This is a genomic window from Sphingobacterium sp. UDSM-2020 (assembly GCF_016132525.1).
Classification (GTDB): domain Bacteria; phylum Bacteroidota; class Bacteroidia; order Sphingobacteriales; family Sphingobacteriaceae; genus Sphingobacterium; species Sphingobacterium anhuiense.
The window spans coordinates 573,018-617,458 of record NZ_CP066166.1; the positions used below are offsets into that span (position 1 = coordinate 573,018).

Here is a 44,441-nt window from a genome sequence, read left to right on the forward strand (position 1 = left end):
TTAGATAAAACAAAAAAGGTTGGCTATTTTGTTTTCAATTCCTTCTCCAAACTAAGCCACACCCAAGCCGATTTAACGGCAACCTTTAATAAATTTCAGCACGCCGGTATTACAGATCTCATAATTGATTTGCGCTACAACGGAGGTGGGTATATCAATACTGCCGAATTTCTTGCCAATAAAATAGCTCCCAATTCATTAAATGGGAAAGTTATGTTTACTGAAAACTTCAACAGCACCATGCAAAACAATAAAACAAAATATTTAAAGAACTTGAGCCTTGAAACGACAAACAGTAAGGGCGAGAAAGTTAAGGTCAGATACACCGATTTAGATTACAGTATTTCGGGGAATACATTCAAATTCAACCCTACAGGTAATATAAATATCAATACCCTTGTATTTATTGTAACAGAAAATACAGCCTCAGCAAGTGAGTTATTGATCAATATATTTAAACCACATCTAACCGTAAAAATCGTGGGAGCAAAAACCTATGGAAAACCAATTGGTTTTTTCCCCTTGACAATCGGCGGTTATGATGTCTATTTCAGTATGTTTGAATCACGAAATGCATCAAATGAAAGCGATTATTATAACGGTATATCCGTTAACAAATCAAGTAACGATGACGCCTACTACCCTTTCGGCAATTTAAGTGAACAATCGTTTAAAGCCGCATATGATTACATCGTAACAGGAAACTTTTCGAATAGTACATCTATGCTCTCCGGTAAAGCATCGGGTTCAAACCAACTTCAAAAATTAAAAGCGCTCTCTCCTCCTCAATTTAAAGGAATGATTGAAAACAGAATCAAATCACACTAAACGCAAAAAGCCTTTCCAAACTGGAAAGGCTTTCATTTGCTCCTGAAGCTGGGCTCGAACCAGCGACCCTCTGATTAACAGTCAGATGCTCTAACCAGCTGAGCTATTCAGGAATCATTCAAGAGTATATTACTATAGCTCTTTGGTTATTTAAGAATTTGCATTCTTATCTCTTAAATACATTCAATCTAGACTTTCGATTGAATCACGATTTTACTATCTAAAATCGTTTTGCTCCTGAAGCTGGGCTCGAACCAGCGACCCTCTGATTAACAGTCAGATGCTCTAACCAGCTGAGCTATTCAGGAATCCGGTTAATTTTCCGAAGCGTCATTTCCGTTTCGGTGATGCAATTATCGGAAGATTATTGCAATCTTACAAATCTTTTAAAAACATTTTTTGCAACTCCCTCGCTTCCAACAAGAATAATTTTCATCTCATTTAGATCAAAACACCCTTCAAGAGTAAAACAGCAAATGTGAAGTAAATTAATAGGCCGGTCACATCAACCAAAGTCGATACAAATGGAGCTGAAGAGCTAGCAGGATCAGCACCAAGCTTTCTTAAAATAAAAGGAAGCATAGATCCCATTAAAGATCCCCACAGCACTACTCCTACTAAAGAAAAGCCAACCACAAGCCCCACTAAAACCCAATGTTCACCATAAGCATCAGAAAACCCCTGAAAAGTCATAATTCTGATGAAACCTAAAATACCTAATATTAAACCAAGCAGAAAACCAGAAACGATCTCCCTCTTCATAACACGCCACCAGTCCCCTATCGTAATCTCTCCCAATGCCATGGCTTGAATGATCAAGGTAGATGCTTGTGAGCCACTGTTACCACCGCTCGATATGATCAGTGGCATCAATGCGAAGAGCATGATAGCACTCGCCAATTGATGTTCAAAATGCTCAATGACTGTCGCAGTTAACAGTTGACCGAAAAATAAGACCACTAACCACCCAGAACGTTTTTTAACTAAATTAACAATCGACACATCCAGATATGGTTCATCTAAAGCTTCAGTTCCCCCAAATCGTTGCATATCCTCCGTATACTCTTCATTTGCCACCCAAAGAATATCATCGATCGTAACAATACCTAACATTATTCCCTGCTCATCAACAACAGGTAAAGCAACTCGATTATTCATCCGGAAAATATTCACAGCCTCTTCTTGTGGGTCATTCGCATGTAGAGAAATAAGCCTATTGTCAATAAGATCACCAACAACAACATTTGGATCTGCCATTAACACATCTTTAATACGAATATCATCTATTAATTTACCTGCGGCATCAATGACATATAAGACATCAATTGTTTCCGAATTTTTACCATAACGGCGAATATGCTCAAGAATTCGGATGATATTCCAATGTGGTTTTACAGTGATATAGTCTGGGGTCATCAGACGCCCCACACTATCTTCAGGATAACCTAATAAAGAAAGAGCTTCTTTACGATCCTGAGGTGGCAGTAAAATAATCAATTGTTTTACGACATCACCATCCTTCAGTTCACTGAAAAATGATGTCCGGTCATCCGGAGGCATCTCATTAATTAATTCACTAATTTTTGCACCTGAAAGCTTCTTAAAAATACGCTCTTGCGTAGGGAAATCTAAAATACGAAATACATTAACCGCACGGTTCAAATTTAATGTTTCGATGAATATGTGGCCATATTCGGGTAGCTCATCGATCAACGCCTCTACATCCGAAATATTTAGCTCATTTAAATATGCTTGTAACCCCTCATTATCCTTCGACTCAATGAACTGTTCGATTTGTTCTACCTGCATTTCCAATTCTTCCATAATTCCCTTTCTTTACTAATATGCTACATCGGTGTATTTAAAATTTTATGCAAAAATCGTCTTTTTAAAAATAATATAAGAATTTATTTATTACCTATTGAAAATAGAAATTTTCAATAGGTAATAGAACAATAAAAAACATATTCTAATGCAGTATTAGATCATAAAATAAAGATCGTGATCATAATCGATACATCTAATCTATAGAAAAATAAATGATAGTGTCTCCAACAATAATTTACAAAAACAACTCCCTAAAAAACAGTCATTTATAAAAAAATAAGATCTTATTTTTCTTAAATCCAATTCATAAAATCTCCAAATAAGACAATCTAAATCAAAGAAAATAACAACAACACTAACTATCAATTCATTACAACATAAAGAACAAGTAACTCAGTAAATTGAAATAAAAAACCTATATTTAATTTGCAAATTATTGAATACATTTAAACGAATTACAAAACATAAACACCTAACGATCAAGCTATATAGTTATTCGAAAGTTAAAAAAACAACCATCGATCTAAAATAATTAGCAACAGCAACTTAAGTACATGAAAATCTACCTACTCTCCTTCATACTATCGATTTTAACATTTCATAAAGGTATTTGCCAAATCTTTGAAGACAGTCAGGCACCTCCATCGCAAAAATGGCATCAGATTGACACTAAAGAATTTAAACTGATCTTTCCGGTCGAAATGAAAAAAAAGGCTTCAACGCTTGCCAGTCAAATTACACAGTATTTAAAAACAAATCATAAAGACTTACAAGTAAAACCGCGTAAAATTTCTTTAATTCTTCAAAACACCGAACTTCGTCCTAATGGTTTTGTCCAACTCGCTCCACGCAAATCGGAGCTGTACAGCAGTCCAACCCCTGAGCCAGATAATCAGGAATGGCTATCCAATCTAGCATTGCACGAACTTAGACACGTTGCTCAATTTGATAAATTGACCGGAAAATTAAAGGCACCGTTCTTAGAACAGCTTGCCCTTGCTATATACGGTCTAACGTTGCCTTCCTGGTATTTTGAAGGTGATGCAGTCTGGGCAGAAACATTTTATTCCAAAGGAGGAAGAGGTCGACTCCCCTCTTTTGAAATGACGCTAAAAGCTAATGAAAGAACTGATAAAAAATATAAATTCGAGAAATATTTATTAGGTTCTTATCGTGATAAAATACCGAGCTATTATACCATTGGTTATTTCATGACCAATTATTTAAAACAAAACGTAAAGGAGAACTTTGAACCCGAACTGTATCAAAACATCAACAAAAATATATTGATGCCCTACAATTTTAGTCGGTCGCTAAAAAAAACAACTGGATTTAATAATACGAGTCTATTTGCACATACGATGGATGATCTGAATATTAAATGGAAAAAAGAAGAACATGAAAGACCAACGATATCCTACCCTATAATTGAACCAAAATCCAGTAAAAACTACCAGGATTGGTTATTGCCTAAAAACAATCACGACAATAGCACCCTATCTATTTTACAGACCCCAGAAAAAACAGCTGAAATCGTTAAAATAGATAACAACAATAAAATAGAATCATTGTTAAAATTGGGAAATCAGATCGTCCCAAACTATGATTTCAGAAATAATATGATTTTATGGGATGAAGTTAAAAGAGATATCCGATACACCAAAAGATCCTACAATGTAATTAACCTTTACCATTTAGAAACAAAAAAGCGAGAGCAGATTAGTTTTAAAAGTCGCTATTTCTATCCCATACTACACCCATCCAAAGCAGAAATACTGACAATTGAAGTGGATTTAAGTAATCAGACAGCAATTCTATTGCTCGATATTAAAACCAAAAAAATATTAAAAAGAATTCCGATAGCTTCCGATATTTATCTTCAACAGCCTTCATTTAATGAAGAGGGCTCAAAAATAGTAGCTATTGCTATTTCAAACAAAGGCACAAACTTAGTAGAAATCGAATTAGAATCCTCCCAAATTACTTTTCTTCAGGACTGGAGCAATGAACAATTTGAAAGACCGCAATACATAAACGATCACCTTTTTCTGTTTAAAGCACAATATTCAGGTATCGATAATTTATATCAATATAATAAACTATCAAAAGCATTAACGAAGCTTACAAATACCACTTTCGGAGCTTTCAACCCCTCTTATGATGTCAATAAAAAAGAAATTCTCTTTAATAATTACCAGTACAATGGATATAAAATATCCAAAATAACATTTAATGACACCGATACAGTTCTTAAGAACTCATATAGCATAAAAACTATTAGTAACAATTTAAAAAACAAAATTGATAGCATCACAGAAAGTGTTTCAGATTACAATGTAAGTCCTTATAAAGGCCTATCTAGAACATTTAATTTTCACAGCCTTTCCCTTAGCAACACCAATTTCGAAAGCTTAGACAACTTCAAACCAGGTGTATTCTGGCTTTCCAACAATATTCTAAATACAACACAATTTGTACTCGGTTACGAATACGATACCGATATTAAAAAATCTATTTACTCTGCAACCTTAAATTACAATAAATATTTTCCCAAATTCACACTTAAATATGAAAACAAAGGACAGATAGGAACAGCAAAAATCAATAGTAAATCTGATAGCACGATCAATTTCGATTGGAGAGAGCATGATATAAGTGGTCAGATCTCCATTCCATTGGCTTACTATAAAAGCAATTATGTCTATAGCTTAGGTTTCAATTTTGCGACATCATACCTTCAACGATACAACACAAGTATTAAAAACCTTAAAAACTTCGACTCAAAGGTATTGTTCCCGTTAACTTATCAAATTTATTGGAATAGAAACGCCATGATGTCAAAAATGGATATCACACCTCGATGGGGACAAAACTTTAGTATGACTTATCGCCACCTTCCATTCGAAGATCAAGAAGGAAATCTTTTCTCCATTCGAAGTGGATTCTATATTCCTGGATTTGTCAGTAATCATGGATTTCAAATTAGATTTGGTTATCAAAAAGCATCAGGCCGCTATCAATACAGCAACGATATACCAACAATTAGCGGCTACGGGTACTATAAGTACGAGAAAATTAAAAACACCTTATTACTAAACTACAGATTCCCGATCAGCTATCCAGATTGGGCAGTTGGAGGCATAACGTACATCAAACGAATTAAGGGAGGGGTATTTGCCGACTATCAAAATATCCATCACCAGTCCGACATGAGTCCAAAAACTTTCGGTCTTTCTGTGTCAGCAGATTTTAATGCTTTCAGATACCCATTACCCAATTTTGAAGCCGCTCTTAAACTCACTTATATCAACGATATTACCGCTACACAAAGAGTTGTACCAACCGTTAGTTTAAATTATACCTACTAAAATCTTAAAACAGGAAAAGGCATCTAACGATGCCTTTTCCTGTTTTATATTTCAAAGTTATTATCCTTCGATAGCCTTTACTCCAGGTAAAACTTTACCTTCCATATATTCTAACAAAGCACCGCCACCAGTGGATACATAACTTACCTGTTCAGTCATGCCAAATTTAGAAACTGCAGCTGCAGAATCACCACCACCGATCAATGAAAATGCACCTTTTTCAGTTGCATTGACCACCGCATCGGCAACAGCTTTTGTACCTTTAGCAAAGGTATCAAATTCAAAAACCCCCATAGGACCATTCCAAAGAATAGTTTTAGACGATTCAATTATTTTTGCAAACGCTTCTCCAGATTCTTTACCAATATCCAATCCTTCCAATTCCGCAGGGATCTGATCATTTGGTCCATCATAAACAGTTGCATCATTTGAAAATTTATCCGCAATTTGAGCATCAGTCGGTAATACCAGGTTAACGCCTTTTGCCGCTGCTTTCTTAACCAATTCCGTTGCCAAGTCCAACTTATCTAACTCAACTAATGACTTACCGATCTCTCCACCACGAGCTTTAATAAAAGTATAAGCCATACCTCCGCCTATAATCAGGTTATCAACACGATCCAATAAAGCTTCGATTAATTCTAATTTATCAGAAACCTTCGCCCCTCCCATGATAGCAGTAAATGGACGTTCAGCCTTATTCAACACTTTTTCTGCATTACCAATTTCTGCAGCCATTAAATACCCAAAATATTTCGCATCAGGGAAAAATTGAGCAATAACAGCAGTAGAAGCATGAGCACGGTGAGCTGTACCAAAAGCATCATTGACATACACATCACCCAATTTTGATAATTTCTCTGCAAATGCAACATCACCTTTTTCTTCCTCTTTGTAAAAACGAAGATTCTCCAAAAGTAAAACTTGACCTGGTTTCAAATTTTTTGCTTTTTCAACCGCATCTTCACCAATACAATCAGCAGCAAACTGAACATCAACCCCTAACACTCCAGATAAATGTGAAACAATGTGCTTTAGTGAATATTTATCTGTAGGCCCATCTTTTGGTCTACCTAAGTGTGACATCAAGATAACAGATCCACCATCATTTAATATTTTTTTAATCGTGGGTGTCGCACCTTGAATTCTATTATCATCTGTAATATTAAAATTGTCATCCAAAGGAACATTAAAATCTACACGTATTAGCGCTTTTTTGTCAGCGAAGTTTAAGTTGTCAACTGTTTTCATCTCTATTATTTATTATGAAGTATTTACCCACCTATTCAAATGGACAGCTAAATATAAAAAAAGCCTTTTACTATCCGAATAATAAAAGGCTTTTTTTGATAAAATGAAAAATAATTAATGTATTTCAATCGAATACGGCAATTTCGCCATAATACCAGATTGTCCAGAAACTTTTTTGATCACATCAAAGTAATTATAGAATTCTCCCATTTGCTGTTGTGCCATCCATATTTGAACCTTTTCCTTAGACGAATTTAAAAAAGTTGAAATTGCATCCTCTTTGGCAGGATATTGCTTAACTGCATATTGACCTATTTTTGCTTTCTTTGCAGCTGCTTTAATAGCATCATCAATACCACCTATACGATCTACCAATCCAATCTCTACAGCCTGTTTACCAGTCCACACACGGCCTTGACCAATAGTATCAACCTGAGCAACCGTTATTTTACGACCATCAGACACACGCTTCATAAACGTTTGATAAACACGATTAACCTCCATCTGGATGATATCGCGTTCTTCAGCAGTTAAAGGACGATCCGGAACCATACCTAAATCAGAGAATTTACCAGTTTTCACACCATCAAAATGAAGACCTATTTTATTATTCAATAAATTCTTAAAATTTGGAATAACCCCAAACACCCCGATTGAACCTGTAATCGTATTATTCTCAGCAAAGATTGAATCTGCTGCCGCCGAAATATAGTAACCGCCCGAAGCCGCATAATCCCCCATAGAAACTATGATCGGTTTTACTTGCTTTGTCAACTCAACCTCTCTCCATATAACATCAGATGCTAAAGCAGAACCTCCAGGAGAATTAACACGGAAAACAACTGCTTTCACATTATCATCTTGTCTTAACAAACGTAGCTCACGTGAAATTTTATCGGATCCAATCTCACCTTTAGTTCCCTCTCCTCCTACAATAGCACCTTCAGCATACAAAACAGCAACCTGATTAGATTCAGAACCACTCGGCATCTTCGATTTATAGTCAATTAGGGATACAACAGAGAGATCATCTTTTGTTGCTACGTTCAATCTTTTCTTTAATTCTAAAATCAGCTCATCTTTATACAATTTAGCATCAGCCAATTTATACCTTACAGCATCATCAGCGTTACGAACCAAATAATTTGTAGCTATACTCCTTAATGAGTCGGCAGACATTTTTCTTGAAGTTGAAATTTCCTGAATAAATGAATCATAGATACTTCCCAAATAAGAATTAACCTGTAAACGGTTCGCCTCACTCATTTGGTTTAAGAAATAAGGTTCAACAGCACTCTTAAAAGTTCCCACTTTTACAACCTGCATATCCACACCAAATTTATCAAAAGCATCTTTCATAAACATGGTGGAGCTTGCTAATCCTTTAAAATCAACAGTTCCTTCGGGATTCACATACACCTTATCTGCAACACTAGCGACATAATAAGCTTTTTGAGAATAACCCTCGTTGTAAGCCACAATAAATTTACCCGATGACTTAAAGTCTACCAAAGCATCTCTAATCTCTTTAAGACTAGCAAATCCAGTAGCAATTGTACTTGCATCCATAAAGATCCCTTTAATCTTACTATCTTCTTTAGCTGTTCTTATTCTCAACAGAATATCATCAAGACCAAGATTTTTCAAATTATAACCAGGAATATCCAAGGAACCAAAAGGATTATCTATGGAACGTTCTGTAATCTCATGATTAAAAGAAAGATACAATATTGAATTATCCTTAACCATAACTTCTTTTTCCGAAGATGCAGAAGTTACTAACGCGCCGATAATACCTAACATTATAATAAATAAAACTACCGATGATATCACAATTCCCGTGACAGTAGCAAGTACATACTTAAAAAATGATTTCATAAAATGAATAATCTAAAGTTCAATTGATTTATTAGTTGCCAATTTAGTACAAATGTTACAAATAAATTTTTAAATCTTTTATTTAATTAACTAAAATTCTATATTTATAAGGTGAAAAGCATCTACATTTTATTAGGAGCAAACCTGGGTGATCGTTTAATGCAATTAAACAGCGCATTAAGCGCTCTGGAGGATTCCTTGGGCAACATTGCAAAAGTTTCCGCTATTGTCGAAACCGAAGCTTGGGGGGTAGAAGATCAACCCAGTTTCTTAAACCAAGTAATTGAAGTTAAAACATTTCTTAACCCAATAGAGGCGCTTGAAATCTGTCAAAGTATAGAAAATCAATTAGGGAGAGTTCGTTCAGAAAAATGGGGAGCACGTGTGATCGATATTGACATTTTATATTACGAAAATGAGCAGATTAACTTGCCTAACCTCCAAATTCCACATCCATATATACAGGATCGTAAATTTACACTAATTCCATTAGTCCAGATCGCTCCAGAATATATACACCCGATTTTAAAAAAGAGTAATAAGGAACTCTTAGCAATATGCACAGATCCCTTAGACGTAAACATCTACAAAAAAAATGTATAAACACATAAAACCAGATATTATCAAGCAAAGTATGTTTAATAATGAGGACATGATAAAAGAGTTTATCGCCCTTTACCGAACACAAACTCCTTTAGATTTTGAAAAATTAACAGCAGCAATAACAGCGAAAGACTATCAAGAGATTAATAATGCGGCACACCATATCAAACCTACTATGGAATACATTGGAGCACCACATTTAAAAGAGCAGCTGCAGCTTATAGAATCATTAGCAAAAGAAACCGCTGACATCAATCACATTGAATCGGAATGCTCCCTATTAAAAATACAATTCAATGAATTATTTACAGAATTAGAGCAGTATGAAAAATCGATTTAATCTTTATTTCAAACGTTGAAAATGTAACAGTGAAAGCAAGATATAGCTTAATAAAATAATTGGCAATGCCACGAATTGCAAAACAGCAAATAAGACAACCGCTAAAATCACAAAAATAAATTTATATTTATTTTCAGACCAAGCCAATGACGATAGCTTCATAGAGAACAATCTAATCTCACTAACCAATAAAAAACTTGTTAGTGCAGTGCTGATCAAGAGAAAGAAAGGATTTAATATAATATCTGGATATTTTTCAGCAATAAAAGGCAGTGATAAGACATAAAAAGTATTCATAGGTGTATTTAACCCTATAAAATCAGTCGTTTGGCGTTCATCCAGATTAAATTTTGCCAATCGAAGCGCTGAAAACACGGTTACCACAAAACCTAAATAAGCAAACAAGGGTTGCTCAATAAAAACCTCAGACAATAACATATAAAGGATAGCACCTGGCAAGAAACCAAAACTAACCATATCAGCCAGTGAATCTAATTCCTTACCGATGTTGGATTTGACATGTAAAAGCCGTGCTACCATACCATCGAAGAAATCAAATATACCAGAAGCCAATACACAATAAGCTGTTGTCATATAATCACCTTTAAGTGCCATTAACACCCCGATACATCCACTAAATAGATTCAAACAGGTTATGGTATTAGGAATATGTTTTTTCATATTTTCAATATAAATAAAAAGCCATCATTTTTTATAAATGATGGCTAAATTATTAAAATCAAATGGAATTACCCATTCATGCTAATCAAAAACTCTTCATTAGACTTAGTACCACGCATTTGCGCTAATAAAAACTCCATTGCCTCATTAGAATTCATATCCGCCAAGTGATTGCGTAATATCCAAAGACGACGAATCGATTCTTTATCCATTAATAAATCATCACGACGCGTACTTGAAGCTGTTAAATCGATAGCAGGGAAAATACGTTTGTTCGCCAATTTACGATCCAACTGTAACTCCATGTTACCAGTACCTTTAAACTCTTCAAAAATAACCTCATCCATTTTAGAACCAGTCTCTGTAAGAGCTGTTGCTAAAATAGTTAAAGAACCTCCGTGCTCGATATTACGGGCAGCACCGAAGAAACGTTTTGGTTTATGTAAAGCATTTGCATCCACACCACCTGATAATATTTTACCAGATGCAGGGGCAACTGTATTATAAGCACGAGCCAAACGTGTAATTGAATCTAGCAAGATCACGACATCATGACCACACTCGACCATACGTTTTGCTTTCTCTAAAACAATATTTGCGATTTTTACATGACGCTCTGCAGGTTCATCAAAAGTAGATGAAACCACTTCAGCACGTACACTTCTTGCCATATCTGTCACCTCCTCAGGTCTCTCATCGATTAATAAGATAATCAAATAAACTTCAGGATGGTTTTTAGCGATAGCATTTGCAACCTCTTTCAACAAATTGGTTTTACCTGTTTTAGGTTGAGCTACAATAAGACCACGTTGTCCTTTACCTATAGGAGTGAACAAATCCATGATACGAGTCGAATAGTTGCTTGTACCCAAATCCAAATTCAAACGTTCATTAGGGAATAATGGCGTTAAGAAATCAAAAGGAACTCGGTCACGAATTTCAGCAGGATTTTGACCATTGATCGCTTCTACACGTACCAATGGAAAATATTTCTCACCTTCTTTTGGAGGTCTAATGCTACCTCTGACTGTATCACCAGTTTTCAAACCAAATAATTTGATTTGCGACTGAGAAACGTAAATATCATCTGGAGATGTAAGATAATTATAGTCAGAAGAACGTAAAAAACCATATCCATCAGGCATAATTTCCAACACACCTTCATTGACAATAACATTGTCAAAATCTGCATTTGATGAAGCTGTTTCTACTTTTGGAGGTGCTGACTTAATTGCGGGAGCTGCTTTTATATTTTCTTCAGATTCTGAGATTGCTACTTCGCTAGCTGAATCTGTTTCTTCATTTTCTTTTTTACGGATAGTAACCGGCTCAGACGCTTTTGCGGTTCTTATTCTTTTTCGAGGTCTCTCCGTTGACTCATCATGATTTTCTTCCTTTTTTTCAGAAGTATTTTCGGACTCATCACCAGTGCTGATTATTTTTTCAATTAACTCTTGCTTTCTAAGCTTATCAGCGTCACCGATACCTATTAATTTTGCAATTTCGCGTAATTCAGACACGAGTTTTGCATTTAATTCATTAATATCCATTAAATTTTTATTATGATATATTAGGATTTTATTTTAAAATGAAATTTATTACACTCCATTAATCATTTTGATTAACAAACAAAGGGATTTAAGAACTAAGTGATTTCTTCTATACCTGAAGCGGAATAAATTATGAGAACCTGCACAAAGAAAAAAAACAAATCTGACAATTCAAAATTATTTGTAAAAAAAAACATACTTATAACAAATCATATCTTGTTAAAACGTTTTACTAAAAAATCAAACGTAGTTATTAACAACAATATTATATTTAAATATGATATATTTTTTTGTAAGTTAGCGGTGCAAAAAAAACAAAGCAAACGATTTAGATGGAAAATAAACTCATTAAAACAAATTATCCCGCCTTATATACATTAATAATTGTATTTTTCTTTTGGGGTTTTATTGCAGCAGGAAATAGCGTATTTATTCCCTTTTGTAAAAACTACTTTCACTTAGACCAATTTCAGTCACAATTGATTGATTTTGCATTTTACACCGCTTATTATCTTGGTGCATTATTACTTTTTATTTTCAGCACATTTTCAGGAAAAGATTTAGTTGGTAAATGGGGCTATAAAAAAAGTATTGTCTATGGTCTATTATTCTCAGCATTAGGTGCCGGAGCAATGATCGTGGCAGTAGAAGTAAATGTATACATTGGTATGTTACTTGGACTTTTCACTGTTGCCTTAGGTTTTTCATTACAACAGACCGCTGCAAATCCATTTGCAGTTTTATTAGGAGATCCCAAAACTGGTGCTTCACGTGTCAATTTAGGCGGTGGTATCAATTCTTTCGGAACAACAATAGGACCGTTAGTTATCGGTTTTGCGTTATTCGGAACATTTGAGAAAATATCCGATTCCGAAATTGCTAATTTACCTTTAGACAAAGTCGTTTTCCTATATATAGGTGTTGGTTTATTGTTCCTACTAGCAGCAAGTTTGTTTTACTTCAGTAAAAAGGTGCCTGCAGGAATAAGCAATGAACCCATGGAAAAAGCTAATAAAGCCCTTAATACTTTGGTTATCATGACCATCTTGCTTTTTGCCATGTTCGCTCCTGTATTTTTAAGTTACAAAAGTGAAGTAGCAATTCAGGTAGATCAATTACAGGCGCAATTAAAATCTTTAGTTGATCCAGCAAGTATTGAGCAATTAAAACTTCAGATTAAAGAGATTGCTCACCCACTTGAAATACAACGTATGCTGTGGTTAGCAGGTGCACTGATTGTTGTTGTTGGTGGATTGATTTTTGCAAATGTAAAAGCGCAGAAAAACCCAGAAGGATGGGGAGCTATGAGATACCCTCAATTAGTATTGGGTATGATTGCCCTATTTTTATACGTTGGAGTTGAAGTAGCCATAGGAAGTAACTTAGGTGAACTACTTACATTAAAAGAATTTGGAAGCCTACAATCATCGCAAATTACGCCTTACGTTTCTATGTATTGGGGTAGTATGATGATTGGTCGTTGGGCTGGAGCGATTACAGCGTTTAACCTAACTAAAACAACTAAAAACATATTACTTATCATTGTTCCACTTGTCGCATTTTCTATTATTATAGGCGTTAATGCAATGGCGGGCTTTGAAATGTCACACCTATACTATTATGTTGTTTGTATACTTATACAAATCGGAGCATTTTACCTAAGTAAAGAAAAACCTGCTAGAACATTAATCGTTTTCGGTCTATTCGGAATTATCGCTATGACTGTTGGTTTATTATCTTCAGGTACAGTAGCTATTTACTCTTTCTTAGCAGGAGGATTAGCTTGTTCCATCATGTGGTCATCAATCTTCAGCCTTTCAATCGTAGGACTTGGAAAATATACAGCACAAGGATCAGCATTCTTAGTCATGATGATCTTAGGCGGTGGTGTTATTCCCCCTATCCAAGGAAAATTAGCTGATATCATAGGTATCCACAACTCTTACCTACTTCCATTGTTAGGTTTTGCATACATTGTATTCTTTGCAATAGCAGTAAAATCAGTACTCAAAAAACAAGGAATTAATATTGATGATGTCGAAGCAGAGGGATCACATTAAGCTTATTGATAAAGCTAACTAATTGTAAAAAATACACTATTAAATCAATTTAATAGCATCTTAAAAAAAAGGCCTTAAATACAATTTTAAGGCCTTTTTTTTCAAATTGCTGTAAAGTAGATGAAATAATTTTTCATTTTAGTGCTTTGATCATACATAAATTATAAATAAAAAAATGTATTTTCGAAAATCGGATTCAAATGATCCAATTTTAAAACGAAAAAACTCAATTAAAACTACTCAATAATGATTATTATTGCTGACGGCGGGTCAACGAAAACAAACTGGTGTTTGTTGGATGATTCAAACAAAAAAATTTACTTCAATACAGAAGGGTATAACCCATATTTTGTAGATAGCGAATACATCGTTAACTCTTTAAGAAAAGGCTTACCAAATGATTTACCTTTTGATGAAATTAAAGAGGTTAACTATTACGGTGCAGGCGTTCATAATAAAGAAAAAGCAGAAATCGTTATTAAAGCTATCCAAGAAGTTTTCCAACAAGCTCAAGTTGAGGTTGGTCACGATTTATTAGCTGCCGCAAGAGCTTTATTAGGTACTGAATCAGGTTTTGCAGCCATTCTAGGAACGGGTACCAATTCTTGTATTTATGATGGAAATGACATTACCTATAACATCGACTCATGTGCTTACATCTTAGGTGATGAAGGTAGCGGAAGTTATATCGGTAAAAAATTATTAACAGATTACATCCGTGATTTAATGCCTCAAGATGTTCGTAAAGTATTTTACGACACTTACAAGATCACTCCAGATGAAATCATGGATACCGTTTACACAAAGCCATTAGCGAACCGTTTCTGCGCAAGTTTCAGCAAATTTGTTTACGACAACAATGTGAATATTGAATATACACGTGCTATTGTAGATGATGCTTTCGAAGCATTTTTCAAAAACTTAGTTAGTAAATATCCAAACTACCAAGAATATACATTCAACTGTATCGGTTCTGTAGGCTATAATTTCCGTAATGTTTTGGAGGAAAAAGCAGTACAGTACGGCATGAAAGTTGGCAAAATATTACGTTCCCCTATCGATGATTTAGTTCAATTCCACATCAATAGAGCGTCAAAATAGTTTCAAGCTATTTTAGTATTAAAAATATAAAGGGTGAAGATCGTATCTTCACCCTTTATATTTTTAATAATTTCATAACAAAGCATTTATATACAGATCATAATAAAATGCGTCTTTTGAAAAACGGAAGTTATGAAAAGAAATCTCGATATCGTAGTATTATCAGACATTCATCTCGGAACACATGGAAGTCACGCAAAAGAGTTACTCTATTATTTAGAGTCGATCGCACCAAAAATGCTGATTTTAAATGGCGATATAATCGATATTTGGCAATTCAAAAAAAGCTATTTCCCATCCGAGCATTTACATGTTATCAAAAAAATAATCGATCTCAGTGCCAATGGCACCGAAGTGCATTACATCACCGGTAATCATGATGAAATGCTCCGAAAATTTGCAGATTTAAAACTTGGCAATATCAAATTAACCAACAAGCTCTTACTATCCCTTAACAATAAGAAAGCATGGATATTCCATGGTGACGTATTTGATGCCTCCATCCATCATTCAAAATGGTTAGCAAAATTAGGCGGTTGGGGATACGATAAACTGATCCAATTAAACCATATTATCAATTGGATCTTGCTTAAAATGGGGCGTGAGAAATATTCATTATCAAAAAAAATAAAAAACAGTGTTAAAAAAGCTGTCAAATACATTTCTGATTTTGAAGAAACAGCCACTGAACTAGCTATTGAAAAAAATTACGACTATGTGATCTGTGGACACATCCATCAACCACAAATCAAAGAAGTCATTACCCGGAAAGGAACAGTGACTTACATGAACTCAGGTGATTGGGTTGAAAACTTAAGCAGTTTAGAATATCATAACGGCGAATGGCGATTATTTCATTACGAAGATTATAAAGAATCCATTCTCAAAAACAAGCTGACAGAAACACCACTATTCACCTTAGAAGATCTAAAAAATCTGGTAACGATATAACAAATAAGGGGGATTTCCATCCCCCTTATTTGTTATAATTCAATTGATTCACCAATTGCCGGTAAGTATAATGTCTTACCATAATTTGCGAATTTTTCAGAAGCATTAACTTTATCAATGGTAATAGGAGGAAATGTATCGTAATGCACACCCACTATTTTATCACAATTAATAAATTCTGCCGCCTTTACCGCATCATCAACATCCATGGTATAATGTCCACCGATAGGTAAAAATGCCCAATCCAATTCAAGATCTGCCAAAAGCTTCATTTCCATTGTAAGCGCTGTATCTCCTGCAAAATAAATTTTCTTGTTACCAGAATGCAGAATGAAACCAACAGGAAATCCACCATAGTGTCCGTCAGGAGTGCTATTTGTATGCATAGCATACACCATCTTCACAGTACCAAAAGAAGTCACAATAGTACCTCCTAAATTGAACTCAATTACTTTTTCATCCGGAACTCCTTGTTTCCTAACCCATGCTGCAGTCTCTACAATAGCTGCAACAGTTGCTTGGCTATTTTTTTGAATCTGTGCCATATCTGCCACGTGATCCTGATGACCGTGACTTAAAAAAATATATTCTGGTAATAGAGCATTAACGTCTACACCCTTTGCCAAGGGATTATAAGTGATAAAAGGATCCATTAATACCTCGTGTCCATCAAAATTGAACATAACACAAGATTGTCCGTAATATGTCGCTTTCATAAAACTATTGATTAAATAGGCCTCCTAAACCACCAAGCATATCCTGACTAGCAGCAGACATCTCAGATTGACTCACATTTTCAGCTTGGGTCATCGCTTTATTTAAAGCCACGACAAGCAATTCTTCCAGTTCCTCTTTATCCGCATTACTCAAGAAGATCGGATCAATTGTAATTTCTTTAATTTCTTTATTAGCAGTTGCAACTACTTTTATCAATCCACCTTCAGCTTCTCCAAAAACAGAAATATTATCTAATCTTTGTTTAATTTCTTGTGCTTTTTGTTGCGCTTGGAATAATTTATCAAACATAATATATGATCTAAATGAACAATTCTAAATATAATGCAATTTACACATTTGAATTCAAATCATAGATGACAAAATAACCTTTCAATTTAATTCGCAAATCAAATCATCATTTGTAAATTTGCATCATGCAAAGCAATCAAGAAATTTTAGTTGAAGCTATTCTGAATCAATATGAAGTAGACAAAACGCAGTTGCCAACGGATATTTTAGAGCAAATCTATACCCTATCCAGTAATTTGGTCACGAGTCATGATATTATAAATTATACAGAGTCTATTGGAAGACTATTAAATAAGGATGAAAAAACCGCAGAGCTTTTAGAAATTTTGGATGATGAAGTTCATATCATCATCCATAAATTGAAATTTATTGCAGCAAGCGATCGCCCTAAAGTAATTCTTTTAGATGGCCTCAACCCTGCCGTAATCAATACCAGTGACTATTTACAAGAGTGTATTAAAATAGCCGGTGGTATACCTACTTACACCATTTCGGAAGCAGATAAAGTTATTATTATCAATTCAGAAGAATTAACAATAGCACAAATTCCCGCACTATTATCTGACACAAACTGGTCTGATAGTAATGCCGTTAAGCTAAATCAAGTTTTTTTAATCAATAAGGAGGAATTTGGAAAAACTCCGGGAGCTGACTATTGCTTAGAATTAGAAACATTAGCGGAAATACTGCAGCCCAAATATTTTTTTTACGGCTTAGAGGGAAATACCTGGATACAGTTTCAATTACAATAAAAAAAGCTGACTTGAAGTCAGCTTTTTTTTATGCAAATCTTTTACGAATCAATAAATATAGCTTTTCGACCGATTGTGGTTTTTCAACCCATCTATTTTTAACCGCATAATTCGTTTGCAGAAAAGCATCCGCTTCCGCATAATCGTTACATCTGTTCAATAATTCAACAGCTTCACTATAAGCTAAACTATACCCATTAAAGAGATCCTTAATAAACAGCAGCTTATCATTCAAATTAATGATCGATTTGATATCTTTCACCTGCCCCGAATTTCCTGAGGCATTGTTCATCTCATAAACCCGGTTTTGTACACCAGCTTTTTTCTGTTGTGAAATAATTTCATTTAACGTTAACGGTCTTGAAGGAGTCTCTTGCTCCACATCTGGACGAATCTCTTCTTCAATCAAGATTTGTTTTGATTCTTCAATAACTTCATTAACAACTAACTTCTCTTGTTCCACCGGATTAACGGCTACCTGTTGAGGCTTTGCCTCCTCTTTTTCATATGTTGGTATTACACGATCTCGTAGTTTATCCTCTTGAGTAGTAGCAGACACAGGCTCAGGGATACTGTTGTCAAAAGTCACTTTCTCTACTTCAGGAATGACCTCCTCTTGAGTAAGTTCTTCTTTAGCAGGCTCTTCTTTCAAATTTAAATCTTCGACAGGAGCAACTTCTTTCTGTGGTGTATTCAAACTGATATCAGCTGTTTCATCTACCGCCTCCGTTACCACATTAGGTTGTTCTTCTTTCTTTTCAGGAACACTTTGAAACAAATTGGAAGGAGGTGTAAAGTAGTTATTAAAAGAAACTTTCTCCTCTTCTATCCGGTCATGCACTACTTTTGGAGACGCAGGTTCATCAGCTCTTTCAATTTTCTGAGCTATACCCAACAGATTCTGTGCTTTTAAAACACCAATCTGAGCGGCAATATATTGTGCGGTAGCTTCAAAAAGAGCTAAATCAGTTTTCTTATCTTCAAAGCCATCCTTTGAAAGCGCAAGATATTGCGCTTCCAGCTCCTGCAATAAATCTCCTATTTTATCAAATAAATTTTGTTTCGTAACCATAAATTAATACATTTCATTGTTCGTAATTCCAGTAAAACACTAAATTTTACAAAAGGAATAAAACTTCATTTTCAACTTACTGATTTATACTTTATTGTTAAGTATTGTAGCTTTTATAGACTCAAATTTAATATTAAATTCTGATATTAGCAGGACTTAAGTAGTATTATTTTATTTAAAAAATCAGATTTAATACTGATTGAAAGTAATATTCAATTTATTGATTTTAATTCATTTAAATGCTTTTTTCTGAACATAATTTCACACAAAGGGGCCCAGCATACGGGAGTATCGAAGTGATATGCGGTTCGATGTTTTCCGGTAAGACCGAAGAACTCATCCGTAGACTAAAACGGGCACAATATGCTAAACTCCATGTCGAAATTTTCAAACCGGCAGTAGACAAAAGATATGATGATCGTTTAGTTGTTTCGCACGACAGCAACAGTATACCATCTACCCCTGTTGAACACTCCTCTTCTATTTTATTGCTGAGCAATGATACTCAGGTTGTCGGTATAGATGAAGCGCAATTTTTTGATGAAGGTTTGACAGAGGTATGTGTCAATTTGGCAAATAAAGGAATTCGTGTCATAGTTGCAGGTCTAGATATGGATTTTAAAGCACAACCTTTCGGTCCTATACCCCATATAATGGCAATTGCTGAACATGTAACAAAAGTACATGCCGTATGCATGCAATGCGGAGCGCCTGCAAATTACTCTTTCAGGATCTCTACAGATACAAAAACAGTCCTTTTGGGTGAAAAAGAAGCTTACGAAGCAAGATGCAGGAGATGTTACTATAATTTAACAAATTATTAACATTTACTTAATATATGATGGCCTATTTTGGCATTACCTTTGTATAACTATAATAACAAGATAATAACAGCTAGTAATAGCTACAAAATACTTTTCATAATTTAGGTTTATAATTGGTTAGTTAAAGTCCACCCTCCCAAGGTGGACTTTCTTTTTTACAATCTAATTTCACAAAAAAAAACCAAGAAGATTTACTTCCTGGTTTCTCAATTTCTATTTCTTCACCCAATTGACAATTTCATCTGCAAGTGGATTAACTGCCGAACGATAGCGATGAACCAGCTTTCCGTTCTCATCGATTAGAAACTTTTCAAAGTTCCACTTGATATCACCTTTGAAATCCGGATTATCTTGCGAAGTCAGGTATTTAAATAAAGGATCAATCTGATCACCTTTTACTTCAACCTTCTCTGCCATTAAAAACTCTACACCATAGTTTTGTTCGCAAAATTCCTGAATATCTCCATTCGTACCAGGTTCTTGATTCCCAAAATTGTTCGCCGGAAACCCAATGATCACCAAATCATTTCCATACTCCGAATACAATGCTTGCAGATCTTTATACTGTTTAGTAAAGCCACATTTTGAGGCTGTATTGACTATTAAAATTTTCTTCCCTTTAAAAGACGACATTTTAACATCTTTACCATCGAGACTTTTAAAACTATAATCGTAAATGCTAGGATTTCCAAATATCATGGAAAAACAAGCAATAATCGTTGATAAAATCATCATGTTATTTTAAAAATTAATAAGTGAACTTTTTTCTCTTTCTATCACAAAATCAAACAATTCATTGATCGGTGATTTCAATATTTTTCCAATTTTAATATTATATCCATTACAGACATCACGTAATATCAGATCCAGATAATAAGCAATTGATCCCACAAAGTGACACTCGTAATCTTGATAATTCTGATAAGTTAATACACAAGTCTGTACATATTCCTCGAAACCTGAACGAATAATTTCATCTATAAACGGATGCGTAATATTCGCAGATAAAAATGGTGCAAATGAAGCCAAATAAGCATTCGGTCTCTCCTTTTGGTACACATTCTTAATAACGATCTCCTTTGTTATGCGATAATTCTCTGCAAAATTCTCCGACAGATCCTTAGGCAATCGACCATAAAGAAACAATGTAATTAACTTTTTGCCAAACCAGGCACCCGATCCCTCATCTCCTAGCACATATCCATTTCCATGGTTAGAGGGTTGCACCTCCTGTCCATCAAAAAAACTAATATCAGAGCCAGTACCCAATGTGGCAATATACCCTTTATTAGTACCACAAGTCGCTAAAGCACTACCTACAAGATCGTTCTCAACCGAAATAAAAGCATTTTCAAACAAAGGAGTCAGCGCATTGGAAACCATTTCCCTACGATCTGGAGATATACAACCTGCGCCATAGAAATAAAGTTCCGTTATTTCATTCGCATAAGGTATTATCTCAGGTATTTCTTTAATTACTCGGGTTATTTCTTTATCATTTACAAAAAAAGGATTAAGCCCATTTGTCGAAAAAGACAAAGGTGGACTATCTGGAAGTTCTAATTTCCAGTCTGACTTAGAAGAACCGCTATCAACGACTAAAATCATAAATTATAAGATTATGCTACATCGAGCGTATCAAATATACAAAATTTTCAAGTTTAAATTAACCAAAGATGTAGCCATAAAATAAAATGGCCTACCATTACAAAACATTACGTCAAATAATTTTGTATAACCCTCATAACCTTGTACTTTTGCATACCACAAATAAATTTTGAACTGGTATAGCTATCAGTTATTTAACGCTTTAAAATGATTGAAAAAAGTAATTATACGTCAAAAATACATTTTGATGTTTCCTTTAGTGAGCCTCAAGCACATTACGCAGCCGTAAAAATGTCCATCAAAGAAATTCAGTCTGATTTTATTGATGTTAAAATGCCCGTTTGGTCCCCAGGATCCTACCTAGTACGTGAATATTCTAAACAAGTAGAACGATTCTCTGTTGAAGATCAAGTAGGATATGAAAAAATAAGCAAAAATACTTGGCGTATATTTACCAAAAATAAAAACTCAATTGTTATCAACTACCATATCTATGGTTTTGAAACATCCGTACGTACTAATTTTATTAATGACGAGCATGCCTTTATAGTACCGACTGCAACCTTTTTACATATAGACGGCAACATTGACAGCCCAGTAACTGTTACCATCAGACCCGCTGAAAACTGGAGCAGTATTTCAACAGGTCTTGAACAAATCGATACGCATACTTTTTATGCACCCGATTTTGATATTCTTTACGATTCACCCTTTGAAGTCGGTAATCAAGATATTTGGACCATTCAAGCTTCCAACGTAGAGCATGAATTTGCCATGGTAGGTGGTGGTACTTATGACAAAGAACGATTAAGTGCCGATGTCAAAAAAATAGTCGAAGAAGAAACCCGCATCTGGGGTTCTAACCCCAATAAAAGATACGTCTTCATTACCCATAACTACCAATCCGGAGGCGGAGGATTAGAACATCTCAATTCGACCGTACTGGGAGCATCAAGGACAGCATATAGTAACGAAGGATCGTACAAGACATACCTCAGCCTAATTGCTCATGAGTATTTCCATTTATGGAATGTTAAACGACTTCGTCCCAAAGCATTGGGACCATTTAACTATGATCAAGAAAATTACACCACGGGGCTGTGGATTATGGAGGGCTTTACCTCATACTACGATAACCTGATCATCAAAAGATGTGGTTTCTTCTCAGAACTAGAATATCTGAATCTACTAGCAAATGATTTCACAACAGTACTGAATCGTCCTGGACATCACATACAATCAGCCGCAGAAGCAAGCTTTGATGCCTGGATCAAATATTATAGACAAGATGAAAATTCACCTAATTCAAGTATATCCTATTATAATAAAGGAGCTATGCTCACGGTGTTGCTGGATTTAAAAATTATAGCAGCTTCAAAAGGAACAAAAAAATTAGATCATGTATTAAAAGAAGCATATAACCATTTCTATTTAGATCAGAACAGGGGTTTTGAAGAAGATGAATTTCAGCGACTCGTAGAAGAATTTACAGGTATATCCGTTTCCGATATCTTCAATGCTGCACACGAAAATGGTGAACTTGACTATAATGCATATTTCAACCTAGTAGGTTATGAGATCATAGACATTAATGCCGAAAGCAAAACTTTAGGAATTGGAATAAGTCATCAAAAAAATGATGGGATTCAAACCGTTACTGCAGTAGAACGAGGTTCGGGAGCTTGGGATGGAGGATTAAATGTCCGTGATGAATTAATAGCCATCAATGGCATCAGACTCGACCTCAAAGATAAAGAATATGACTATTTTATGCAGCATAGCAATGAAGGAGATATATTAGATATTTTAATAGCAAGAGATGGTATTATAAAAGAACTGAAAATTGAGATACGGGCGGCCAATAAAAAATTATTCCGTATACAACCCCTCAAAGAACAATCGGAAGAGCAAAAGCAATTAGCAGAATTCTGGTTATCATAAAAATGCAAAAAGGTCACTCGATTTATCAAGTGACCTTTTTTGTTTTATTAGAGGATATCTAAAATTTATATCGAAATGAAAAACCGATTGGATCTATAAGCTTAATAGTACTCGATTGCAAGAAATCAAAATAAGGTTTAACATCCAAAGAAACCTGGAAAGGAGTTTCAGGAATATTATATTCAATCCCTATAATTCCATCAATACTAAGCGCCAGCTCCGAATCATATTCAACACGTTTTCCATCAATCGTTTTGTCTTTTTCCTTATAAGACCCCAGGCCACCACCAAATCCATAATACCAATTAAAACCACCTGATATAGGCTTATAATATTCGTACAATCCAACGACTCTAAAACGTCTATAATTTGAGTTGCTCTGAATGCTCAAAAGCCCTTCGAAAGCTCGGTCATTTGAAAGTGTATGTCTATAGGTAATTCCCTGAGCAGAACCAAAACGAGCCCCAATTGCCCCTTTTGAATCTAATTGCGCGGAAGCTTCGTTCGATACGCCCAATAAGCCAACTGTCACTCCAAAGATCCAAGATAATTTTTTCATATTTAACGTGCCTATTTGTTTTTCAATTTATTCGTTCAAAGTTAATATCAATAATTAAACGACGCAAATACTAAATTGTTATTAACAATTTTAAATATAAAAAATGTACATCAAAACATTTTTCATATATTAGATTGTATTTGAATACTTAGTAATAAACCAATTAAGCAAATATTTTAAATATTTCATTATGGCACAACAAAGTAGAATTTTTGACCTCATCACAAATTATAAATCCGAGTTCTCCGATAAAACGATTATTGCTGGACGCGATAAAAATGGTCGTTGGAAAACCTACTTGACCAGTGAATTCATTGATAAAATAAACAGTCTCAGCAGAGCGCTACTAAGTATCGGCTTAATAAAAGGAGATCGAGTTGCGCTGATGTCCGGAAACCGTCCTGAATGGAGTATCATTGATTTTGCCTGTAATCAATTGGGTATTGCACTTGTACCGCTGTATCCTACATTAGCTCCACAGGACCTATCCTATATTGTCAATGATGCAGAAGCTAAATTGATATTCGTCAGTAATGCCGAGCTTGCTGCACGTGTTGACACAGCATTAAAAGATCATCAATTAACAATTCCGCTCTATACTTTTGAGAAGACTGAACATCATAAAGATCTAGAATCCTTATATCAAATTGGTGACACATTGGATACAGATCTAAAGCCTTACAATGACGCTATACAGGAAGATGATCTACTCACGTTAATCTACACATCAGGTACCACCGGTAAACCGAAAGGAGTATACTTATCCCATAAAAATATTTTAAGTAATGTACTCGCCTGCTACCATCTCATAAGACCCGATTTTAAAAAAGCGATCAGCTTTTTACCCTTATGTCATATTTTTGAACGGATGGTTGTATACATGTATTATTCAAAAGGTATAGAGATCTATTTTTGTGAAACACTGGACAATGTTGTTGTGGATATCAATGAAGTTAAACCGGATCTTTTTACCACTGTACCGCGGGTACTCGAAAAAGTATATGATAAAATCGTTGCGAAAGGAAAAGACTTAACTGGAATCAAGAAATCACTGTTCATGTGGGCATTAAACCTTGGCCTTCGTTACCAAGAGCCAACAAAAAACAGCGCTTGGTACAATTTTCAATTAGCCATTGCTCGAAAATTAATCTTTTCAAAATGGAAAGAAGCCCTTGGTGGTAATATAAAAATTATTGTTTCTGGTGGTGCAGCTCTTCAGGAAAGATTAGCGCGTGTATTTTGGGCTTCTGATATGAAAGTATTAGAAGGGTATGGTCTAACCGAAACATCTCCAGTTATAGCAGTCAACACATTTTTTGACACGGGTATCAAATTCGGAACAGTTGGTCGGCCTCTGAAAAATTTAGAAGTAAAAATAGCTCAAGATGGAGAGATCTTAGTAAAAGGACCAAGTGTCACCTCTGGCTATTACAAAAATGATGAAGCAACAAAAGAATCATTTGATGAAAACGGATTCTTCAAAACAGGCGATATTGGCGAAATATCGGCTGATGGATTTCTGAAAATTACAGACCGCAAAAAAGAAATGTTCAAAACAGCAGGTGGCAAGTACATCGCACCACAGCCTATTGAAACAAAACTAATGGAATCTACCCTCATTGCACAAATTATGGTCGTGGGAGAAAATAGAAAATTTCCATCAGCTTTAATCGTTCCCGCTTTTGAAGAAATCGAAAAATGGATGAAACATAAAGGCATTCCTGTAGGTTCCAAAGAAGAGATCGTTACGAATCAAAAAGTAATCGAAAAATATAATCAAGAAATCGACAGGTTGTCTACAGAATTCGGTCACTGGGAAAAAGTCAAAAAAATTATCTTACTTCCTAAAGAATGGACCATCAACGATGGTCAGTTAACACCAAAATTAAGCTTAAAAAGAAAAGTCATTCTCAAAGAGTTTGATGAGAAAATTGAGAAGCTCTATCAGGAAAATTAGAAAAAATACCCTCTATCTAAAAAATAGAGGGTATTTTTGAAATAAAATTTGTTTATCCGCCATCATATTATGAAAGAAGTATACTTTAAAGATTTATTGACCCCTACCTACTGGAAACAAGTTTTAAGATTAGTTTATGATGCCTTTAATGGCTTTATGGACGACAACTGCATGAAAAAAAGTGCATCATTAGCCTACTACACGGTGTTTTCTATTGGTCCATTATTGATGATCGTGATCTGGTGTATCGGTTTCTTTTATGGACAGCATTTGAGTAAAGAAACTACTGGACAGAAGGAAGTTTTTGATGAGCTAATGGTCTTATTCGGAGCAGATGTTACAAAACAAATTCAATCCTTTATCGAAAAAATAAACTTTGAAAATAAATCTAATTTAGGAATTACTATTGGTATTGTAACCCTTATTATTAGTGCTACAACGATATTTGTCGACATTCAGGATTCTATTAATCAAATCTGGAAAGTGAAACCCAAGCCAAAAAAAGGCTGGTTAAAATTAATCATTAACAGGCTCATCTCCTTCTCGATTATTATTGCATTAGGTTTCCTTCTTATCGCTTCATTAATGATCAATGGCGTCATTGCAGCAGTTACAAATCTTGTGCTACAATATTTTCCTTTTATCCCGATTACATTAATTGACTGGATCAATACCAGTGTCACGTTTATCATTATCACGACGCTCTTTGGCTTCATATTTTCATTTTTGCCAGATGCAAAGGTGAAATTTAAAGATATACTTGGTGGAGCAATCTTTACAGCTTTATTATTCATGTTAGGTCGCTATTTTATATCTCTATACTTGACTTTATCCTCTACAGCAAGTTTGTACGGCGCCGCAGGTTCAATCATCGTTATGTTATTGTGGATATACTACTCTGCAGCAATTTTATATTTTGGCGCTGAATTCACCAAGTTCTATGCTCAAAAATTAGGTGGCGGTATTGAACCTTCCTCATTCGCTGTTGTTATCGAACAGACAGAACGCATTAAAAAAGTTGGCGAAGAAGCCGATTCCAAAGAAGGAGAAATTCTTCATGTTCTAAAATAAAAAAAGGGTGCACTTTATAACAAAATGCACCCTTCTAAAATAATATTGATTACTTCCTTATGGAGTAACGTTATAACGAATCACTTTTCGACCCACATTACCTGTTTCATCCATACCTTCCACAATGACTTTATATTGTCCATTTCCATCAGCATTATAGAATTCTAAAGCAGCCTCACCCGTTTCAGTAACCTTAACTTTTGGATTCCAATAAATTGTTGTCCTTAAATCATTCACAGCTTTACTTTCTGGTGTTTCATATTTTGGCTCATAAAACTTTCTTTCTTTTATATAACCCAAAGGAAACAGATCAATCACATTTGATTTTGGTAATAATTTTTCAATTTCCGTCAATGACATTCTAGGTTTTTTCTCTACTTTCTTCGTATAGATAGACACAACCCCATTATTCTGGTACATTCTGGAAACAGTTCCGAGGTCATCCTTTAGGAAAATCTCAATTCCCTCAATATCCGGAACATTAATACTATTTAATCCTGGTTCATCGATTGCCATTCCATTTAAGAAAAATTGAACGGGCACCCGACTTCCACTATTATAAGATCGTGTAACATAGTATTTCTGCGTCTGCGAATCGTAAGTAATACCAGTCAACAATGTGTTCAGACACATCGTCAATACATTACATCCGGATAAACGCTCTGCATCAATACGATGTTCAGGCATCGACAATCCTGAAATGGAAGGAAAATCTCTGTTGGTGATCACCTTTTTCTGCACACCAGTAACCGCGACCTCATCCAAAAGAATAGATTTACGATATTCCTTTTTGCTATTTTCTAGATACGGAACCATTGCCCGATCAATATTCATGACAAAATTATTCTTATAAGCATTGTTTTTATCAATCTCCGGAAAATAAGTCTGATCCATATTAATCACCATACTGCGGTAATTATCATTTCCCCGGGCATTAACAGTAACTTTTGAAGAATCTGTAAATACAAGATCTTTAAATAGGAACCGCCCTTTATCATCTGTATAAGTATCTTTACGAATACTCTTAGAAGGAATAGATAAGAGTAAGCCCCCATTCGGCACAGTTCTACCCGTGTTCAGTCTTAACGTTCCACCAATCTCAATTCCCTGTTCAGGCATAAATGATAGTACAGGAAGTTTCTCAGCCACCAGGTCTTGATAATCAAATCGACGGAATCCTTGTGTCATTAATAAAGCATCCAATGCTTTATCGCGATTCACATTCTTTTCATCAAAATACGTATTTGGACTTTCAATATATCCCTTCAGATCAGAAGTCAACAAGAAATTACTGACAATTGATAAATCCTGATTATCATCATAAGGAACTTTAGATTCATCAATAACAGAAATGGAATAACTACCCGGGTATTTTTTACCGTTATTAAGTACAGAAAGTTTCAGATTAACCTTTTCCTTCGCTTTAAACTGTTCCTTATTGACCGCTAAATTGATATCCAGTAGTTTCTCACTTTTAACAAAAGTAAGACGTTCACTGATCACCTTACCTGCGGGAGTCATCAAGGTTACTTGAGCAATACCATTAGGAAGACGTTCCTTCGGAATAGTAATCAATGCTGTTGCACTTTTCAAGTTCGCCTGTGCCGCATATACGAGATGACCGTTTGATTGTACCAGCACATAGAACGATTGATTTGGATTTTTAGCAAAATCTTCTTCACTCGTCACAATCGCCATATTCAGATTTGTTTCATCTTGTTTTACAAAAACAACATTCGCTTTATTCTGAACCACTTCCGGCAATTTAAACTTTCGTTCCTGACCATTAGCAAATGTAATCGAGGCTACATATTTTTCATTTGGGAGAGGTAAAAGACTAAAAAATCCCATACCTAAGCCTAAATCTGAAAATTCTGCGACTTGTTTTCCTTTACCGTCCAAGATACGGCCTTTAACAGCAATACCTTTTCCATCTGCAGAAACAGCCTTAAAAGCAACGTTTTTAGCGATTCCAGCTAATAGATCACCCCCTTCAGGAAAGAATTGAACATCGGCATCCCACAAGGCATTTTTTAAGGAAAATGTACTCTTTAGTGGCTTGTCGTTCTTATTCTCTTGAAGTGAGACTTCTAGATATGCCTTTTTCAGGATTTCTTTATCTTTAGCACTTAAATTGACAGTGACCTTACCCATATTATCCGTTTCACCTTTTCCATCAGCAATGGTTTCCCATCCAGAAATCATAGACCAATTCACTTTCGAATTAATCAATAGCTTACCAACAGCATCTCTAAATTGAATAACAGCCTGACTTTTAGCAGCATTCTGATCATTGTTAACAAATGTAATATCCGTGATTAGTTTTTTACTAATAGCATCTCCAATAGGAACCACTTTATTATAAAAATAATCCGATGAAAAGTTACCCATCCATTTCGTGTACGCTCGAAATCGATAATTGTCCTGCGCCAGGTACTGCGGATCCAAAACAAGATAACCATCTCCCACTCCCTTATCCAACGGAATCCTTAACGTTTGAATCAGCGAATCTCTGCTATTAAGAATCTCAACATATGTAACCTTACTCGGTTCATACTCCGCAAGATTGCGTGATAAGTAACTGTTAAACCACAACGTATCACCTATCGCATAATATGGTTTATCAAAGTGAAGATGCACTTTTTCAACAGGAAATACTTGAAATAACTTTTGTACTCTTTCGACTATTGTATTGATAGGTAGTGTAGCTTCGGTTGTCTGGGCAACGGCATGCTTTACTCCACAAACCCCCATCGTAAGCGTCAATAATTTTATATACTTCATCTAATACTATTGGTAATTAAAATAGAATAGATAAATATATTCAATTTTAATTAGATATCGGAAGTATCACAAGTTTTTAACATTTTTTTAGGCTATAATAAAGGTGCCAAAAGCCGGCATAAAGAATCAATACCCCTTTTCCATTTTTTTCGATGTGCCCAGATGTACAAAGTAATCAGATCAGACGCCTCCTTATCGATTTCAAATTGATTTTCAAGACGTTTACAATAAGCCTCATCAGAAACAATACTTGCTATTTCATAATTGATGTAGAAACTCCGCATATCAAGGTTTACAGTCCCTACGAAAGCCAATTGACCATCAATACATACTGTCTTAGCATGGATAAAACCTTTCTTATACAGATAAACCTGCACACCACGTTGCAAAAGAGGCTTCAAAAAGGAAAAAGAAGCATGTTGTACAATATAAGAATCTGCTTTCTCTGGCAGCATCAGCTCCACTCTTACCCCAGAGGAAACAGCTATCTCTAAAGCCGTAGATAACTGCTCACTCGGTATAAAATAAGGCGTACACAATTGAATGCTTTCCTTCGCATCATTGATCGCCAATATGATAGCTTCCATATTAAAAGGACCAAGTGACCCCGGATCACTAGAAGAAAATGCAACAGCGGCACGCTCAGGAATGTGCGGTACACTAAAATTTAAATATTCATCAGTCAATAAAAAGGGTTCACCTTCAGTTTGATTCCAACTGTTCCAAAATTGGATCTGCAGATTATTAACTGCTATTCCTTCTACAGCCATTGCAGTATCTCTCCAATAATCAATCTGATCCGGAGTATTGATATATCGATCAGAAATATTAATTCCCCCCACAAAACCATATTGACAATCAATCACGACAATCTTTCTGTGATTTCGATAATTACTATTTGCTAAAGAAGTAAAATTGACTGGTAAAAATGCAACAAAAGGATAACCAGGTGGATTTTTAACTAAATATTTGATCACATCAGGAGAACCAAAACTATCAAGTATCAGTCGCACTTTTACCCCCGCTTTTGCCTTTTCTTCCAAAATTTCAAGCACCTGACGACCAATATTGTCCAATTCAAAAATATAGTATTCCAGGTGTATGGAATGTTTTGCTTCTCGAAGTCTTTTTAATAAAACTGGAAATTTCTCCTCGCCATTGATAAACAATTCGACCCTATTATTTAAAGAGAAAAAAGATAATTTTTGGTTTTTCAGATAGTCAAAAACCCGGGATAAAGTTCCTATTTTTTCATGAATTGTTTCCAGTTGCTCGTCCATTCGTATTAAACTTTCCTGCCATGCTGCTAACAGTTTTGTATTCTGCTCGCGATTAATATGTTGCAGTCGCCTAACTTTTCTAAATTTTTGTCCGAATAGATAATATAGAACCAATCCAATACCTGGAAGAAATACAATAACCATTACCCATGAAATCGTCTTCGTTGGATTCCTATTTTCAATCAGTATTGTACTTATTACCCCAAAATATAACACAAATAAGGGAAGCCAATACCAATTTAATAGCCATTGCCACAATTGGTTCCAATCTATTTCAATCTCATTAAAGAAGTTTTGCATATAAAAATCAACTTATTTTAATCTTATAAGTAACAAATAGCCCTATCAAACGTTAACATTTGTAACATATCAGATACATTTGGAAATAAAGTATCTCTAAATGAAGTCAAATCTGATCAATTTATTTTGTTAACAAATGTTAAATCATACTATACAGAACTTATTGGCAACATTTATGTATTAATGTATAATAATCTAAAAGTCAAAAGTTAATTAACAATTAACTCTAAATAATATTTATGAATAAAATCGCACTTTTTACCCTAGCCCTTGCCTCGACCGGAGTACTCTTTTTTAGCTGTAACTCGGGTAAAACCAAAGAATTAGACAAAAAAAACAACGCTATTGCACTACCAATATACTCAATTGATACAAGTTCTGCGAATACAATAAAAGATTATATTGGTACGATTGAAGGAAAAGTCAATGTTGAGATCCGCCCACAAGTTGAAGGGATTTTAGAAGAAATATATGTCGATGAGGGTGATTTTGTGAAAGCTGATCAAAAATTATTTAAAATTAATGCCTCAGCCTATGATGAGATATTAAATAATATGGTCGCGACAGAAAATGTAGCCAAAGCAAAATTACAGAATGCACGTTTAGAAGTAGAGCGTCTCCGTCCTTTAGTAGAAAATGAGGTCATTTCAGAAGTACGCTTAAAATCTGCGCAATCAGAATATGATGTCGCAAAAGCATCCTTACAGCAGGCATCCGCGGCGGTACGTTCAGCCGATATTGACAAACAGTTTACAACAATCAAAGCACCTGTTTCAGGTTATATAGGCCGTATTCCCAAACGCGTAGGAAATTTAGTGACTAAAAATGATTCCCAGTCTCTTACCGTACTATCCGATGTGCAAGAAGTCTATGTATATTTTTCGATGAGCGAATCCGATTTCTTATATTTCACAAAGAAACAAGCAAAACAAGACCAGCAAGATGAATCCTATAAATCGGATGGAAAAATCCGAAAACTTGCTTTTCCAGAAGTATCATTGGTACTTGCAGACGGAGAAGCCTACAGTCAAAAAGGAAGAGTTGATGCCGTAAATGGTCAAGTAAATAGAACCACTGGTGCAATTTCTTTACGTGCCACTTTCCCAAATACTGACAATATATTACGTACAGGTAGTACCGGTACATTAAAATTTGTGGAAACGCAAAAAGGAGTGATACAAATCCCACAAGTATCAACATCGGAGCTACAAGATAAAACCTTTGTATACGTTGTTGATAACAAAAATACGGTTCACCGGAGGTCTATCAAAATTGAGGGTAAATCCAATTCGAACTATATCATCTCAGAAGGGTTAGCTGTAGGAGACAGAATTTTAATGTCCGGTTTCGACAAGATTTCGGAAGGAGCTACCATCATTCCGATCAACAAGACCCAATAAAATACTTTTCCAATTTTTAATTAAACGCACTATAAATGCTAAAAACATTTGTTAATAAACCCGTATTGGCTACCGTTGTCTCCATGCTCTTAGTAGTATTAGGAGCTGTGGGGCTAAAGATGTTACCTGTATCCCGTTTCCCAGAAATAGCTCCTCCGTCTGTGGTCGTTTCATTAAGTTACCCTGGCGCGAATGCAGAAACCGTCGCTAAATCTGTTCTCCTTCCAATTGAAGAAGCCGTAAATGGTGTAGAAGATATGACTTACATCCGTTCAACGGCCAGTAATTCCGGCTCAGGATCTGTTCAGGTATTCTTTAAAACAGGTATTAATCCAGATATAGCTTCTGTAAATGTCCAAACCAGAATATCGAAAGCAATAGGTTCTATTCCTTCAGAAGTCAATGAAGCCGGTATCACGGTAATGCCTCGTCAATCTGGGGTAATCATGACCATCAACCTCTTTGCAGATTCCAAAGAAAGTATGTTTGATGAAACTTTTCTTCAAGCCTATTCCCAAATCAATATCATCCGGCCATTACTTCGTGTTGATGGCATTGCCCAAGTTTCTCGTGTTGGAGCACGTGATTACTCCATGCGTATGTGGTTGAATCCTGAAAAGCTAGCTTTGTTTAATCTAGTTCCTGACGATGTCATAACAGCCATTAAAGATCAGAATTTCGAAATTGCTCCCGGAAAATTTGGTGAAACATCCGATGAGGTATTTGAAACCGTAATTAAGCATAAAGGACGATTCAGTCAACCCGAGGAATTTGAAAACATTGTTATAAAAACAAATGAAGATGGTTCCGTATTATATTTACGAGACTTAGCCCGTATAGAGTTTGGCTCTTCTAACTTAGGTTCGGACAATAAAGTAAATGGAAAACCCGGATTAACCTTAAATATCACACAGACATCAGGTTCTAATGCCCACGATATTGATATCGAAGTGCGTAAAGTATTGGAAGAGTTATCCAAAACTTTTCCAGAAGGCATTAAATATGAAGTTTCCTACTCTGTAAGAGATCAGATTGACGCATCGATCTCTCAAGTAAAACATACTTTATTTGAAGCATTTATTTTGGTATTTATTATTGTTTTTATCTTTTTACAGGATTTTAGATCAACTATAATTCCAGCGATTGCAATTCCGGTCTCCCTCATAGGTACCTTTTTCTTCCTCAATCTATTCGGTTTCTCACTCAATGTGCTCACCATGTTTGCATTGGTACTATCGATAGGTATTGTTGTTGATGATGCCATTGTCGTCGTCGAAGCCATTCACTTAAAAATGCATGAGACAGGTATGAAAGCCAGGGAGGCAACGCTTTCTACAATGTCCGAAATCTCCGGAGCCATTGTATCCATTACCTTAGTCATGGCGGCCGTATTTATTCCGGTCGGTTTTATGGAGGGACCAGCAGGTATATTCTATCGTCAATTTGCTTATACCCTGGCAACAGCAATTTTGATTTCTGCTCTAACCGCCTTGACTTTAAGTCCGGCCTTATGTGCCTTGATTCTAAAAGCACCCGAACATGAAGATCAGACGGATCAAAAAGAAAAAAATAAATTTACCGCATATAAAAAGCGCTTCTTCACGGCCTTTAACACCTCATTTGATAGCTTAACCTCACGCTACATAGTCGGTGTTAAATATCTGATCCGAAATAAGAAGATTGCCATTACAGGATTGATCGGTATTTCAGCAATCGGATTTACCTTATTACTTTTAGCACCCAAAAGTTTTATCCCTACGGAAGACGATAGTTTTGTAACCTATTCGCTGGCCATGCAACCAGGTGCTTCACTAGCAAGAACTACAGAAGTTTTAAAACAAGCAGATAGTATTCTTCAAAAAAGAAATCCAGATATTGCAGGAATGACCACCATCTCAGGATTTAATGCATTAGATGGAAGTACAAGTCCTGCATATGCAGTTGGTTACATTAATCTAAAAAGCTACGATAAAAGAGAAAAAATTAAAGATATTGAAGCCTTTATGGATTCGATCCGTCAGGACTTATCAGTAATCAATGAAGCCACTTTCAATGTCTTTCCTCGTCCCACTGTTCAAGGTTTTGGGGATTTCGCAGGTATACAGCTGGTTTTAGAAGATAAATTAGGTGGAGAGATCTTGGATTTTAGCAGTATTGCAGACAACTTCATCAATGAAATCAATCAATTACCAGAAGTTAAAAGTGCATACACTTCCTTTAAAGCAAACTTCCCACAATATGAAGTGGATATCGATGCTGTTAAAGCAAAATCATTGGGAGTCGATATTAAATCCTTGATGTCTACCATACGAGCTTACTACGGCCGTGTACAGGCCGGCGATTTTAGTCGTTTCGGCAGACAATATCGTGTATACATTCAGGCAGATTACGATTACCGAACAGATCCCGAATCCTTTAAATCCATTTTTGTCAGAAACAAAAACAACGAGATGGTCCCCATCAGTACATTACTTACCTTAAAAAAGGTAGTGGGACCGGAAACCATCACTCGTTATAATCTGTACAATGCAATTACCATTAATGCCAATCCAAATGAAGGGTACAGTACAGGTGATGCCATGAAGGCGATAGAGAAATTAGCTTTGGAAAAGTTACCTGGAAACTACAGTTATGAATGGACCGGTATGAGCTTAGAAGAATCGGAATCAGGTTCCCAAACCATACTGATTTTCATCATGAGTATTGTTTTTGTATACTTTCTATTATCGGCACAATATGAAAGCTACATCTTACCTTGGGCCGTTCTGTTATCCATTCCAGTTGGGTTAGTAGGCGTTTATGCGACCATCTTACTCGTAGGATTAGAAAATAACATTTATGTACAGGTTGGTGTCATCATGCTGATTGGGTTGCTTGCCAAAAATGCCATTCTGATTATTGAATTTGCCGTACAGGAAAGAAACAAAGGTTTGAGCATTTACGACTCTGCTATTGCAGGAGCCAAATTACGTCTGCGTCCTATCCTTATGACGTCATTTGCATTTGTAGCAGGATTAATACCCCTTATGTGGTCATCAGGACCATCAGCAAAAGGAAATCATTCCATTAGTTTTGGTGCCGCTGGCGGTATGCTTTTCGGTGTATTGCTCGGGATCTTTATTATCCCAGTACTTTATATCATCTTCAAAACCTTAGATGAACGTTTAAAAATTAAATTCAAATCAAATTAGTCCGATACATATGAATCTTATCAATCGCCATATCTTCCTATTCGGGGCTATCTTACTTCTGTTCTCTTCCTGTAAAGTTGGACAACGCTATACTGCTCCAAAATATAATCTTCCAGATCAATACCGTGCAGATTCGACCTATCAAGATAGTGTAGGGGCACTCGCCTATGTCAATTGGCGCGATTTCTTTAGAGATTCAAGCCTGATAAAACTAATTGATGCCGGATTGGCAAATAACTATGATATGCGTAGTGCTATCTTGAATATTCAAATCGCAAATCGTCAATTAACGCAGGCTAAAGCAGGTTATCTGCCAGAATTGGATGCAACGATTGCAGGTGTAGGCCAAGAATGGCGTTCCAAAAATTATTACGCAGGACCTGCTTCCAAAATCTATAATGGTAAAGAAGCAAAAAATAATCTTTTTAGAACCCAATCTCAGTATTTAACGGAATTAAACCTCAGTTGGGAAATTGATATATGGGGTAAAATATCTGCCCAGAAAGAAGAAGCACTCGCTAACTATTTAGGTACTGCAGAAGCAAAAAAAGCGATTCAAACTAGTCTGATTGCAAATATTGCTAAGGGTTATTTCAATCTTTTAAAGCTAGATGCTCAGATTGAAGTGGCCTTACGTAATGTACAACTCAATGATAGCACTTTACGTATGATTCAATTACAGTTTGATGCCGGAGAAATCACCTCATTAGCCATTCAGCAAACGCAATCCCAAAGATTGCTCGCAGCATCACTAGTTCCGCAGTTGGAACAAGAAATACAGATTCAAGAAAATTCACTTTTAGAATTGACCGGTAGAATGCCCGATAAAATTGAACGGGGCAAAAGTCTACAGTATTTAATTGATGAATCTAAGATCTCAATGGGATCTCCTATAGATCTGATCCGCAACAGACCAGATATCCGTGAAGCAGAATTAAGTTTAATCGCATCAAATGCACAAGTTAATATTAATCAAGCTTTACGCTACCCTTCATTGACGCTCGGAGGTACACTGGGTCTAAACTCCATGTTGCCTGAAAATTGGTTTAATATTCCAGGATCATTGCTAGGTTCCGCATTGGGAAATATTACAACTCCCATATTTAAAAACAAAAAACTAAAGACAGCTTTTGAAGTGTCAAAATTAGAACGTGAAAAAGCAGAGATCAACTTACAGAAAACAGTATTACGTTCGGTCAACGAAGTATCCAATAGCTTCACATCACTTGCGAAATTAAAAGAGCAATTGGTACTCGCAGAAGCCCGAGTCGCAAATTCTCATTTGGCAGTAAAAAATGCTAGTTTATTGTTTAAATCTGGATATGCAACCTATCTCGAAGTTATTACAGCGCAATCCAATGCCTTGACATCCGAACTTAACCTCGTTTCCATAAAGCAATCCCAGCTGGATTCATTCGTTGAACTATACAAATCCCTAGGAGGTGGATGGGCAGAAACTAAATAATATGACAGTTCATTGCTCCGTCGACATGGAGCAATGGACTTAAATAAGGAATATCTAAATTTGCTCCACGCAACAGAAACCAGATTCCCATTAAGATATAGAGAAAAGGTAACCATTTCGAAAAATTCATTTTAAAATATGTCCGAATAAAGTTGCCTAAAAAAGAGAAGATTAATAACAGTGGCAATGTTCCCAAACCGAACATGACCATAAAATAGAAACTTGTTAAACTTGATTCTGTATTCATTGCTGCAGCTGCGGCCATATACAACATGCCACAAGGTAAAATACCATTCAATACACCCGCAAAAAAACTTCCACCTGGACGGTATAACCAACGTCCCATAAGTTTAGCTATCGGTTGAACAAGACGTGTCTGCAATTTTATAAAATCCTGGTTTTTAAATTTAAATAATTGCACTAAACCTATAACAAGTAGTATCAATCCCGTTAAAATGCTCAATCCCATTTGCCATCCCTGGATCGATGCAATTCTACCAATCATACCGAGCGCAAGACCATAAACACCATAGGTCAATATCCGCCCTATCTGATATAATATCTTATTGAACGCTATTTTCCAGGTCAGTTCATGATTACCCTGCACAGCAAAAAGCAAAGGACCACACATCACCGCACAGTGTACACTGCCAAACAAACCCATAAAAAAAGCAAAATATTGGTAACTCATCTTATAAATGCAGTTGTTGATCTGTCAAAAACTCTAAACCTTCACTCTTCCAAACAATTTCCAGATTCCAGGCTCCTTTTTTTAAAGTAGAAATCGGTAACTGATATACACCTGTATTTGTTTCAAATGGTAACTGCAAATCGATACTGCGATCCGAAGGACGTTTAAAGATCAGATTACCGCTATTTGCAACAGTGGCAAACTGAATATACAAAGTATCATGATTAATTTTAATAACAGGTTCAGCTTTATGCTTGGCAACATTTGATTTCTTATTATAAACCTGATCATAATTTAGACCTTGCTCATAATAATCTGTATCTTCTAATGTATCTGTATCATGACTGACCATATAAATCCCAGCACCTATGATACAGAGCATAAATACACCCAAGCTTAAAAATATTTTAGTACCCCAATTCATCCTTTATCTCTTTATAATTTAACCCTTCCTTTATCACATCCCCGGAGGAGCAATGAAGGTCGTTTTTAAGGTTTCTATTTTTCGATCTCCCGAATATACATCAACTTTCACATCTTCTTTATAGCGTTTTACATCATCTTTATTGATGATGAGAAAAAAGCTTAAAGAAGCCGATCCTCCTTTTGTCAACGATTTGATCGGATTTACAACTTGTATTTTTAGTTTTTCATCTTGAGGCACGAGTGTAAAAGGCATTTCAGCACTACTTTTATTCACTAACTCCAATGAATACAAATTACTGATTGTATGATCATCTCGTAATTGATAAGAACTTCCTTTGGCCCTTAACAAAGTTGCACCTACATCAGATCGCATCAATATAAGCGAAACAAAGACAGAAACTAATGCAACCAATACAACAGAATACGCAATAGCTCGAGTATTGCTTCTTTTGGTTATAGTTCCTTGAATCTCACCCATGGTATAAAAACCAATAAGTTTTTTCGGCTTACCTATTTTGTCCATAACGGCATCACAAGCATCAACACAAGCAGTACAGCTGACACACTCCATCTGCAGACCATTTCGAATATCTATCCCTGTAGGGCAGACATGGACACATAACTGGCAATCAATACAATCTCCTTTTACTTGTTCTACATCTTTTTTCTGTTTTCCCCGTGGCTCACCACGGCGGTGATCGTAAGCAACTGTTATGCTTTGATCATCTAACAATACCCCTTGCAACCGTCCATACGGACATATTGTTGTACAGACTATTTCTCTGATATGTGCAAACACTGCGTAGAAAACAAATGTAAATATCGTAATGGCTAAAAGCCCCCCTAAATGTTGGTCAATCGGGTCGGTTACAATTTTATAAAGTGCATCAACACCAATTATATAAGATAAAAAAATATTAGATATTAAAAATGAAATCAATAGAAATATACTATGCTTTAATACCTTTTTTAACTTTTTATCATCCGTATTAGGTCCTTCATTCAATTTTCTCTGCTGTTGCCAGTCCCCCTCAATCCAGTATTCTATTTTACGAAATATCAGTTCCATAAAAATTGTCTGTGGACAAGTCCAGCCACACCAGATGCGACCAAAAACAACTGTAAATAGAACGACACAAACCATCATGATAAGCATTCCGAAAACAAAAATGTGCAAATCTTGAGGATAAAAAATACTTCCCAAAATACTGAATTTTCGCTCAAGAATATTAAACATCAATAATGGCTCACCTCCAATTTTAATAAAAGGAGCTCCGAATAAAAACAGCAGCAACCCATACCCGACCCATTGCCTTATTGCATACAATTGTCCCGAAGGTTTCTTTGCATATATCCAGACCCGTTTTGTTTTATTACTCTGGTTGTCAGGAAGATTTGTTGCTACTGCTTTCATAAATACTTTTTTTATTGAACTTTTGTAGAATCGGCGGTTGTTGCTTTAGCATCAGCCGTTGCGTATGTAACCTCAGTACCTTGAGGTTCTTTAGGATTTGCAGGCTTAGTATCACGGATCGAAATAATGTAGCTACTCACCTCCGCAATCTGTCCCGGAGTCAAAGTCTGTTCCCAAGGCACCATCCCCTTATCAGGAACACCATACTTAACCGTTTTAAAAATATCCTTGATCTCCCCACCATGTAACCAGAATCTATCAGCCAAATTAGGACCTATTCCCCCTTCACCAGCTCCACCATGACAAGCAACACAATTTGCTTGAAAAACAGCATGACCGGCTGCAACTTTTGATTCATCGTATACCACACTGGATTCATCGATCAAATTAGCCGCTTGCGCTAGGTATTCTTGTTTTGCGATTTCAGCCTTCTCCATCTCCTGAGCATATTCTTGATTTTGATTTAGACCCCAGCCAAAAACATGATAAATTAAGATATAAACAACCGCAAAAGTCATTGTCGAATAGAATAAAGCATTGAACCAAATTGGAATTGGATTATCTAATTCCTTAATACCGTCATATTCGTGATCAATGATTAAATCCTTCTCTTCCGAAATAGGACGTAGCCCTAGCAATTTATTCCAGGAAGCCTTACGTGACTCTTTTTTTCTAATTTTAGTAACTTGCTCCTCTTTTAAAATCTCAGGCATCGTGATACGCAAAATTGAGCGCATCGCCTTGTTCACCATCAATGCCGAAGCCAATAAAGCAAGCATGACTACAACGAGTACGATGATTAAAATATTCTGATATATATTACCAGAACTTATGCTCCAAGTTTCTGCATTTACAACTGTTGTATTTAAAAATAAACTCATATTTATAGACTATCTGATGATTCACCTTTGTTAATATCATCCTCTTGAAATGGAAGCTCCTTCATATAGGTAATATGTTCTTTATTCATTCTGAACAACATAATTCCTACGATAATGAAGAATACTAAAAATATCCATAATGAAGCGATCAAATACAGCTCGCTACCATTTAAATTTGTTATTTGTTTGAACATAATCTTCTATTTTAATTTAGTTCATCAACTATTTCCTTAGCTTTTGGTTCAGCTTTAATACCCGTACCCAATCGCTGTAGATAAGCAATCATGGCTATGATTTCACGGTTTGGTAAAACATGAACTTGGTTCTTTTTCAAATCCGCCGCAATCTCTTGCGCTTGCTTATCCAAAGAAGCCTGTGCTTGTGCTATGTCCTGATCCGTATAAGGGACACCCAATGTTTTCATTGCTTCCAATTTTGCGGTTAATAAAGAATTATCCAATTCTTGATCAATTAGCCAAGGATACGTAGGCATAATACTACCAGGAGATGTTATTGTTGGATCGAGTAAATGGTCAAAATGCCACTTATTAGGATACTTCCCGCCTATACGATGCAAGTCAGGACCTGTTCGTTTAGAGCCCCATAAGAATGGATGATCATACACATATTCACCGGCTTTACTATATTCCCCGTAGCGTGCAGTCTCCGAGCGGAAAGGACGTATCGATTGCGTATGACAATTCACACAGCCTTCACGGATATACAGATCACGTCCTTGTAATTCCAATGCAGTATATGGCTTAACACTTGCAATTGTTGGAATATTAGAAGATATTGTAAATGTTGGAATCATTTCCACGATTCCACCGATCAAAATAGCAATTAACGCCAGCACCATAAACATAATAGGTTTACGTTCTAAACGTCTATGTGTAGATTGCTCATTGGTCGTTACAGGCAATAATGCAGGTGCTTGCGCGGGCTCATTAGCCAATAACTTACCTTGACGCATTGTTTTTACCAAATTGTATGTCATCAAAATAGCACCACTTAAATAAAGAGCACCACCGACAGCACGCATCATATGCATTGGAATAATTTCCAACGTAGTCGCAAGGAAGTTAGGATATTTCAAAACACCTTCTGGTGTAAATTCTTTCCACATTAACCCTTGCACAACAGCTGCCCAATACATCGGAATTGCATAAAATAAAATTCCTAATGTACCGATCCAAAAGTGAGCAGATGCCATTTTTTTAGAGTACAATTCAGTTCTATAAATGCGAGGAATCAACCAATAAAGAATCGCGAAAGTCATAAAGCCATTCCATCCTAGAGCACCAACGTGTACGTGAGCCACTATCCAATCCGTAAAATGGGCAATTGCGTTTACTTGTTTCAGCGATAGCATTGGTCCTTCAAATGTCGCCATACCATAACAAGTCAAGGCAACAACCATAAATTTCAACACAGGTTCTGTTCGTACTTTATCCCATGCACCACGTAGCGTAAGCAGACCATTGATCATACCACCCCAGCTTGGAGCAATTAACATAATTGAAAATGCAACACCCAATGATTGAACCCATCCTGGAAGAGCAGTATAAAGTAAGTGATGCGGGCCAGCCCAGATATATATGAAGATCAATGACCAGAAGTGAAGAATACTCAATTTATAAGAATATACCGGGCGATTTGCCATTTTAGGTAAGAAATAATACATCATACCTAAAAATGGTGTAGTTAAGAAAAATGCAACTGCATTATGACCATACCACCATTGTACTAAAGCATCTTGTACACCAGAGTAAACATAGTAACTTTTCCAACCTGATACCGGTAATTGAACAGAATTTACAATATGGAGAACTGCTACGGTAACAAACGTTGCAATATAAAACCAAACTGCTACATACATATGCCGCTCTCTACGTTTTATAATTGTTCCAAACATATTAATACCAAAGACCACCCAAATTAAGGTGATACCAAGGTCAATGGGCCACTCCATCTCAGCATATTCATGACTTGTCGTCAATCCAAGTGGTAATGTAATTGCTGACGCAACAATCACCAATTGCCAACCCCAAAAATGAATTTTACTGAGCATATCACTGAACATCCGCGCTCTTAAGACACGTTGTAGCGAATAATAAACACCCATAAAAATTGCATTTCCGACAAATGCAAAGATTATTGCATTTGTATGTACAGGTCTGATCCGACCAAAAGTGGAAAATTGAATCCCAAAATTCATCGCAGGCCACACCAGTTGAGTAGCTACAAGTAGTCCAATGGACATACCAACTATCCCCCAAATAATGGTAGCGATACCGAAATTTCTGACAATCTTATTGTCATAATTAAACTGCTCTAACTGCATACTTATAATATTGATTTCCTTACCAAAAGTAGAGCTTGTTTTATGACATTAGAATGATGGCGATAACCAAAAAAAATAACATTCGTCACACATTTATATCACATTAATAATGTTTTAACATAAATGATGAGTTTCAACTACTTTTTACAAATAGTAATGCAGTTTGTATGGTTATTTGGTATAAAAAATAGGTGGAGTTGGTTTGAAAAAAATCACTAATAATAAAGAGTTTATGGCAAAAATGGCTGTCATCACAATACTTGTTTCATTAGGTCAAATAACAGGAATTGCTCTTTACTATAAAAAATGCATCAATTACTATACCATATTTACCTATAATTATCAACACATTAAAAAATATCAAAGATACAATTAGGATAGCCTCATAAGCAAAAACCACTTCTCTTATTAATGAAATAGTAATTACAGACCAGTTTTGCATATTTCAAATAATTAGTTTAATAAAATAATGTTGATAAATAACCAAACTGAATGAGTGGCTATATCCAAATTTTTAAAAAATATAATATCTTTTACAGCGATTTAATATAAATACTGTACACTATTTTGTAAAGTAAGGAAAGTGTTTATATAAGTAGACGTCGAGGATTACCGATCTATAATAAAAAAAGAAGAAATGGTTTAATACCAGTATTCTTATAACGTGAGATAAACTAGATTTAAGAGTACAATTATTATAAACTAGGGCCTCAATGTCATGACCAGCAAGTGTCAATATGGACAAAAAGTACTGAACCTAATACAAAGCAGCTAATAGGCCATAGCAGAAATGAAAAATCCAATAACTGAGCAACAGATAATATTTATGCAATAATCAATGAAAAAGTGCGGTGTCATATAAAGCTGCCGAAAGAACAGGAATAGCTATGTTCACAGCATAAAAAAGGTATAAACACAAAAAAGCCTCTGCTGTATAGCAAAGGCTTCTGTATAAAAAAAGGCACCGACCTACTCTCCCACCTGTTACGGCAATACCATCGGCTCTGGCGGGCTTGA

Annotated in this window: 35 protein-coding genes and 2 tRNA genes (1 of these 37 only partly in view); 15 read left to right on the forward strand and 22 right to left on the reverse strand. The window is 35.6% G+C overall.

Annotation, left to right across the window (positions count from 1 at the left end; translation table 11 throughout):
* Positions 1-828 carry the 3' portion of a S41 family peptidase gene (locus JAZ75_RS02475; protein WP_208700106.1) on the forward strand. 753 nt of this gene lie to the left of the window's left edge, so 828 of the gene's 1,581 nt are visible here — the last part of the coding sequence; its start codon lies beyond the left edge, outside the window; its stop codon occupies positions 826-828.
* 39 nt (positions 829-867) lie between these two features.
* Here the strand turns inward: JAZ75_RS02475 and JAZ75_RS02480 are convergent.
* The 3 genes from JAZ75_RS02480 to mgtE form a co-directional block, all read right to left on the reverse strand.
* Positions 868-941 (reverse strand) — tRNA-Asn (locus JAZ75_RS02480).
* Positions 942-1,062: 121 nt separating this feature from the next.
* Positions 1,063-1,136, reverse strand: a tRNA-Asn gene (locus JAZ75_RS02485).
* Positions 1,137-1,269: 133 nt separating this feature from the next.
* On the reverse strand, positions 1,270-2,652 hold the full coding sequence (gene mgtE, locus JAZ75_RS02490; RefSeq protein WP_132772046.1) for a magnesium transporter: 1,383 nt from the start codon (positions 2,650-2,652) through the stop codon (positions 1,270-1,272).
* A 557-nt stretch (positions 2,653-3,209) separates the two neighbouring features.
* Between mgtE and JAZ75_RS02495 the strand changes: the two genes are divergently transcribed.
* The gene (locus JAZ75_RS02495) at positions 3,210-6,023 is read left to right on the forward strand and encodes a hypothetical protein (protein ID WP_208700108.1); all 2,814 of its coding nucleotides are present in this window, start codon (positions 3,210-3,212) and stop codon (positions 6,021-6,023) included.
* Between the two features lie 60 nt (positions 6,024-6,083).
* On the opposite strand, the gene JAZ75_RS02500 is transcribed toward JAZ75_RS02495, so the two are convergent.
* Positions 6,084-7,274 carry a phosphoglycerate kinase gene (locus JAZ75_RS02500; RefSeq protein WP_021188681.1) on the reverse strand — a complete coding sequence of 397 codons (1,191 nt, stop codon included), beginning with the start codon at positions 7,272-7,274 and terminating at the stop codon, positions 6,084-6,086.
* A 114-nt stretch (positions 7,275-7,388) separates the two neighbouring features.
* Positions 7,389-9,152: a signal peptide peptidase SppA gene (sppA, locus tag JAZ75_RS02505; protein WP_208700110.1), complete on the reverse strand. Its 1,764-nt coding sequence runs from the start codon at positions 9,150-9,152 to the stop codon at positions 7,389-7,391.
* Between the two features lie 111 nt (positions 9,153-9,263).
* Here sppA and folK point away from each other — a divergent pair, with 111 nt between their 5' ends.
* Complete coding sequence (gene folK, locus JAZ75_RS02510; RefSeq protein WP_183915618.1) at positions 9,264-9,755, forward strand: 2-amino-4-hydroxy-6-hydroxymethyldihydropteridine diphosphokinase; 492 nt, start codon at positions 9,264-9,266, stop codon at positions 9,753-9,755.
* The gene (locus JAZ75_RS02515; protein ID WP_232789342.1) at positions 9,748-10,095 is read left to right on the forward strand and encodes an Hpt domain-containing protein; all 348 of its coding nucleotides are present in this window, start codon (positions 9,748-9,750) and stop codon (positions 10,093-10,095) included. The genes folK and JAZ75_RS02515 overlap by 8 nt, the downstream gene beginning before the upstream one ends.
* A 3-nt stretch (positions 10,096-10,098) precedes the next feature.
* On the opposite strand, the gene JAZ75_RS02520 is transcribed toward JAZ75_RS02515, so the two are convergent.
* Together JAZ75_RS02520 and rho are read right to left on the reverse strand one after the other, a co-directional pair.
* The gene (locus tag JAZ75_RS02520; RefSeq protein ID WP_208700112.1) at positions 10,099-10,776 is read right to left on the reverse strand and encodes a CDP-alcohol phosphatidyltransferase family protein; all 678 of its coding nucleotides are present in this window, start codon (positions 10,774-10,776) and stop codon (positions 10,099-10,101) included.
* Between the two features lie 68 nt (positions 10,777-10,844).
* Positions 10,845-12,326: a transcription termination factor Rho gene (gene rho, locus JAZ75_RS02525; RefSeq protein ID WP_021188684.1), complete on the reverse strand. Its 1,482-nt coding sequence runs from the start codon at positions 12,324-12,326 to the stop codon at positions 10,845-10,847.
* Positions 12,327-12,658: 332 nt separating this feature from the next.
* Between rho and JAZ75_RS02530 the strand changes: the two genes are divergently transcribed.
* The 3 genes from JAZ75_RS02530 to JAZ75_RS02540 all read left to right on the forward strand — a co-directional run bounded on the left by JAZ75_RS02530 (position 12,659) and on the right by JAZ75_RS02540 (position 16,438).
* Positions 12,659-14,386: an MFS transporter gene (locus tag JAZ75_RS02530; RefSeq protein WP_132772053.1), complete on the forward strand. Its 1,728-nt coding sequence runs from the start codon at positions 12,659-12,661 to the stop codon at positions 14,384-14,386.
* 246 nt (positions 14,387-14,632) lie between these two features.
* Positions 14,633-15,487, forward strand: coding sequence for an N-acetylglucosamine kinase (locus JAZ75_RS02535; protein WP_021188685.1), 855 nt, complete (start codon positions 14,633-14,635; stop codon positions 15,485-15,487).
* Between the two features lie 132 nt (positions 15,488-15,619).
* Positions 15,620-16,438, forward strand: a complete 819-nt coding sequence (locus JAZ75_RS02540; RefSeq protein WP_021188686.1) for a UDP-2,3-diacylglucosamine diphosphatase — start codon at positions 15,620-15,622, stop codon at positions 16,436-16,438.
* A 32-nt stretch (positions 16,439-16,470) separates the two neighbouring features.
* Here JAZ75_RS02540 and JAZ75_RS02545 read toward each other — a convergent pair whose 3' ends face one another.
* Together JAZ75_RS02545 and JAZ75_RS02550 are read right to left on the reverse strand one after the other, a co-directional pair.
* On the reverse strand, positions 16,471-17,154 hold the full coding sequence (locus JAZ75_RS02545) for a metal-dependent hydrolase (protein ID WP_208700114.1): 684 nt from the start codon (positions 17,152-17,154) through the stop codon (positions 16,471-16,473).
* A gap of 4 nt (positions 17,155-17,158) precedes the next feature.
* Positions 17,159-17,464: a YbaB/EbfC family nucleoid-associated protein gene (locus JAZ75_RS02550; protein ID WP_021188688.1), complete on the reverse strand. Its 306-nt coding sequence runs from the start codon at positions 17,462-17,464 to the stop codon at positions 17,159-17,161.
* A gap of 125 nt (positions 17,465-17,589) precedes the next feature.
* Between JAZ75_RS02550 and JAZ75_RS02555 the strand changes: the two genes are divergently transcribed.
* Entirely contained in the window at positions 17,590-18,216 is a 627-nt protein-coding gene (locus JAZ75_RS02555; protein WP_132844094.1) for a hypothetical protein, read from the forward strand.
* A 28-nt stretch (positions 18,217-18,244) separates the two neighbouring features.
* On the opposite strand, the gene JAZ75_RS02560 is transcribed toward JAZ75_RS02555, so the two are convergent.
* Positions 18,245-19,288, reverse strand: coding sequence for a hypothetical protein (locus tag JAZ75_RS02560; protein WP_208700115.1), 1,044 nt, complete (start codon positions 19,286-19,288; stop codon positions 18,245-18,247).
* Positions 19,289-19,527: 239 nt separating this feature from the next.
* Between JAZ75_RS02560 and JAZ75_RS02565 the strand changes: the two genes are divergently transcribed.
* Positions 19,528-20,112 (forward strand): thymidine kinase, encoded by a 585-nt coding sequence (locus tag JAZ75_RS02565; protein ID WP_208700117.1) that lies wholly within the window; start codon positions 19,528-19,530, stop codon positions 20,110-20,112.
* 213 nt (positions 20,113-20,325) lie between these two features.
* On the opposite strand, the gene JAZ75_RS02570 is transcribed toward JAZ75_RS02565, so the two are convergent.
* The gene (locus JAZ75_RS02570; RefSeq protein WP_132772090.1) at positions 20,326-20,844 is read right to left on the reverse strand and encodes a glutathione peroxidase; all 519 of its coding nucleotides are present in this window, start codon (positions 20,842-20,844) and stop codon (positions 20,326-20,328) included.
* 9 nt (positions 20,845-20,853) lie between these two features.
* Positions 20,854-21,720, reverse strand: coding sequence for an N-acetylglucosamine kinase (locus tag JAZ75_RS02575; RefSeq protein WP_132772058.1), 867 nt, complete (start codon positions 21,718-21,720; stop codon positions 20,854-20,856).
* Positions 21,721-21,927: 207 nt separating this feature from the next.
* Here JAZ75_RS02575 and JAZ75_RS02580 point away from each other — a divergent pair, with 207 nt between their 5' ends.
* Positions 21,928-23,661 carry a M61 family metallopeptidase gene (locus JAZ75_RS02580; RefSeq protein ID WP_208700119.1) on the forward strand — a complete coding sequence of 578 codons (1,734 nt, stop codon included), beginning with the start codon at positions 21,928-21,930 and terminating at the stop codon, positions 23,659-23,661.
* Between the two features lie 58 nt (positions 23,662-23,719).
* Here the strand turns inward: JAZ75_RS02580 and JAZ75_RS02585 are convergent, their stop codons facing one another.
* A complete protein-coding gene (locus JAZ75_RS02585) occupies positions 23,720-24,220 on the reverse strand; it encodes a hypothetical protein (RefSeq protein WP_132772060.1) in 501 nt (166 codons plus the stop codon).
* A 190-nt stretch (positions 24,221-24,410) separates the two neighbouring features.
* On the opposite strand from JAZ75_RS02585, the gene JAZ75_RS02590 reads away from it, so the two are divergent.
* Positions 24,411-26,177: an AMP-dependent synthetase/ligase gene (locus JAZ75_RS02590; protein ID WP_208700121.1), complete on the forward strand. Its 1,767-nt coding sequence runs from the start codon at positions 24,411-24,413 to the stop codon at positions 26,175-26,177.
* Between the two features lie 69 nt (positions 26,178-26,246).
* On the forward strand, positions 26,247-27,248 hold the full coding sequence (locus JAZ75_RS02595; protein WP_021188696.1) for a YihY/virulence factor BrkB family protein: 1,002 nt from the start codon (positions 26,247-26,249) through the stop codon (positions 27,246-27,248).
* Between the two features lie 57 nt (positions 27,249-27,305).
* Here JAZ75_RS02595 and JAZ75_RS02600 read toward each other — a convergent pair whose 3' ends face one another.
* Together JAZ75_RS02600 and cls are read right to left on the reverse strand one after the other, a co-directional pair.
* Positions 27,306-30,032, reverse strand: coding sequence for a carboxypeptidase regulatory-like domain-containing protein (locus JAZ75_RS02600; RefSeq protein WP_208700123.1), 2,727 nt, complete (start codon positions 30,030-30,032; stop codon positions 27,306-27,308).
* Between the two features lie 92 nt (positions 30,033-30,124).
* Positions 30,125-31,612 carry a cardiolipin synthase gene (gene cls, locus JAZ75_RS02605; protein WP_021188698.1) on the reverse strand — a complete coding sequence of 496 codons (1,488 nt, stop codon included), beginning with the start codon at positions 31,610-31,612 and terminating at the stop codon, positions 30,125-30,127.
* Positions 31,613-31,851: 239 nt separating this feature from the next.
* On the opposite strand from cls, the gene JAZ75_RS02610 reads away from it, so the two are divergent.
* From JAZ75_RS02610 to JAZ75_RS02620, 3 genes are read left to right on the forward strand one after another with little or no spacing between them, the layout of a single operon-like run.
* The gene (locus JAZ75_RS02610) at positions 31,852-33,012 is read left to right on the forward strand and encodes an efflux RND transporter periplasmic adaptor subunit (RefSeq protein ID WP_132772064.1); all 1,161 of its coding nucleotides are present in this window, start codon (positions 31,852-31,854) and stop codon (positions 33,010-33,012) included.
* A gap of 35 nt (positions 33,013-33,047) precedes the next feature.
* Entirely contained in the window at positions 33,048-36,203 is a 3,156-nt protein-coding gene (locus JAZ75_RS02615; protein ID WP_132772065.1) for an efflux RND transporter permease subunit, read from the forward strand.
* A gap of 10 nt (positions 36,204-36,213) precedes the next feature.
* Positions 36,214-37,668, forward strand: coding sequence for an efflux transporter outer membrane subunit (locus tag JAZ75_RS02620; protein ID WP_132772066.1), 1,455 nt, complete (start codon positions 36,214-36,216; stop codon positions 37,666-37,668).
* On the opposite strand, the gene JAZ75_RS02625 is transcribed toward JAZ75_RS02620, so the two are convergent.
* The 7 genes from JAZ75_RS02625 to JAZ75_RS25930 all read right to left on the reverse strand — a co-directional run.
* Positions 37,661-38,359, reverse strand: coding sequence for a sulfite exporter TauE/SafE family protein (locus JAZ75_RS02625; RefSeq protein WP_132844106.1), 699 nt, complete (start codon positions 38,357-38,359; stop codon positions 37,661-37,663). The two genes, JAZ75_RS02620 and JAZ75_RS02625, sit on opposite strands and share 8 nt — an antisense overlap.
* A gap of 1 nt (position 38,360) precedes the next feature.
* Entirely contained in the window at positions 38,361-38,783 is a 423-nt protein-coding gene (locus JAZ75_RS02630) for a FixH family protein (protein WP_183915632.1), read from the reverse strand.
* Between the two features lie 33 nt (positions 38,784-38,816).
* Positions 38,817-40,199, reverse strand: coding sequence for a cytochrome c oxidase accessory protein CcoG (gene ccoG, locus JAZ75_RS02635; protein ID WP_208700125.1), 1,383 nt, complete (start codon positions 40,197-40,199; stop codon positions 38,817-38,819).
* A gap of 11 nt (positions 40,200-40,210) precedes the next feature.
* Complete coding sequence (locus JAZ75_RS02640) at positions 40,211-41,080, reverse strand: cbb3-type cytochrome c oxidase N-terminal domain-containing protein (protein ID WP_021188307.1); 870 nt, start codon at positions 41,078-41,080, stop codon at positions 40,211-40,213.
* A gap of 2 nt (positions 41,081-41,082) precedes the next feature.
* Positions 41,083-41,274, reverse strand: coding sequence for a hypothetical protein (locus tag JAZ75_RS02645; RefSeq protein ID WP_021188306.1), 192 nt, complete (start codon positions 41,272-41,274; stop codon positions 41,083-41,085).
* A gap of 11 nt (positions 41,275-41,285) precedes the next feature.
* A complete protein-coding gene (gene ccoN, locus JAZ75_RS02650) occupies positions 41,286-43,424 on the reverse strand; it encodes a cytochrome-c oxidase, cbb3-type subunit I (RefSeq protein WP_208700127.1) in 2,139 nt (712 codons plus the stop codon).
* A gap of 835 nt (positions 43,425-44,259) precedes the next feature.
* Positions 44,260-44,441: hypothetical protein (locus JAZ75_RS25930; protein ID WP_232789343.1), on the reverse strand; the 182-nt coding region annotated here is incomplete at its 5' end.

Bases quoted from the DNA above. Each gene is read 5' to 3' on its own strand.
- mgtE (WP_132772046.1), bottom strand. From the start codon at position 2,652: ATGGAAGAATTGGAAATGCAGGTAGAACAAATCGAACAGTTCATTGAG.
- JAZ75_RS02495 (WP_208700108.1), top strand. From the start codon at position 3,210: ATGAAAATCTACCTACTCTCCTTCATACTATCGATTTTAACATTTCAT.
- JAZ75_RS02500 (WP_021188681.1), bottom strand. From the start codon at position 7,274: ATGAAAACAGTTGACAACTTAAACTTCGCTGACAAAAAAGCGCTAATA.
- sppA (WP_208700110.1), bottom strand. From the start codon at position 9,152: ATGAAATCATTTTTTAAGTATGTACTTGCTACTGTCACGGGAATTGTG.
- JAZ75_RS02515 (WP_232789342.1), top strand. From the start codon at position 9,748: ATGTATAAACACATAAAACCAGATATTATCAAGCAAAGTATGTTTAAT.
- JAZ75_RS02520 (WP_208700112.1), bottom strand. From the start codon at position 10,776: ATGAAAAAACATATTCCTAATACCATAACCTGTTTGAATCTATTTAGT.
- rho (WP_021188684.1), bottom strand. From the start codon at position 12,326: ATGGATATTAATGAATTAAATGCAAAACTCGTGTCTGAATTACGCGAA.
- JAZ75_RS02530 (WP_132772053.1), top strand. From the start codon at position 12,659: ATGGAAAATAAACTCATTAAAACAAATTATCCCGCCTTATATACATTA.
- JAZ75_RS02535 (WP_021188685.1), top strand. From the start codon at position 14,633: ATGATTATTATTGCTGACGGCGGGTCAACGAAAACAAACTGGTGTTTG.
- JAZ75_RS02540 (WP_021188686.1), top strand. From the start codon at position 15,620: ATGAAAAGAAATCTCGATATCGTAGTATTATCAGACATTCATCTCGGA.
- JAZ75_RS02545 (WP_208700114.1), bottom strand. From the start codon at position 17,154: ATGAAAGCGACATATTACGGACAATCTTGTGTTATGTTCAATTTTGAT.
- JAZ75_RS02550 (WP_021188688.1), bottom strand. From the start codon at position 17,464: ATGTTTGATAAATTATTCCAAGCGCAACAAAAAGCACAAGAAATTAAA.
- JAZ75_RS02555 (WP_132844094.1), top strand. From the start codon at position 17,590: ATGCAAAGCAATCAAGAAATTTTAGTTGAAGCTATTCTGAATCAATAT.
- JAZ75_RS02560 (WP_208700115.1), bottom strand. From the start codon at position 19,288: ATGGTTACGAAACAAAATTTATTTGATAAAATAGGAGATTTATTGCAG.
- JAZ75_RS02565 (WP_208700117.1), top strand. From the start codon at position 19,528: ATGCTTTTTTCTGAACATAATTTCACACAAAGGGGCCCAGCATACGGG.
- JAZ75_RS02570 (WP_132772090.1), bottom strand. From the start codon at position 20,844: ATGATTTTATCAACGATTATTGCTTGTTTTTCCATGATATTTGGAAAT.
- JAZ75_RS02575 (WP_132772058.1), bottom strand. From the start codon at position 21,720: ATGATTTTAGTCGTTGATAGCGGTTCTTCTAAGTCAGACTGGAAATTA.
- JAZ75_RS02580 (WP_208700119.1), top strand. From the start codon at position 21,928: ATGATTGAAAAAAGTAATTATACGTCAAAAATACATTTTGATGTTTCC.
- JAZ75_RS02585 (WP_132772060.1), bottom strand. From the start codon at position 24,220: ATGAAAAAATTATCTTGGATCTTTGGAGTGACAGTTGGCTTATTGGGC.
- JAZ75_RS02590 (WP_208700121.1), top strand. From the start codon at position 24,411: ATGGCACAACAAAGTAGAATTTTTGACCTCATCACAAATTATAAATCC.
- JAZ75_RS02595 (WP_021188696.1), top strand. From the start codon at position 26,247: ATGAAAGAAGTATACTTTAAAGATTTATTGACCCCTACCTACTGGAAA.
- JAZ75_RS02600 (WP_208700123.1), bottom strand. From the start codon at position 30,032: ATGAAGTATATAAAATTATTGACGCTTACGATGGGGGTTTGTGGAGTA.
- cls (WP_021188698.1), bottom strand. From the start codon at position 31,612: ATGCAAAACTTCTTTAATGAGATTGAAATAGATTGGAACCAATTGTGG.
- JAZ75_RS02610 (WP_132772064.1), top strand. From the start codon at position 31,852: ATGAATAAAATCGCACTTTTTACCCTAGCCCTTGCCTCGACCGGAGTA.
- JAZ75_RS02615 (WP_132772065.1), top strand. From the start codon at position 33,048: ATGCTAAAAACATTTGTTAATAAACCCGTATTGGCTACCGTTGTCTCC.
- JAZ75_RS02620 (WP_132772066.1), top strand. From the start codon at position 36,214: ATGAATCTTATCAATCGCCATATCTTCCTATTCGGGGCTATCTTACTT.
- JAZ75_RS02625 (WP_132844106.1), bottom strand. From the start codon at position 38,359: ATGAGTTACCAATATTTTGCTTTTTTTATGGGTTTGTTTGGCAGTGTA.
- JAZ75_RS02630 (WP_183915632.1), bottom strand. From the start codon at position 38,783: ATGAATTGGGGTACTAAAATATTTTTAAGCTTGGGTGTATTTATGCTC.
- ccoG (WP_208700125.1), bottom strand. From the start codon at position 40,199: ATGAAAGCAGTAGCAACAAATCTTCCTGACAACCAGAGTAATAAAACA.
- JAZ75_RS02640 (WP_021188307.1), bottom strand. From the start codon at position 41,080: ATGAGTTTATTTTTAAATACAACAGTTGTAAATGCAGAAACTTGGAGC.
- JAZ75_RS02645 (WP_021188306.1), bottom strand. From the start codon at position 41,274: ATGTTCAAACAAATAACAAATTTAAATGGTAGCGAGCTGTATTTGATC.
- ccoN (WP_208700127.1), bottom strand. From the start codon at position 43,424: ATGCAGTTAGAGCAGTTTAATTATGACAATAAGATTGTCAGAAATTTC.